The organism is Myroides sp. C15-4 (genome assembly GCF_050522745.1).
Taxonomy (GTDB): domain Bacteria; phylum Bacteroidota; class Bacteroidia; order Flavobacteriales; family Flavobacteriaceae; genus Flavobacterium.
This window is the reverse complement of the sequence record NZ_JBMVQX010000010.1, coordinates 1-57,671: the sequence shown is the minus strand read 5'-3', so window position 1 is coordinate 57,671 and position 57,671 is coordinate 1. Positions and strand designations below refer to the sequence as shown.

Annotated in this window: 48 protein-coding genes, 1 tRNA gene, 1 pseudogene and 1 riboswitch; of the genes and pseudogenes, 26 read left to right on the top strand and 24 right to left on the bottom strand. The window is 36.7% G+C overall.

Annotated features, from left to right (window positions below; all coding sequences use genetic code 11):
• Nucleotides 1-102: 102 nt before the first annotated feature.
• Nucleotides 103-1,632, bottom strand: a complete 1,530-nt coding sequence (locus ACPDHL_RS06785) for a SulP family inorganic anion transporter (RefSeq protein ID WP_430532067.1) — start codon at nt 1,630-1,632, stop codon at nt 103-105.
• 197 nt (nt 1,633-1,829) lie between these two features.
• Between ACPDHL_RS06785 and ACPDHL_RS06780 the strand changes: the two genes are divergently transcribed.
• The gene (locus tag ACPDHL_RS06780; RefSeq protein WP_430532029.1) at nt 1,830-2,702 is read left to right on the top strand and encodes an ABC transporter ATP-binding protein; all 873 of its coding nucleotides are present in this window, start codon (nt 1,830-1,832) and stop codon (nt 2,700-2,702) included.
• Between the two features lie 3 nt (nt 2,703-2,705).
• Nucleotides 2,706-6,362, top strand: coding sequence for a M1 family aminopeptidase (locus tag ACPDHL_RS06775; RefSeq protein WP_430532028.1), 3,657 nt, complete (start codon nt 2,706-2,708; stop codon nt 6,360-6,362).
• A 99-nt stretch (nt 6,363-6,461) separates the two neighbouring features.
• Here the strand turns inward: ACPDHL_RS06775 and rplS are convergent, their stop codons facing one another.
• Nucleotides 6,462-6,812, bottom strand: a complete 351-nt coding sequence (gene rplS / locus ACPDHL_RS06770) for a 50S ribosomal protein L19 (protein WP_158962641.1) — start codon at nt 6,810-6,812, stop codon at nt 6,462-6,464.
• Nucleotides 6,813-7,028: 216 nt separating this feature from the next.
• Complete coding sequence (trmD, locus tag ACPDHL_RS06765) at nt 7,029-7,715, bottom strand: tRNA (guanosine(37)-N1)-methyltransferase TrmD (protein ID WP_430532027.1); 687 nt, start codon at nt 7,713-7,715, stop codon at nt 7,029-7,031.
• Nucleotides 7,716-7,895: 180 nt separating this feature from the next.
• On the opposite strand from trmD, the pseudogene ACPDHL_RS06760 reads away from it, so the two are divergent.
• From ACPDHL_RS06760 to ACPDHL_RS06750, 3 genes and pseudogenes are all read left to right on the top strand, one after another.
• Nucleotides 7,896-9,059 (top strand): annotated as a pseudogene (locus tag ACPDHL_RS06760) (MFS transporter); the annotation flags it as partial.
• An 18-nt stretch (nt 9,060-9,077) separates the two neighbouring features.
• The gene (locus tag ACPDHL_RS06755; protein WP_430532066.1) at nt 9,078-10,010 is read left to right on the top strand and encodes a peptidylprolyl isomerase; all 933 of its coding nucleotides are present in this window, start codon (nt 9,078-9,080) and stop codon (nt 10,008-10,010) included.
• 62 nt (nt 10,011-10,072) lie between these two features.
• Complete coding sequence (locus ACPDHL_RS06750; RefSeq protein WP_430532026.1) at nt 10,073-11,011, top strand: pyridoxal-phosphate dependent enzyme; 939 nt, start codon at nt 10,073-10,075, stop codon at nt 11,009-11,011.
• A gap of 707 nt (nt 11,012-11,718) precedes the next feature.
• Here ACPDHL_RS06750 and ACPDHL_RS06745 read toward each other — a convergent pair.
• The 5 genes from ACPDHL_RS06745 to ACPDHL_RS06725 form a co-directional block, all read right to left on the bottom strand.
• Entirely contained in the window at nt 11,719-13,416 is a 1,698-nt protein-coding gene (locus ACPDHL_RS06745; RefSeq protein ID WP_430532025.1) for a hypothetical protein, read from the bottom strand.
• Between the two features lie 696 nt (nt 13,417-14,112).
• Nucleotides 14,113-15,666 (bottom strand): FMN-binding glutamate synthase family protein, encoded by a 1,554-nt coding sequence (locus ACPDHL_RS06740; protein WP_430532024.1) that lies wholly within the window; start codon nt 15,664-15,666, stop codon nt 14,113-14,115.
• Nucleotides 15,667-15,980: 314 nt separating this feature from the next.
• Nucleotides 15,981-17,198: a chloride channel protein gene (locus tag ACPDHL_RS06735; protein ID WP_430532023.1), complete on the bottom strand. Its 1,218-nt coding sequence runs from the start codon at nt 17,196-17,198 to the stop codon at nt 15,981-15,983.
• A 29-nt stretch (nt 17,199-17,227) separates the two neighbouring features.
• A riboswitch (Fluoride riboswitch) is annotated at nt 17,228-17,289 on the bottom strand.
• Between the two features lie 66 nt (nt 17,290-17,355).
• Complete coding sequence (locus ACPDHL_RS06730; protein WP_430532022.1) at nt 17,356-17,721, bottom strand: PUR family DNA/RNA-binding protein; 366 nt, start codon at nt 17,719-17,721, stop codon at nt 17,356-17,358.
• 74 nt (nt 17,722-17,795) lie between these two features.
• Entirely contained in the window at nt 17,796-19,547 is a 1,752-nt protein-coding gene (locus tag ACPDHL_RS06725; protein WP_430532021.1) for an ABC transporter ATP-binding protein, read from the bottom strand.
• A gap of 519 nt (nt 19,548-20,066) precedes the next feature.
• Here ACPDHL_RS06725 and ACPDHL_RS06720 point away from each other — a divergent pair.
• From ACPDHL_RS06720 to ACPDHL_RS06710, 3 genes are all read left to right on the top strand, one after another.
• The gene (locus tag ACPDHL_RS06720) at nt 20,067-21,386 is read left to right on the top strand and encodes an aspartate kinase (RefSeq protein WP_430532020.1); all 1,320 of its coding nucleotides are present in this window, start codon (nt 20,067-20,069) and stop codon (nt 21,384-21,386) included.
• A gap of 10 nt (nt 21,387-21,396) precedes the next feature.
• Entirely contained in the window at nt 21,397-22,560 is a 1,164-nt protein-coding gene (gene lysA / locus ACPDHL_RS06715) for a diaminopimelate decarboxylase (protein ID WP_430532019.1), read from the top strand.
• Nucleotides 22,561-22,640: 80 nt separating this feature from the next.
• Nucleotides 22,641-22,871 carry a hypothetical protein gene (locus ACPDHL_RS06710; RefSeq protein ID WP_182627308.1) on the top strand — a complete coding sequence of 77 codons (231 nt, stop codon included), beginning with the start codon at nt 22,641-22,643 and terminating at the stop codon, nt 22,869-22,871.
• Between the two features lie 46 nt (nt 22,872-22,917).
• On the opposite strand, the gene ACPDHL_RS06705 is transcribed toward ACPDHL_RS06710, so the two are convergent.
• Both ACPDHL_RS06705 and ACPDHL_RS06700 read right to left on the bottom strand, forming a co-directional pair.
• The gene (locus tag ACPDHL_RS06705) at nt 22,918-23,403 is read right to left on the bottom strand and encodes a hypothetical protein (RefSeq protein ID WP_430532018.1); all 486 of its coding nucleotides are present in this window, start codon (nt 23,401-23,403) and stop codon (nt 22,918-22,920) included.
• Between the two features lie 136 nt (nt 23,404-23,539).
• Nucleotides 23,540-24,763 carry a porin gene (locus tag ACPDHL_RS06700; protein WP_430532017.1) on the bottom strand — a complete coding sequence of 408 codons (1,224 nt, stop codon included), beginning with the start codon at nt 24,761-24,763 and terminating at the stop codon, nt 23,540-23,542.
• A gap of 120 nt (nt 24,764-24,883) precedes the next feature.
• Here ACPDHL_RS06700 and prmA point away from each other — a divergent pair, with 120 nt between their 5' ends.
• Nucleotides 24,884-25,717, top strand: coding sequence for a 50S ribosomal protein L11 methyltransferase (gene prmA / locus ACPDHL_RS06695; RefSeq protein WP_430532016.1), 834 nt, complete (start codon nt 24,884-24,886; stop codon nt 25,715-25,717).
• 24 nt (nt 25,718-25,741) lie between these two features.
• Nucleotides 25,742-26,017, top strand: a complete 276-nt coding sequence (locus ACPDHL_RS06690; protein WP_430532015.1) for an ATP-dependent Clp protease adaptor ClpS — start codon at nt 25,742-25,744, stop codon at nt 26,015-26,017.
• Nucleotides 26,018-26,102: 85 nt separating this feature from the next.
• Here ACPDHL_RS06690 and ACPDHL_RS06685 read toward each other — a convergent pair whose 3' ends face one another.
• Entirely contained in the window at nt 26,103-27,494 is a 1,392-nt protein-coding gene (locus ACPDHL_RS06685; RefSeq protein ID WP_430532014.1) for an RtcB family protein, read from the bottom strand.
• Between the two features lie 458 nt (nt 27,495-27,952).
• Between ACPDHL_RS06685 and ACPDHL_RS06680 the strand changes: the two genes are divergently transcribed.
• On the top strand, nt 27,953-28,696 hold the full coding sequence (locus ACPDHL_RS06680) for a hypothetical protein (RefSeq protein ID WP_430532013.1): 744 nt from the start codon (nt 27,953-27,955) through the stop codon (nt 28,694-28,696).
• A 32-nt stretch (nt 28,697-28,728) separates the two neighbouring features.
• On the opposite strand, the gene ACPDHL_RS06675 is transcribed toward ACPDHL_RS06680, so the two are convergent.
• Both ACPDHL_RS06675 and pyrE read right to left on the bottom strand, forming a co-directional pair.
• A complete protein-coding gene (locus tag ACPDHL_RS06675) occupies nt 28,729-29,121 on the bottom strand; it encodes an SRPBCC family protein (RefSeq protein ID WP_430532012.1) in 393 nt (130 codons plus the stop codon).
• A gap of 15 nt (nt 29,122-29,136) precedes the next feature.
• A complete protein-coding gene (gene pyrE / locus ACPDHL_RS06670; protein ID WP_430532011.1) occupies nt 29,137-29,778 on the bottom strand; it encodes an orotate phosphoribosyltransferase in 642 nt (213 codons plus the stop codon).
• A gap of 7 nt (nt 29,779-29,785) precedes the next feature.
• On the opposite strand from pyrE, the gene ACPDHL_RS06665 reads away from it, so the two are divergent.
• The gene (locus tag ACPDHL_RS06665) at nt 29,786-30,391 is read left to right on the top strand and encodes an NUDIX hydrolase (RefSeq protein WP_430532010.1); all 606 of its coding nucleotides are present in this window, start codon (nt 29,786-29,788) and stop codon (nt 30,389-30,391) included.
• 49 nt (nt 30,392-30,440) lie between these two features.
• On the opposite strand, the gene coaD is transcribed toward ACPDHL_RS06665, so the two are convergent.
• Complete coding sequence (gene coaD / locus ACPDHL_RS06660; protein WP_430532009.1) at nt 30,441-30,893, bottom strand: pantetheine-phosphate adenylyltransferase; 453 nt, start codon at nt 30,891-30,893, stop codon at nt 30,441-30,443.
• Nucleotides 30,894-30,906: 13 nt separating this feature from the next.
• Complete coding sequence (locus ACPDHL_RS06655; RefSeq protein ID WP_430532008.1) at nt 30,907-31,881, bottom strand: D-alanine--D-alanine ligase; 975 nt, start codon at nt 31,879-31,881, stop codon at nt 30,907-30,909.
• Nucleotides 31,882-32,005: 124 nt separating this feature from the next.
• On the opposite strand from ACPDHL_RS06655, the gene ACPDHL_RS06650 reads away from it, so the two are divergent.
• The 6 genes from ACPDHL_RS06650 to purB all read left to right on the top strand — a co-directional run bounded on the left by ACPDHL_RS06650 (nt 32,006) and on the right by purB (nt 39,550).
• Complete coding sequence (locus ACPDHL_RS06650; protein ID WP_430532007.1) at nt 32,006-32,599, top strand: PASTA domain-containing protein; 594 nt, start codon at nt 32,006-32,008, stop codon at nt 32,597-32,599.
• A 13-nt stretch (nt 32,600-32,612) separates the two neighbouring features.
• Nucleotides 32,613-33,656, top strand: coding sequence for an RluA family pseudouridine synthase (locus ACPDHL_RS06645; RefSeq protein ID WP_430532006.1), 1,044 nt, complete (start codon nt 32,613-32,615; stop codon nt 33,654-33,656).
• 162 nt (nt 33,657-33,818) lie between these two features.
• Nucleotides 33,819-35,141, top strand: a complete 1,323-nt coding sequence (tilS, locus tag ACPDHL_RS06640) for a tRNA lysidine(34) synthetase TilS (RefSeq protein ID WP_430532005.1) — start codon at nt 33,819-33,821, stop codon at nt 35,139-35,141.
• On the top strand, nt 35,138-37,126 hold the full coding sequence (locus ACPDHL_RS06635) for a protein-disulfide reductase DsbD family protein (protein ID WP_430532004.1): 1,989 nt from the start codon (nt 35,138-35,140) through the stop codon (nt 37,124-37,126). Before tilS ends, ACPDHL_RS06635 begins: the two co-directional genes overlap by 4 nt.
• A 132-nt stretch (nt 37,127-37,258) precedes the next feature.
• Nucleotides 37,259-38,113 carry a DUF2911 domain-containing protein gene (locus ACPDHL_RS06630; protein WP_430532003.1) on the top strand — a complete coding sequence of 285 codons (855 nt, stop codon included), beginning with the start codon at nt 37,259-37,261 and terminating at the stop codon, nt 38,111-38,113.
• A gap of 93 nt (nt 38,114-38,206) precedes the next feature.
• Nucleotides 38,207-39,550, top strand: a complete 1,344-nt coding sequence (gene purB / locus ACPDHL_RS06625; protein WP_430532065.1) for an adenylosuccinate lyase — start codon at nt 38,207-38,209, stop codon at nt 39,548-39,550.
• 108 nt (nt 39,551-39,658) lie between these two features.
• Here the strand turns inward: purB and ACPDHL_RS06620 are convergent, their stop codons facing one another.
• The 8 genes from ACPDHL_RS06620 to ACPDHL_RS06585 all read right to left on the bottom strand — a co-directional run bounded on the left by ACPDHL_RS06620 (nt 39,659) and on the right by ACPDHL_RS06585 (nt 49,035).
• On the bottom strand, nt 39,659-39,979 hold the full coding sequence (locus ACPDHL_RS06620) for a hypothetical protein (RefSeq protein ID WP_430532002.1): 321 nt from the start codon (nt 39,977-39,979) through the stop codon (nt 39,659-39,661).
• 108 nt (nt 39,980-40,087) lie between these two features.
• Nucleotides 40,088-40,411 carry a hypothetical protein gene (locus tag ACPDHL_RS06615; protein WP_430532001.1) on the bottom strand — a complete coding sequence of 108 codons (324 nt, stop codon included), beginning with the start codon at nt 40,409-40,411 and terminating at the stop codon, nt 40,088-40,090.
• A gap of 285 nt (nt 40,412-40,696) precedes the next feature.
• Nucleotides 40,697-42,919 carry an NADP-dependent isocitrate dehydrogenase gene (locus ACPDHL_RS06610; RefSeq protein WP_430532000.1) on the bottom strand — a complete coding sequence of 741 codons (2,223 nt, stop codon included), beginning with the start codon at nt 42,917-42,919 and terminating at the stop codon, nt 40,697-40,699.
• 250 nt (nt 42,920-43,169) lie between these two features.
• Nucleotides 43,170-45,581 carry a GumC family protein gene (locus ACPDHL_RS06605; protein ID WP_430531999.1) on the bottom strand — a complete coding sequence of 804 codons (2,412 nt, stop codon included), beginning with the start codon at nt 45,579-45,581 and terminating at the stop codon, nt 43,170-43,172.
• Between the two features lie 5 nt (nt 45,582-45,586).
• Nucleotides 45,587-46,369: a polysaccharide biosynthesis/export family protein gene (locus ACPDHL_RS06600; protein ID WP_430531998.1), complete on the bottom strand. Its 783-nt coding sequence runs from the start codon at nt 46,367-46,369 to the stop codon at nt 45,587-45,589.
• Nucleotides 46,370-46,480: 111 nt separating this feature from the next.
• Nucleotides 46,481-47,224, bottom strand: coding sequence for an LPS export ABC transporter ATP-binding protein (gene lptB / locus ACPDHL_RS06595; RefSeq protein WP_430531997.1), 744 nt, complete (start codon nt 47,222-47,224; stop codon nt 46,481-46,483).
• 2 nt (nt 47,225-47,226) lie between these two features.
• On the bottom strand, nt 47,227-48,066 hold the full coding sequence (gene tatC / locus ACPDHL_RS06590) for a twin-arginine translocase subunit TatC (protein ID WP_430531996.1): 840 nt from the start codon (nt 48,064-48,066) through the stop codon (nt 47,227-47,229).
• A 3-nt stretch (nt 48,067-48,069) separates the two neighbouring features.
• Nucleotides 48,070-49,035: a KpsF/GutQ family sugar-phosphate isomerase gene (locus ACPDHL_RS06585; protein ID WP_430531995.1), complete on the bottom strand. Its 966-nt coding sequence runs from the start codon at nt 49,033-49,035 to the stop codon at nt 48,070-48,072.
• A gap of 90 nt (nt 49,036-49,125) precedes the next feature.
• On the opposite strand from ACPDHL_RS06585, the gene ACPDHL_RS06580 reads away from it, so the two are divergent.
• From ACPDHL_RS06580 to ACPDHL_RS06570, 3 genes are all read left to right on the top strand, one after another.
• Nucleotides 49,126-51,321, top strand: a complete 2,196-nt coding sequence (locus tag ACPDHL_RS06580) for a RecQ family ATP-dependent DNA helicase (RefSeq protein WP_430531994.1) — start codon at nt 49,126-49,128, stop codon at nt 51,319-51,321.
• Nucleotides 51,322-51,626: 305 nt separating this feature from the next.
• Nucleotides 51,627-52,400 carry a helix-turn-helix domain-containing protein gene (locus ACPDHL_RS06575; protein ID WP_430531993.1) on the top strand — a complete coding sequence of 258 codons (774 nt, stop codon included), beginning with the start codon at nt 51,627-51,629 and terminating at the stop codon, nt 52,398-52,400.
• Between the two features lie 64 nt (nt 52,401-52,464).
• A complete protein-coding gene (locus ACPDHL_RS06570) occupies nt 52,465-54,696 on the top strand; it encodes a S41 family peptidase (protein WP_430531992.1) in 2,232 nt (743 codons plus the stop codon).
• Nucleotides 54,697-54,764: 68 nt separating this feature from the next.
• On the opposite strand, the gene ACPDHL_RS06565 is transcribed toward ACPDHL_RS06570, so the two are convergent.
• Nucleotides 54,765-55,007, bottom strand: coding sequence for a hypothetical protein (locus ACPDHL_RS06565; protein ID WP_430531991.1), 243 nt, complete (start codon nt 55,005-55,007; stop codon nt 54,765-54,767).
• Nucleotides 55,008-55,179: 172 nt separating this feature from the next.
• Between ACPDHL_RS06565 and idi the strand changes: the two genes are divergently transcribed.
• The 5 genes from idi (at nt 55,180) to ACPDHL_RS06540 (ending at nt 57,668) form a co-directional block, all read left to right on the top strand.
• Nucleotides 55,180-55,707: an isopentenyl-diphosphate Delta-isomerase gene (gene idi / locus ACPDHL_RS06560; protein WP_430531990.1), complete on the top strand. Its 528-nt coding sequence runs from the start codon at nt 55,180-55,182 to the stop codon at nt 55,705-55,707.
• 6 nt (nt 55,708-55,713) lie between these two features.
• Nucleotides 55,714-56,130, top strand: a complete 417-nt coding sequence (locus ACPDHL_RS06555) for a 6-pyruvoyl trahydropterin synthase family protein (RefSeq protein ID WP_430531989.1) — start codon at nt 55,714-55,716, stop codon at nt 56,128-56,130.
• A gap of 96 nt (nt 56,131-56,226) precedes the next feature.
• Nucleotides 56,227-57,195 carry a type I phosphomannose isomerase catalytic subunit gene (locus tag ACPDHL_RS06550; RefSeq protein WP_430532064.1) on the top strand — a complete coding sequence of 323 codons (969 nt, stop codon included), beginning with the start codon at nt 56,227-56,229 and terminating at the stop codon, nt 57,193-57,195.
• Nucleotides 57,196-57,250: 55 nt separating this feature from the next.
• Nucleotides 57,251-57,514 (top strand): hypothetical protein, encoded by a 264-nt coding sequence (locus ACPDHL_RS06545; RefSeq protein ID WP_430531988.1) that lies wholly within the window; start codon nt 57,251-57,253, stop codon nt 57,512-57,514.
• Between the two features lie 80 nt (nt 57,515-57,594).
• Nucleotides 57,595-57,668: transfer RNA gene (locus tag ACPDHL_RS06540), tRNA-Thr, on the top strand.
• The last annotated feature ends 3 nt before the right edge of the window (nt 57,669-57,671 follow it).

Here is a 57,671-nt window from a genome sequence, read left to right as displayed (position 1 = left end):
AAGTTGTTAAAAAAGTGTATTATTCTCTTTTTGTGATCTATTTGAACAAAAGATTATTTTTATCAACTAAAAAGTGTGCTTTCTTATTGATAAAAATAGGTCTTACTGCAATTCTTCTTGCAGGGGATTTGATTCTATTTCAATTTCTTGAAAGGCTTTGCTGTTGTGAATTAAACGAAGGCTGTCCGCTCGAAGATTTCGCAAAACGACCTTTTTATTCAATTCTTGGTATTTGACGATGACTTTTTTGAGTATTTCCAATGCGGACATATCAGCAATATGAGATTCTTTAAAATCAATAATGATGCAATTTGGATCCTCTTGTGGAATAAATTTTTCTGCAAAAGAGGTTGTACTTCCAAAGAATAAAGGACCATAGATCTCATAAATTTTATTTCCTTGTTCGTCCCATGATTTTCTGGCTCGAATGCGTTTGGCGTTGTCCCAAGCAAAAATTAAAGCAGATACAATGACTCCTACCAACACAGCTAAAGCTAAATTGTGTGTAAAAACAATAATACCCGTAACGAGAAATAACGTAAAAATATCAGAGACTGGCATCTTGGTAATGAGACGAAAGGAAACCCATTCAAAGGTTGAAAGCGCAACAACCATCATCACCCCTACAAGTGCAGCCATGGGAATTTGTTCAATAATTGTGCCGCCAAATAAAATAATGCACAAAATAGTTAAGGCTCCAAGGATAGCTGCTATTCTCGTTTTGGCACCAGCACCTATATTGACTAGTGTTTGTGCAATCATGGCACAGCCTCCCATTCCACCAAAAAAACCATTGACAATATTTGCACCTCCCTGTGCCATGGCTTCTCTGTTACTGTTTCCTTTGGTATTGGTTAATTCATCCACAATATTGAGCGTCAATAGCGATTCAATTAAACCTACGCCAGCCATAACAACCGAAAAAGGAAGGATGATCTTCAGCGTTTCCAAAGTAAAGGGAACAACAGGCAGATGAAACTGAGGCAAAGACCCACTTACTTCCGCAATGTCAATGACTTTCTTCGTATCCAACTGCAAAAAAAAGACAAGCAACGAAATACAAATAATCGCGACTAAGGAGGAGGGAACTTTTTTTGTCCATTTGGGAAATAACCAAACAATAGCAATAGTTAAAGCCGTTAATCCCAACATGAGATAAAGCGATGTTCCCGTTAACCACGTGGTTGAATTAGGCGTAGTGATTTGGAATTGAGTGACTTGAGCCATAAAGATAATAACAGCTAAGCCATTTAAAAAACCGTACATGACAGGCTGAGGAATAAGCCGAACAAATCGTCCTAATTTACATACTCCCACTAAAAATTGAATAATACCCGCAACAATTACTGCAGCAAAGAGGTATTCTACGCCATGAAGGGAAGCTAGGGCAATTAGAACGACAACTGTTGCTCCCGCACCTCCAGAAACCATACCCGGTCTTCCACCAAAAATAGCCGTAATGAGGCCCATTAAAAATGCTGCATACAAACCCGTTAGTGGACTTAGTCCCGCCAAAATCGCAAAAGATAAGGATTCGGGAATCATCGTCATTGCTACAGTTAAGCCTGCGAGAATCTCATTTTTAAAGTTAATCTCCTTGAGTGTTTTATACGAAAAGTAAGATGATATCATCATAGTGCTAAAAAGTACAGCAAAAATAATGTTTTAATTGACGTAAATTACAAGGTAAGCTATAGTTTATACAAGAAAATAATGCGTATAAAACGTGAAAAAGTAACGGATTTTTATATCAAATACCATAATCTACACTATTTATGTAACAAATAAAGAAAATCGTATACTTATAGAGTAAATCAAAAAATAGAAGTATGAAATTAGTTATTGAAAATTTAAGTAAGACCTATAAAAATGGGGTAAAGGCATTGGATGATTTATCGATTGAAATTGAACCCGGTATGTTTGGCCTTTTAGGTCCGAATGGTGCGGGAAAGTCAACTTTGATGCGAACAATAGCTACCTTACAAAAACCAGATACAGGAACAATCCGATTCGGAGATATCAATATTCTAGAACAACAAAATGAATTTAGAAAGGTATTAGGGTACTTACCACAAGACTTTGGCGTGTATCCCAATATGTCTGCGCTGGATTTATTGGATTATTTTGCTCGCTTGAAAGGAATATCCAATGCCGCACAACGACGTGAAATTGTGACTCGTGTGTTGGAGGTGACCAATTTATACGAGGTGAGACGCAAAAGTGTAAGTGGTTACTCTGGTGGAATGAAACAGCGATTTGGAATTGCTCAATTGTTGTTGAACGATCCGAAGTTAATCATCGTTGACGAGCCTACTGCAGGATTAGATCCCGCAGAACGCCATCGCTTCTTGAACGTATTGCGCGAAATTGGCACAAACAACATTGTGATTTTCTCAACGCATATTGTCGATGATGTCAATGAACTATGTCACGAAATGGCCATTCTTAATGGTGGACATCTCTTGGAAAGAAGTACGCCCAAAGAAGCAGAACAAAAATTAGAAGGACAAGTTTGGATGAAAGAGATCAATAGAGAAGACTTGGAGCAATACCAACAATTGTGTGTTTTATCTGGAAAATACAACCAAGAGAACCGCCTTAAAATTCGCGTTCATGCGACGGATTCATTAGCAAATGAAGGTTTTGAATTAGTGAAACCAACGCTAGAAGATGTTTATTTTGTTGCATTAAAAAACGATTAAAAGATGTTCGGAACAGTTTTTACTTTTGAACTTAAACGCTGGTTTAAGAGCTGGGTGTTTTATCTATACCTAGCGATCTTTTTTGCAATGAGCTTCTTTTCGATGATGTCGACCATTGGGGTTTTTGATGCCGTTCGAAATACCTCCGCTTCGCTGTTGCAAATGAATTCTGCCTATCTGCTCAATTCCATGTTGAACTCGTTCAATATGCTGCTGTATTTTTTATTTCCGTCTATTATAGGTATGTCAATCTACCGTGATTATAAATACAATGTACACCATATTCTCTATTCGTATCCGTTTTCCAAATGGCAGTATTTAACAGGTAAATTTACCAGTTCTTTTCTCGTTACGCTGTCAATCAGTGTGATGATGGGGATCGGTAGCTATTTGGCAACCCTTGTGCCTTGGGCAACCCCTGAGTTGCTAGGACCCAATTTATGGTGGAATTATATTCAGGTCTACCTCTTTAATTTAATTCCCAATATGCTCTTTATGGGGGCGATAATTTTTACTGTTGTAACCCTTAGCCGTAGTATTTATGCAGGATTCGTAACGATTATTATCATTATGATCCTACAGGGAATCGTCAATAGTGTTGCTGCAGATGTAGACTATAGAGAATTAGGTGCTTTACTCGATCCTAACGGCGGGCAAGCCCTACATTACTATACACAGTATTGGAGTATAGAAGAAATGAATACCCGTAATTTGCCACTAGAAAAATACTATATCATCAATCGTTTGTTGTGGTTAGGTGTTTCGCTAGCCTCATTGATCGTTTTGGGAAGTGTATTCAAATTCGCCCAACAACCTGCTACTTTTTCATGGAAAAGAAAAGATAAAGGTGAGCGTTTGGTTAAAAATAATTTTGGTGGAATCTTTAAGATTGAGCTGCCAAAAGTAAACTACGATTTTTCACTAAAAACAAGTTGGAGCAATGTTTTGGCCTTTGCTAAAATGGACTTTAAATTTTTGGCGCGCAATCGCGTGTTTTGGATTCTCATTGGTGTAGGAATTATGTTTATGATCTTGGTGGCTAGTTTTTCTATGATGATGTATGGTACACCAACATATCCTTTGACCCGTCAAATGCTAATGATCCCAGGGGCCACCTTTACCTTCTTTATTTTGATGATGACCTTCTTAGGGGCAGGACTACTTGTACATAGAGGAGAAAATACACGCATGAATTTATTGGTAGATTCAACTGCAATCTCTAATTGGGTGTTGTTTACCTCTAAGTTTTTCGCCTTGTTGGTTATGCAGTTGATGCTGTTCTTCGTGATTATCTTGACGAGTATCGGAATTCAAATCTACAATGGCTATTTTCAGTTCGAAATTGGTTTGTACTTGCAGAGTTTATTGGGATACGGTTGGATTGAATTTATTATTTGGGCCTTGATGGCATTAGCTGTACAAACGTTCTTTAAGAACTATATCGTTGGTTTCTTTGCTTTACTCGTTTTGCAAATGGGATGGCCTGCTATCGGCTCCATTGGAATTGAACAGCCTATTTTCTTCTTTAATTCGATCCCTACGCCTACGTATTCTGACATGGATGGCTTTGGATCAAGTGCCAAATTCGGTCGATTTATTATCTTCGCGCTCTATTGGTTGTTATTTGTAGCAGGGATTAGTGGATTAACGCTATTGTTTTGGAGAAGAGGGGTATTTAGTGGATTCAAAGAGCGTTTCTATTATGCGAAAAAACGATCCAAAGCGATTGTAGTGGTACCCACAATCCTTTGCTTTGCCACTTTTATCAGCTTAGGTGCGTATTTGTACTATGAAAATACAGTATTAAATGTGTTTCATTCATCAAAAGACGAGGAACTCCTCCAAGTAGACTATGAAAAAACATATAAAAAATATCAAAATTTAGCACAACCACGCATTGTAGATGTAAAGATAGATTTAGACCTACATCCCGAACGCAATGATTTTCAAGCAAGGGGAACCTATATTTTAGAAAATAAGACGCAACAAGTCTTAGATACACTTTTGGTTGCTTTTAGGCCTGAGTATAAAAATACGATAGTTGTAGAAGGAGCCACTTTCTTGTCAACGGATACTATTTTGGGATTTAGTTTTTATCGCTTCAACCAACCCATGCAAAAAGGAGAAATGAGAATGATGGAATTTGTTGTAGAGAACAAACCTAATACGGCTATCCGATCACAATCACCTGTGTTAAATAACGGAACATTCTTAAACAGCAGTTCTTTTCCTTCTTTAGGGTATGCTGATCGAGGTGAAATTAGCGATGATGAAATCCGAAAAAAATACGATTTACCTCCTAAAGAGCGTATGGCGGAACAAACAGACCAACGCGCTTTGCAAAATACATACATTAGCAATGATGCTGATTGGATTCAATTTGAAACCACAGTAAGTACTTCAGCAGATCAAATTGCCATTGCACCAGGTTATTTGCAAAAAGAATGGACGGAAGGGAATCGCCGTTATTTCCACTATAAGATGGATCAAAAAATGTTGAATTTCTATGCGTATAATTCCGCACGTTATGAAGTGAAACGCGATAAATGGCAGGGAATTAACATTGAGATTTACTACCACAAAGGACACGAGTATAATATTGATCGCATGATTTCCAGTGTTAAAAAATCGTTGGATTATTACTCGAATGCCTTTAGTCCATACCAACACAAACAAGTCCGCATTATCGAGTTTCCTTTAACAATGGGAACGTTTGCCCAGTCGTTTGCCAACACCATTCCTTTTTCTGAAACCATCGGTTTTGTTGCTAAGGTAGATGATACGGATGAAAATGCTGTAGATTACCCGTTTTCCGTAACGGCACATGAGGTAGCGCATCAGTGGTGGGCACATCAAGTGATTGGAGCCAATGTGCAAGGTGCTACAATGCTGTCAGAAAGTTTATCTGAATACAGCTCGTTGAAAGTATTGGAAAAAGAATACGGAAAAGGACAAATGCAACGCTTCTTAAAAGATGCTTTAGATGGGTATTTAGGAGGACGTTCAAGAGAGCGAAAAAAAGAAAAACCGTTGATGTATAACGAAAATCAACAGTACATTCACTATAATAAAGGATCCTTAGTGTTTTATACTCTAAGTGATTATTTAGGTGACACCGTATTAAATGGAGTATTGAAAGACTATGTCAAAAAAGTAGCTTTCCAAGAAGCCCCTTATACGATTTCAGCTGAATTGGTCGAAGACATCAAAGCAGCAACACCAGATTCATTACAGTATATGGTTAAAGATATGTTTGAAACCATAACACTCTATGATAATTACGTCGATCAAGTAGAAACAAAGGAACTGCCAGATGGAAAATACGAAGTGAAAATCAAAGCGTATGTCAGCAAATATAGAGCAGGAGATACGGGAGATAAGCATTATGCAGATCAAGGAGAACAACCATTGGCATTCACTGCTGATAAAAAGTCAAAGATCGAATCGCTTCCTTTGGCAGATTATGTTGAGGTAGGTGTTTTTGCCCAATCAAAAGAAGCAAAGAGCAAAGAGCAAGTACTCTACCTGCAAAAAGTAAAAATTACTGATATTGAGAACGATTTTACGATTATTGTGGACGAGAAACCAACGGAAGTTGGAATTGACCCTTACTATAAATTAATCGATACCCGCTCGTATGACAATAGAAAAGCTATTTAATAAAAAAGGATCCTCTCGGATCCTTTTTTATTGATTTTATTCCATAAAAAAAAGGAAAGCATTGTCGCTTTCCTTTTTTTATGCGTCTCAGAAATTGGATTATCCTCTTCTTTCTTTGATTCTTGCTTTTTTACCAGTAAGTTCTCTGAAGTAGAAAATACGAGCTCTACGAACTTTACCTCTTTGATTTAATTCAATTTTTTCTAAAGCAGGCATGTTGATTGGGAAGATACGCTCTACACCAACGTTACCAGACATTTTACGGATAGTAAAAGTCTCAGTAGCACCTGTACCTCTTCTTTGGATCACTACTCCTTTAAAGAACTGTGTTCTTTTTTTGTCACCCTCTTTAATTTCGTAGTACACTGTAATAGTGTCTCCAGCTTTAAATGCTGGGAAGTCTTTTTTTGCAACTAATTCGTCTTGAACGAATTTCATTAAATCTGCCATTTCTGAAAAAAATAATTAATTAATTTAAACCAACATACACGGACCTCGCCAGAGGTTAGTTTAAAGCGAGTGCAAATATATAAAAAACCAATAAAATAATCCTAATTTTTAGGCTAAATAATTGGATGATTGTCTTTTACTTGGTCGTATAACCTGAATCTGATAGGTAATAGCGGTTATAAATAAGGAAACGAATTCAAAATTAGAAACTTAGACTTATTTATTTTTGTCTTCTAATAAATCAGGTCTCCTGTTTTTTGTATGTTCATACGCCATGTCTTCTCTCCATTTGTCGATAGCTGCAAAATTCCCACTCAACAATACATCAGGAACTTTCCATCCTTTGTATTCTGAAGGTCTGGTGTAAATCGGTGGAGCGAGTAGATTGTCCTGAAAACTATCAGTCAAAGCAGAAGTTTCATCATTTAGCACACCGGGAATCAAACGAATCAATGCATCACACAAAATAGCAGCACCCAATTCTCCTCCTGATAAGACGTAATCGCCAATCGATATTTCTTTTGTAATAAAGTGATCGCGAACACGCTGATCTACGCCTTTGTAATGACCACATAGAATAATGATGTTCTTTAATAGCGACATGGAGTTGGCCATCGTTTGATTTAAAGTTTCTCCGTCTGGCGACATATAAATAATCTCATCGTATTCGCGTTCAGCTTTCAATGCGCTGATACAGCGATCAATTGGCTCAATACTCATAACCATACCTGCACCACCACCAAACTGATAATCATCAACGTTTTTGTGTTTATTCGTGCTGTAATCGCGTAAATTGTGAAAGTGTACTTCGACTAGTCCTTTGCTGATCGCTCGTTTGAGGATAGAAGCTTGGAAGGGACTCTCGATTAACTCAGGAATAACGGAAATGATATCTATGCGCATCTTAAAAAAAATTTGCACAAAGGTACAATCCTATTGAATATAATCCAACGGTTATATCCATCTTGCTCCAAGTTCTTCGGAAAATGCAGGTACAAAAAAATAGGGGTAAATTATTTATTTCTTGTAGAAATCAGGTCTAAGGGTTGTCTTGTACAATACAGATGTTTTACCTTTGTCTCTATGAGTTTATCCAAAGCAAATGTATTGTTTATGGCAGCAGTTACGGGGTTAATTGTTGCCAATTTATATTATTGTCAACCTTTAATTCCCTTAATTGCCGAGGAGTTTAACGTATCAGAATCGGATGCGGGTACACTGACCTACCTCACACAAGCAGGATATGCCATCGGCATGTTTCTGATGATTCCCTTAGGGGATATGTTGGAGCGAAAGAAACAAATCACCCTGACAACCCTTTGTGCGATCGTCGCTTTGGGACTTACCGCCAGTGTTGAAAATTTCTTTTGGTTGCAAGTGATTAGCTTTGTCTTAGGGGCAACCTCTATTGTACCCCAATTGGTCTTGCCTATGGCTGCCAGTTTAGCTTCAGAAGAACAAAGAGGAAAGGTAATCGGAACTGTCGTTAGTGGATTGTTAATCGGGATTCTATTTTCTCGTACGTTAAGCGGATTTGTGGGCGTATGGTTGGGATGGCGCGGAATGTTTTGGATTGCTACTGCCATTTGTATCCTGTTAGTAATCTTCATTCAATTTAGGCTTCCCATTAATAAACCGACCTATCAAGGTACGCTTTCTAGCCTCTATGGATCGCTGTTTAAGTTGATTAAAGAACAACCTGTATTGCGTGAAGCAACCTGGATTACCAGTTTAGCTTTTGCTCAATTTGGTGCGTTTTGGACCACAATGGTCTTGCTTTTACACAACCAACCCTTTGGTTATGATAGTGCCTTGATTGGATCTTTTGGTCTGATTGGTGCTTGTGGTGCTTTTGCAGCTCCTTTAGTAGGAAAAGTTGGAGGTGCTGGTGGCGCGCAAAAATTAATTTTGTATGGAATTAGCATGACATTTTTGAGCTTTGTCGTTTTTGCCTTCTCGGCAACGTCAATTGTTGGGATCATTATCGGTATAATCCTCATTGATTTGGGGCTACAAACCATTCATGTCTCCAATCAAACGCGAATTTATTCCTTATTGCCCGAAGCGCGTAATCGACTAAATACTGTCTATATGTCATTTAGTTTCCTTGGAACAGCATTTGGCTCGGCTTTTGGTTTATATTTGTGGAATTATTTTGGCTGGGTAGGGGTGTGCCTAGGTGGCATGGTATTAGCCTTTTTGTCATTTCTAATTTACCTGAGAGCCAAGAAAAAAAAAGTAGTAAACATTAATAATATAAGAAGAATGGAAAACGGTATTTACGCAAAATTTAATACGTCAAAAGGCGAAATTTTAGTTAAACTAACGGAAGATAAAACACCTGGAACAGTAGGTAACTTTGTTGCATTAGCGGAAGGAAAATTAGAAAATTCGGCACGTCCACAAGGAAAACCGTATTATGATGGATTAAAATTTCATCGAGTGATACCTGATTTTATGATTCAAGGAGGATGTCCTCAAGGTATTGGTTCTGGTGGACCAGGGTATACTTTTGATGATGAGTTTGACGCAAGTTTAAAACACGACGGTCCTGGTGTACTATCCATGGCTAATGCAGGTCCTGGGACAAACGGTTCTCAGTTCTTCATTACGCATGTAGCAACCCCTTGGTTGGACGGAAAACACACCGTTTTTGGACGTGTAATTAGCGGACAAGATGTTGTTGATGCAATTGGACAAGATGACGTAATCGAATCACTTGAAATCGTACGCGTTGGGGATGCAGCACAACAATGGAATGCAGTAGAATCTTTCAGAGTATTTGAAGGAGCAAGAGAAAAAAGAGTAGAAGAGCAGAAAAAAGCAGCAGAAGAAGCGCTAGAAAAAGTAGCCGCTGGTTTTGAGCGTACAGCTAGCGGATTGCGTTACCAAATGATCGTAAATGGATCAGGAGCAAAAGCAGAAAAAGGAAAAACAGTAGCTGTACACTACAAAGGTGCATTAGACAACGGAACAGAGTTTGACAATTCATACAAACGCAAAAAACCAATCGAATTTCCATTGGGAATGGGACATGTAATCGAAGGATGGGACGAAGGAATCGCACTATTAAGAGTTGGTGATAAAGCTCGTTTCGTAATTCCATCGTATTTAGGATATGGTGAAAGAGGTGCAGGAGGTGTTATTCCACCAAATGCAATTCTTGTTTTTGATGTTGAATTAATGGACGTTAAGTAATACATAGAGACTCCCAAACTGTAAAAAGTTTGGGAGTTTTTTATCCCAGGTTAATTTTAGTTATGAAAGAGAAAATCAATACGTGTTACGAAAAGATAAAACCCTATATTCATCATACGCCGATCATGGAATCGGGGCATATTGAAAATTTTTTAGGGAGTGATTTGTATTTTAAATGTGAAAACTTTCAACGAGCAGGAGCATTTAAAATGCGCGGAGCAACCAATGCTATTTTGCACTTAACAGCAGAGCAAAAAGCCAAAGGGGTAGTAACCCATTCTTCTGGCAATTTTGCACAGGCGCTTGCGCTTGCCGCTCGTACCTTTCAGATCAAATGTTATATCGTCATGCCTTTTAATGCACCAATTGTCAAAAAAGACGCCGTGGTGATGTATGGAGGTGAAATTGTAGAATGTGCACCGACAATGGAATCTAGAGAGCGGGTGTGCAATCAGGTGATGGATGAAACTGGTGCGACTTTTATTCATCCCTCCAATGAAATGCATGTGATTATCGGAAATAGTACTGCCACAAAAGAGTTACTAGAAGCAGAACCTGATTTGGATGCACTTATTGTTCCTGTTGGTGGTGGTGGTTTGTTGGCCGGTACTATTTTGGCTGCCAAAGCCTTTGGTAAAGAGGGTATTGAGGTTTATGCCGGTGAGCCTTATGAAGTAGACGATGCGTTCCGTTCCTTAGAAAGTGGAAAAATTGAATCTAATTTAGCTGTAGACACCATTGCCGATGGTTTGCGTACACAACTAGGTGATGTCAACTTTCCTATTATTCAAGAAGGGGTCAAGGCGATTATTCGCGTTCGAGAGAATGAAATCGTCAGTGCGATGCGCTTAATTTGGCAACGCATGAAGATTGTAGTTGAACCAAGTAGTGCAGTGGCTCTCGCCGTTTTAATTAAAGAACGCCAATTGTTTGAAGGTAAAAAAGTAGGGATTATTTTGTCTGGTGGAAATGTAGACCTGGATAATTTACCCTTTGAATAAAATATAAAAGAGGGTGTCTAAACAGCCTAAAAAACAAAACCCCGTCTAAAAAAGGCGGGGTTTTTTCATTGTTTGTCCTGATCGCGTAGACCCGATCGCGCGGATTTTTAATCGTGCGGTAAAACTAGTTGTTTAAATCTATCGAACAATGTCAACAAAATACAAAGCAACGGATATTCATAGTGCCTATTTCATACCGCTCACAACAGTTGGATGGATAGATAAAGATACGGATTGCCACCATCGGACAAAGCGTTTTGTTTTTACATGAATTTAGACGAAAAAGAAGTGTTTAGTTTCTTGCAGTAAATTGACAAAAGGTTGGGTTTTGTTCGAGTCATGTTCGAGTCACCTTCGGTAAATAGGGGCTAATCCCCCGTAAACACGCATATTTACCGAAGAAGACCCAAACAAAACTAAAATTGAACAAAATAAGTAATTGAATAACAGTTGTTTGTGTTTTTTATATAGAGACAAATAAAGCCATTTGAGCTTTTTTTCATATAAGGGAAGAGGGGGGATTGCAGGTTAATTTCGACTGATGTAGGTTTGTAGTTGATTCATGTAGCTTGTGAATAGCAAGAATGATTGTAAAAAGATAGTAAACAGTAAATAAAGTAAATCCCGATCGCGCGGATTTGAATCCGTGCGTTAGAAATGAAAATCAGCGCCATCGGAGTTCGTCTTATGACTAAACCTTTTTGGTATCAAGAAAATAATTGATCATAAGTATCGCTATATTTTTTCTTTAATCGCTGTTTGGTCTTTTTTACCGCCTCAATTGTAATACCCAAGATGTTTGCCGTTTCTTGGTTGGTTAAGTTTAATTTTTGCAACAAAATAACGCGAAGGTTTGAATCCGTTAATTCTGGAAATTGCTCCATTAGATTATCAAAATATTCGGGTTGTTCGGTTTGAAAGGTCTTTTTAAAGATGTACCAACTCTCGTCCGTCATTAAGTGGGAAGAAATGGTTTGCTCCAGTTTCATTCGTTCTGTTTGAGACTTGACACTGGTCGAGTCTTTCAACTTGTTTAATTCAACCTCAAGGATATTAATCTGCTTAGTTTTTTCTGCTAGATAGTCTTTATACGAATCCAAGGAGTGATTGGTGTCTTGCCACCTCTTCTCGGATTCTGCCATTTCCTGTTCGATTTTTAAGATGTTAGACTCATACATGGAGGCTTGCTTGGACAATTGTTTGCGGTAGACGCGATACACAAATACTAAAATGCAACCCAAGGAGAAAGAAAGAGACAAAAACAACAAGCGTTGGTAGTTGATTTTTTCATAGTGGTAACGCTGTGCTTCAATTTGCAAATTGATCAATTCAATTTCTGCATCCCAGTTAATCTGATCAATCGCTTTTTCCCCTTCGGTTTCATTGATGTATTCGTGTAAGGTAGTCAAGTTTCTTCGATACAGTAGTTCGCGTCTTTCGTCTTTCTCGACAATCGAAATTTCGAGGAGAAGACTCATAATTTCGTATTCAAAACCTTTGACGTAGTTGAGACTTTGTGTATAAGTAAAAGCTTCTAAAGCTGCTTTCTTTGCCAAGGCAATATCGTTTTTATCCCAATATACTTCAGCAAGCGAGAGCAAGGCAAACATGGTGTTTTTTTTGTCGTCAACTTTTTTGGAGATCGCAATGTCTTCTTCTAAATAATTGATTGCTTTTTCCCAGTTTTGCTTGTTGTTTTCGATCATAGCCAGATCGCCTAATACTTTGGCATAACGCAAGAGATCGCCTTGACTTTCTGATAAGTTTTTTGCTTGAATCAAGTAGGGATAAGCTAGTGCTTCTTGTTTGTCTTTAATGGCAAAATTACCAATAGCATTGAGTAAACTCGTATAGTTTATATTGTCTTTTGTAGTGAGTTGAAGGGCTTTGGTCAAATAGGTAATTGCCTTCTTGTATTTGCCAATGGTTCCGTAGAAATAACCAATTTTGCGGTAAATATCAGTAGATTGGATGGTGATTTGTTCGGGGTGATTATCCATGACAAAGGCGACTTCACTATAGTAATTTGCCGATTCTACATAGTGGTTGTAAGTGTAGTAATAAAAGCCAATTTGTGTATAGGCCCAATGAGTTAAATCGGGAAAGTTAATAATTTTTAATTGTTCCTCCACTTCTTTAAACAGCAAGGTGGTTTGTTCGTTAAAGGCGCCGAGTTCTTTTGCTTTTATTTGTCCGCGTTTAATTTTTGCGATGACATTGTATATATTTTTATTCAAATCATAGGCTTTGGCCGATTTTGAAGCAAGCACTTCCTCTAGTTTAATCAAGTCATCTATTTTGTTCAAATCCGTTAAAAAAAGGTTGATTTGATTCGATGTATGTTCTGTTGAATGAGAACAGGAGAACAGGGAAATCAGTAGCAGAAAATACAGGAGTTTTTTCATAAATAAAAATAAAAGTTAAAATTATGGATGTCCACCCCATTGTCCACTGCGATGTCCACCCCAAATATAGTGTCTTTTTTAACAGAATGTTTTACTTTGCTTAAGAATTTGTTTTAGGACCTAGTTCTAAAAGAAATAAGACGTTCTTTATTTATTGTTGTTTAAACGATCAAAATAGTTGAATAGGCTTGAGTTTACCCAATACAAGGAGAACTCACTTTTAGTTTCTTGAGGTGCGTAGCACAGAAAAGAATAGACTTTTATCCATGCGAATAAGGCGAATTACGAGGGAGGAATAAGAGAAAGAAGTAAAAGACCTATGGAGTAAAAATAGATCATACATACGCCTATAACGATGTTTAAATGACGCTACTATACATGCATTTACCAGCTACAGTTTTGACCGAATTCTTTGCTTTAGCATTGTGCAGCCGTTCAAAGCGATACAGTGGAAGAGAAGAATAAGTGACACGCACAGTAGTTTTATCAGTTTTAAATTGTGCTCAGGCGATGAGCTAACCTTGTCGCCTGATTTTGTAAGACAAGAGATGACGTTTTAGTCTGTAAATAAATTTTTTGTTTTAATTGTTTTGGACACTCATTGAGATGCTAACCTAATTGAATGAGTGTTTTTTTTGGGAAAGAAAAAGGTCAGCAATTGCTGACCTTTTTTTTATTTCGATAAGTTGGTAAAGATTACGCTTTTTTACGTGTATCTAATTCGCCAAAGTACATTTCTTGGAAACTCTTAGTAACCCCGTGATCCACGCGTTTATGGAAGGTTCTAGGATCAATTTCACTAGGTTTTTCATATCCTACAGCACTGATAAATTCTCCTAAAGCTTTCATGGTGTTCTTGTGGAAGTTCGCCACACGCATTCTCTTGTCTGTAACGTCTAATGCTTTGTATAGGGTTTCGTCTTGTGTAGCAATACCTACTGGACAGTGACCACTATCACATTGTAACGCTTGAATACAACCCAAAGCAAACATCATTCCACGTGCACTATAACATGCATCAGCACCCAACGCCATTGTTTTAGCAATGTCAAAAGCAGAAATAATTCTACCTGACGCTAAAAGTCTTATTTTACCTCGTAAGCCATTTTCGATTAATGTTTTGTTTGCAAACACTAAAGCATCGTTTAATGCCATACCCATATAGTCAATAAACTCTAATGGAGCAGCTCCCGTTCCTCCTTCAGCCCCATCAATAGTGATGAAATCTGGTGTGATACCGGTTTGTTTCATAGCGTCAACGATTGCTAAAAACTCATCTTTACGCCCAATACAGATTTTAAATCCAACAGGTTTCCCGTTAGATAATACTCTCAATTTAGCTAAGAACTGAACTAATTCTATTGGATTAGAAAAAGCAGTATGCCCTGACGGCGAGTGAACCGTTGTATGTGGAGTAATACTTCTAATTGCTGCAATCTCAACTGTATTTTTTTCTGCAGGTAACAATCCACCATGTCCAGGTTTTGCTCCTTGCGAAAGTTTTAATTCGATCATTTTTACCTCAGGATAATTCGCGCGTTCTTCAAACAAAGAGTCGCTGAAAAATCCTTTTTCATCACGACAACCAAAGTATCCTGTACCAATTTGCCAAATTAAATCCCCTCCTGAACGGTGGTATTGACTAATTCCTCCTTCACCTGTGTTGTGTGCAAATCCACCAATTTTAGCTCCTTCATTTAAAGCAGTAATCGCTTTTTTACTCAAAGCACCGTAACTCATCGCACTAATGTTGTAAATACTCGCGCTATAAGGTTGTTTACAATCTTCTCCACCAATTAATGTTCTGAAGTTTGTATCTGTTACGTGTTTTGGATAAACAGAGTGGGCTGCCCATTCGTAGCCAATGCGATTTGCATCGTCTTGCATACCAAATGAAACAGTTTGTTTCTCATTTTTTGCTCGTTGATAAACAATAGAACGCTCACGACGGTTAAATGGTTTACCATCTAATTCTCCCTCCCAAAAGTACTGACGCATTTCTGGACGAATCGATTCAAACATATATCTAAAACGGGCAAATAAGGGGTAGTTTTTACGAATCGTATGTTTATTTTGAAGTAAATCATAGATCGTCAAATATGTTAGAATTCCTGAGATTACGAGATTGACAATACTAGCTGTTGATTGATAAAGCGCGAAAGTTGTAACGGCGTACAATACGTATATCACAACTAATGCTATGGTCAATTGGCCAAATGTAAATCGATTAAAAAACTTTTTGTGAAACATAAATCTAAAATTTAGTGCAATCTTTTTGTTGTCTAGTTTGTAATGTTAATGGTTTAAAAATAGGGTGAATAGGTCGTGATTACTCGCTTTTTTGTTTGTAAATAAAATCACTTCTATCGAAAGCAAAGGTAGTAAAGATTTTGAATTTAAAAGATTTTTATAATTATTATTTTGATAAGATTAGGCTATAAAAATGCTAATATGATAATTTTATCAGGGTTGAGTGAATATTTTTTATATATTTTTCCGAACTACTAGCTAAAATGTAATCTTTGTTATTTTTTTTTACTATAAACGTGGACAGATAGCGTGTTTTATAGGTATAATTGAAATTTGTAGATACTGTGTTTGCCACTGATTAGGTAAGCGAATAAGCATGCCAAAGCAGCATAGATAAGTACTTCACTGCCAAACAATTCACCAGCCATGAAAATACAAGCTAAGGGTGTTTTGGTTGCTCCAGCGAATACGGCAACAAAGCCCAAGCTCGCAACAAAACTAATTGGCAATTGTAAGTAGATCGCCAAAAAACTCCCCAAGGTTGCTCCAATGAAAAAGAGTGGGGTAACTTCACCTCCTTTAAATCCCGTACCTAGGGTGAGTGCTGTAAAGAGAATTTTAAGCAAAAAAACCGAATACGATTGCGAATGTGTGAAGGAATCGACAAGGGTTTCAATTCCTAAACCTAAAAAGCGGGAATCTTGTATGAGGTAGAATAGCCCAAGAAAAGCTAATCCACCTACAAATGGACGTAGCGGAGGGTAGGGGATCAATTTACTTGCGAAGTGAGCGACCGTATCAGTTGACTTGACAAATAGAATCGCAGTAAGCCCAAATAGTACGCCAGCAAAACTGATTTTGATTATCGTTAGTAGCGCTAAGGAAGGGACAAGATCAACCGTATAGACTGTATGATTGATTCCCCAAGCGAGACAAACAAAGTGTGAAACCATAGCTGTAGTAAATAGGGGGAGAATGTGGTTGTATTGGTTTCTACCGACCACCATTAATTCTATGGCAAAAAGCGTTCCTGCAAGGGGAGTACCAAATACGGAAGCAAAACCACCTGAAATTCCCATCAGTAAAAGCGCTTGACGATCACTTGCTCCAAGTTTAAAAAGACGTGTAAATTGATCGGCTATAGCGCCACCCATTTGAACGGCTGTTCCCTCTCTTCCTGCTGAACCACCAAATAGATGTGTAACCCATGTACCAATTAATACAAGGGGAGCCATCTTAAAGGGAATTCTTTCAGCAGGTTGATGGTATTCTTGGATGAGTAAATTGTTTCCCTTGTTGGCACTACCACCAAGATAATGATACAAGACACCAACAAATAAACCACCCAAAGGCAACCCTAAGCGTATTAGTGGATGTTCCAGGCGCTTAGTCGTAACGTATTCGAGAATAGATAGGAAAATAGCAGAAGATGTGCCGATTAAACCACCAACTACCACACTCAAGAACAACCAAAGAAACGGTTTACTTGGATGGTGAAAAAGAAAGTTTTTTGTTTTTTTATAGGTACTCATAACGATCTGGTATAGATTATAAAAACTATAGTATACTAGACGTCATCAGCAACTAAGGCGGTTCGAGGCAGACATCATTGCCCTTGTGCGTACAAAGATAAAAAAAAAGTTCAACTCTTTGAGTTGAACTTTATATTATTTGTTGTAGTTGAGTCGATTAAATATCATCAAATTCTACATCTGTGAAATTATTTAAAGAATCTGACTCTTCTTTTGGATATTCTTTTTTGAAATCTTTTTGATGTCTTTCAGAAATTACTTCTTCTCCTTTGTGGTTCACTACATATTCGGTCATTTCATCTAAGATATCTTTAAATGCTGTGAAATCTTCTTTGTATAAGTAGATTTTGTGTTTTTTGAAGTGAAAAGATCCATCGTCTTCTGTGAATTTTTTACTTTCAGTTACGGTTATGTAGTAATCATCTGCCTTAGTAGCTCTTACATCAAAGAAATAAGTTCTTCTACCCGCTCTCAGTACTTTTGAGAAAATCTCTTCTTTTTCTAACATTTCGTTATCTCTCATAATCCTTCTATCAATTAATTGATTTGTATATATAGCTTTCAAAAGTCTAAAAAAAATCCTAATAAACCAACTTTTTACACTATTTCTTTTTCTTTCAATTGTTTTTCATGTAACTCAGCATAATATCCTTCTTGAGCGATCAAAGTATCGTGTGTACCTGCCTGAATGATACGCCCTTGGTCCAAAACAATAATTTGATCTGCGTTCTTGGCAGACGAAACTCGATGGGTCACAATGAGGGTCGTAATGTGTTTGCTGTGTTGTTCTAAATGTTTGAGGATGCGCTCTTCTGTTTCTGTATCCACAGCGGATAATGCATCGTCTAATAAGAGAATAGGTGCATCTTTAATGAGCGCTCTGGCAATAGAAACGCGTTGTTTTTGCCCCCCAGATAGGGTTAATCCTCGTTCGCCAAGTACCGTTTCATACCCGTGTTCGAATTGTTCAATATTGTGATGGACAACTGCTTTTTTCGCAGCCTCTTTAATTTCTTCGATAGTAGCATCTTCTTTTCCAAAGCGAATATTATTGCTGATGGTATCAGAAAATAAAAACGAATCCTGTGGTACAACGGCTACATTGCGTCTTAAATCTCGTAGATTACAGTCTTCAATAGGCGTTCCGTCCAAGAGGATCTGCCCGTTGTCGATGTTGTACATGCGACTAATGAGCGAAAGTAACGTACTCTTTCCTGATCCCGTTTTGCCTAATATTGCGAGGGTTTCTCCTTGTTTTAAAGAAAAAGAAACGTCCTGCAAGGCGATAATTCCCGTATCGGGATAGGTGAAAGAAACGCGATCAAAAACCAAATTTCCATGGATTTCCGTTGGATTAGGATTCGTATTGTAAATCTCAGGTTTTACATCCAAAAACTCATTGATTCGCTTTTGAGATGCTTCTGCTTCCTGAATCATAGACGAAATCCAGCCTAGTGAAGCAACAGGCCAAGTCAACATATTGATGTAGAGAATAAATTGGGCAATAACCCCTATATCGGGTAGTTTTCCGTTGAAGTAGAGGATAGAACCTATGGTGATGACAATTAAATTACTCATCCCAATTAATAAAATCATCAATGGACCAATTAAAGCTCCTGTTTTGGCTAGTTTTAGCGATTTTTCTTTACTACTCGCTGTTAACTCTTCGAATTCGGCTACTTTTTTGTTCTCTATAGCATAGGCTTTAATCACACGCATTCCCGAGAAAATCTCTTGTGTAAATGTGGATAAAACCGATAAGTTTTGTTGAAAAATTAAACTGCGTTCGTTGATTTGTTTACTGAGTTTAAAAATAAAATAACCCAACAACGGCAACGGCAATAGGGAGTAAAATGTCAGTTGAGGCGAAATAATATACATCTGTGTCAACACAACAGCAAAGCGAATAAGGGTATTGATCGAATACATCACCGCAGGACCTACGTACTGTCTGACCTTTCCAACATCTTCACTGATTCGATTCATCAAATCCCCCGTGCGATTTTGCTTGTAAAAACTTTGTGTTAAAATCTCATAGTGTTTAAAAACATCATTTTTAAGGTCAAATTCGATATGACGTGACATGACAATCAAGGTCTGACGCATTAAAAATGTCAAAAAACCCGCAATAAGCGTGGTAACTAAAATCCAAAAAATGTTGGATAACAAGAGTTCCGTTACCTTTTCTTTGTCAAAAGCAGTTAGTTGTTCCAGAATACGAATGGAGTCTCCCACTAATTTTGGCGTGTATAGGGTAAAGATTTGGGCAACGATAGTAATAATTACACCAGTTAAAAAGTGATATTTATACTTGAAGAAATATTTATTTAAGGACTGTAAAGCGCGCATAGTTTGTTTGTCTAGTCTTGCAAAGTAAGAAAAAAGATGGGGATTACCCTCTTTTATTCCCTTTAAAAGGATAGGCAAATATAAACTATTATTCTTTTTGCTATTCCTGCTTCTAGTATAAAAATTAAAAACTCAAAACGTTGATTTGTTCAATTACTTCAAATCCGAGTTTGCTTTTTGAGCCAGGTTTGAATATAGTTACACACAAGTTTAGTTTAGGAGCTCATTTCGTAGAATAAGTACCTACAGCTGTTATTAGTTAGTCGAGCTAGTTAATAGTGTTTGTTAATAGTAAACTAACAGTATGTTAATTATAATGTAATGAAAATAATTGAAAGTATAAAATAAATATATTTGTGGTGTAATAAGAAAAGTGAGTATGTACACTAGTATGATAAAAAAAGGAAAGAAGTTTAGCTTACGTCAATTGTCGTGAGAGAAGTCCTTTTTTTTATAATCGAATAAAATAACAAGGGGTTTGTCATCACGACAAGCCCCTTTTTTTATAAAAATAATACGATGAAAGTTTTAAAGTTTGGAGGGACTTCTGTAGGAAGTCCGGCGCGATTTGAAAAGTTATGGCCCATTATTCAGTCCCAGGTCACAGATAAGCATATTATAGTTCTTTCTGCTGTTGCAGGAACAACGAATACGTTGGTTGAGATTGCTAGACAGTATGCTCAAGGCGAAGTACGCCAAGCCCGGGAGCTTATCCAAGTATTAGCGACGCAATACGAAGATTTTGTCTGTGAGTTGTTTCAAACAGAAAAAGGAAAATTGGAAGGGAAACAGCTATTATACCATCATTTTAATTTGTTGATTGCTTTAGGTGATGATCTATTTACTCCTGCTGAAGAACGTCTCGTTTTAGCACAAGGAGAATTGTTATCAACCACTTTATTTCATCAGTATTTGAAAGAAAAAGATATTGCATCAGTCTTGCTTCCTGCTTTGGACTTTATGCGCATGGATGAAAACAATGAACCTGATTTAGTGTATTTGAAACAGCAAGTAGAACAGTTGATGGCTCCTTTTGTATCGGATACGGTATTTATTACTCAAGGATTTATTTGCAGAAATGCTTTTGGAGAAGTGGACAACTTAAGACGTGGTGGATCTGATTATACGGCTTCTTTGATTGGCGCCGCTTTAAGCGTGGAGGAAATTCAAATTTGGACGGATATTGATGGTTTTCACAACAACGATCCTCGCTATGTATCTGATACCAAACCGATCGCTCAATTGAGTTTTGACGAAGCCGCTGAATTGGCCTATTTTGGCGCAAAAATTTTACATCCCCAAAGCGTCTTCCCTGCTCAAAAAGCCAATATTCCCGTTCGTTTACTCGATACACTGAATAGCAATGCTCCAGGCACACTTATTTCTTCGGGTTTTAATCACGCAGATGAAATTGTGGCAGTAGCAGCAAAAGATCAGATTACCGCTATTCGCATTTATTCCTCTCGAATGTTGCTTGCCTACGGGTTTTTAAGACGTGTTTTTGAAGTTTTTGAGCGCTATAAAACGCCAATCGACATGATTACAACCTCCGAAGTAGCCGTGTCTTTAACAATTGATAATACGACCTATTTGAGTGAAATTATAGGCGAATTAAATCATTTTGGCAGTGTAGAAGTGGATGGAAATCAATCTATTGTTTGTGTTGTTGGAGATTTCAAACGCAATAACAAAGGGTATGCAACCGTTGTTTCCGAAGCGGTGAAACACATTCCGATTCGCATGATCTCCTATGGAGGAAGTGAACACAATATTTCGTTACTTCTTCCTTCCGCTTATAAAATCGAAGCCTTACGCGCTTTACATCACCGTTTATTTTAAAGAGACAAGTATGATTTCAACAACGATATTAGAACAAATACAACAAGAGGAAACGCCTTTGTATTACTACGATTTACCTTTATTGCGCGAAACGATTACTACGGCTAAAGCACAAGCAGATCGCTGGGGCTATCATATCCACTATGCAGTGAAAGCTAATTTCAATCCGAGGATTCTCCAAGAAATTAGCGCTTGTGGTATTGGTGCAGATTGCGTGAGTGGATTGGAAATAGAGCAAGCAGTAGCCCATGGATTTCAAGCGAGTGAAATCGTATTTGCTGGAGTTGGAAAGACTGATCGCGAAATTCAAACCGCTTTAAAACACGGTATTTTAGCTTTTAATGTTGAATCATTAGAAGAATTAAAAGTGATCGGAAATCTTGCGCGAGAAATGCAACTAGAAGCGCGTGTTGCTTTGCGTATCAATCCCAATATTGATGCTCAAACTCATCATTATATTACAACCGGACTAGACGAGAATAAATTTGGAATTCTCATGCATGAACTAGAGGCTTGTTTGTCATTTATTCACACAGCAGCAAGTGGCTTAACCTTGGTGGGCTTGCATTTTCACGTGGGATCTCAAATCACAGATTGGACGGTATTCAAGCGTTTATGCCTGAAGGTAAACGAATGGAACGCTTGGTTTATTGCGAGAGGCTATATCGTTCCCATCTTAAATGTTGGTGGTGGAGTAGGTATTAATTATACACAACCTGATACAGAACCTATTGTCGATTTTGCTTCGTATTTTGCTATTTTCAATCAATTTCTAACGCCTGAAAAAGGGCAACAGGTCCATTTTGAACTAGGGCGTTCGCTAGTGGCGAATTGCGGCAGTTTACTCAGTCGAGTATTGTACATTAAAAATGGGGTGAATAAAAACTTCGCTATTTTGGATGCAGGTATGACCGAATTATTGCGTCCAGCGCTATATCAAGCGTATCACAAGATTGATAGTCTAACAGCAACTGAAGTGACACTGGAGAAAACAGTACAGTATGAAGTAGTTGGTCCGATTTGCGAAAGCAGTGATTGTTTTGGTAAAAATATTCAGTTACCCCCCTTAAAAAGAGGAGATTTGCTCGCTATTCGCTCAGCAGGTGCCTATGGCGAAGTAATGGCTTCACGTTATAATTTGCGACAACCACTGAATTATTATTTTAAAGAATAAAATCTTTTGTAGTAAAAATTAGAAATACTTTGTTAAATTTGATTGAAATAAAAACAGAATTTTAATTTAATTACAGTAAGATGAAATTAGGAGATATCGACGTAGCAGGAGAATTAATCGATTTAAACTTTCAATTATTAAGAACGCAAATCTTATTAGAAGAGGTTTTAAAACACAATGCAGAAACATTAAAATTACCTTCACCAGAAGCAATGAATGAGATTAATGAGTTTGCTTTGCAATCTATTCAAAAGAAATTTCCAAATATGAATATTGCGAAAAGAGACGAAGAACAAGCGAAAGCAGAATAATAAATAGGAGAAATAAAAAAGTCGTGCATTGCACGACTTTTTTATTTTAATTACAATAGCTTGAATTCCAATCGCTATGTCCTCTTCCTTCCCAACATTTATAACTTTGTTTTATTTTTGTCACGACCAATTTTCCATCTTTTTCGGAGATGTTCATAACTACTTTTTTCGCACGTATTGAATCGTCGTTCATGCCGTCTTCAATTAAAGTAACTAAAGTAGTTGTTGAATTGGACATTTGTAAAACGGTCATATCATAGGTGTATTTTCCTTCAGCGCCTTTATCTTCAGGAGCATAAAATCGCATAATGTCTTCTACAGAAGTTAATTTTTCACGTTGAACTGCCTCATTTAATTTATCGACAGTTTCTTGTGCCATTAATTCATATTCTTCAATAGCTGAATCAATTTTTACTTGATCTACAGGAGTACTCGTTTCTACTTCAGCTGGAGTTGTTGTTGATTTATCTTTACAACTCATTGCGCTAACTCCAACAAGTATGATGCTGAAATAATAAAATAATCTGCTCATAGCTAATTTGTTAAGATTGATATACTTATAAATATATAGAAAAAAAATAAAGTATTACAATTAATTGTCAATTTATTTGAGTAAGCCTTGTTTTTTTACAATATAAATAGTGGAATTTGAATAATAATCCTAAAAATTAGATTCCGATTTCAAATTGCATTCTAAAATACCAATTGTTTTTGCTTGGTCCTTGATAGAAATTGAGCTTATCATAGGAAAATTCTGCTTGGAGTTTAAATGCGTGTTCCCATAAATATTTGGTTACGCCTACGGTATATTGTGTGGTATTAGGTAGATTTAATTGTTCATATAATTGAGTTTTCATTTTTTGGGTAGATACGCGTCCAATTAATTCGTAGTTACTTGGAAAAATATAACTCAATTGATAGTCCATTCCATGTCCAGCATACACATAGCTGTTGTGTTTTTTTCCATCCAAGTCCGTTTGATAGGTTATAGCATCATCCACATTTCGGTTCATAAACGAAACCATTCCTGCCCATCCGTCGTATTTTAGGATAGCATCAGCCATAAAAGAATTGAGGTTTCTTGTTTCAAAAAGTGCATTTCCCGTTTGTCCTTGGGAGTTCTCCGCATTGTTGTTGTGAGAAAAGGTCCCCGCTAGCATCAGCTTGGGTGTACTTTCACGGGCAATATCTCCTTCGAAATAAGCCCCGTTATTTTTAAAACTTCCCATTGGGAATAATTCTACTCGACCTGTTAAGGCATAACTATCACTCTCTGACCCTTGGAAGTTTCGTCCGCGACCGGTAGAAACAGCTGTTTTAATGACATAGCCAAATTTGTCTTTTCGCTCCTGGTGGTAGTACGCTTGTAAACCAAAATCGCGATCAATATTAAATTTAGAGTTGTTAATTGAGCGATCTGTTAGCTGTAATGCTCCAGAAGAGTTGATGCGCTGTCTATTACCTGGTAACTTGGTTTGTCCAAAAATGAAACTCCAGTTCTCGTTTGGTCGATAGGTCATCGCCGCATCGCGAATGATGTTTACTGATTCACCTTCTACTGTTTTTCCCATATCTTTTGGGGCAAAAGACAATTGAATCACATACAAAAATTTAGGATTTCCAACATACCCATCAAAGCGCAAACGCAAACGTCTGATTTCCCCTTCATATTTTGTTTTTTCTCCTTCATTTTCCATGAAGGTTAGTCGGTTTTGCATGCGGAATCGCAAGTTCAATTGGAAAATACTGTCAGCAGATGTAATTCCAACCCCTTTACCAAAATTGTAGTAAGGTAGTTGAGCCAATTTAACATCGTTGTTTTTGGTCTCAATTTTCTGTGCTATTGCGTTAAACGAAAGTAACGTCAATATTAATAAATAGATCTTTTTCATGTGTTCGTGTGTTGAGATTGCAAAAATAAGATTAGTTTTGTTTCTGCATTTAGATCGTTGTTATTGTAATGTAAGGACAATGTTATTAAATGGTTAATTAAAGATAGTAAAGAAAACAGTATGTCATATATAGGATATCATTTTACAGTAGAGCCATTAGTGCCTGGTGTAGAGATTCTTATCGCAGAGTTAGGCGAAAAGGCTTTTGAAAGCTTTGAAGAAACAGCAATTGGTGTAAGTGCGTATGTACAGCAAGATTTATGGACAGAGGATATTTTAGAGGATATCTTTATTTTACAATCCGACCAATTTACTATTACGTATCGCAAAGAAGAAATTGAACAAGTGAATTGGAATGAGGAATGGGAGAAAAACTTCAATCCAATTGACGTCGATGGTGTTTGCTATATTCGAGCGCCTTTTCACGAAAAAACGAAAGCGAAGTACGATATCGTGATAGAACCTAAAATGAGTTTTGGAACGGGACACCACGAAACAACCTACATGATGGTTCGTCAAATTCTAAACAATGAGATGCAAGATAAAGTGGTGTTGGATATGGGATGTGGAACGGCAATTTTGGCAATTTTAGCTTCGATGCGCGGTGCTACACAAGTGGATGCTGTAGATATCGACAATTGGTGTTATTTGAACTCAATTGAAAATGCAACGCGTAATGCTTGTACCAATATTGAAGTGTTTGAGGGAGATGCCTCTATTTTGTCTAAAACTCCAAAATACGATGTAGTATTAGCCAATATCAACCGCAATATTTTATTGAATGATATGGATGCGTATAGTCAAACAATGAAAGAAAATGCGGAGATCTATTTTAGTGGATTCTATACAGAAGATATTGCAAGCATTAAAAAAGCTGCAGAAGAAAAAGGTTTAACCTTTGAAAATCAATTGGAAAGAAATAATTGGGTATCTTTGAAGTTTAAAAAGCGTTAATCATCGTATTAAAATTTTGATAGTATGGGTACAAAGGAAATAGTAGAAGAAAAAATTGATGTATCAGCGTTACTAAATGGTCAAAGTGAGATTATCTTGTACAATGATGATGTAAATACCTTTGATCACGTGATTGATACCTTAATTAAAGTATGTGACCACACAGCTGAACAAGCGGAGCAATGTGCTATTTTAGTGCATTATACGGGTAAATGTACAGTAAAGACTGGTGAGTTTAAAAAATTAAAACCACAATGCCTGCAATTACTAGATGCAGGGTTAAGTGCAGAAATACAATAAAAAAGGGAGCTAGAAGCTCCCTTTTTTATTAAACTATGATCTTGTCTAACCTCTTTCTAAGGTTAGTTGTATTGTCCTTTCCCTTTTACTTATCCATTCGTACTAATTTAGGTGTAAACATGCCTAGCGTTTTTACTAAATCCTCTTGTGCAAGCATGACGGCACGAATATCTTTATACGCCATAGGTGCCTCATCCACACTTCCGCCAATGAGCTGTACACCTGCAGTTTTTAATGCGGTTTTTATGTCGCTTTTAGTGAATTTATTCTTGCAAACATTTCTCGAATGTAATCGGCCTGCGCCATGAGAAGCCGAATTTAAACTGGCGTCATTACCCAAGCCCTCGACAATAAAACCTGGTGTTGTCATCGATCCAGGAATAATGCCCAATTGACCTGCGGCAGCAGGTGTTGCTCCTTTTCGATGAACAATGAGCTCTTTGCCCTGTATGATTTCCTTCCAGGCAAAATTGTGGTGATTCTCAATGGTAAACGCAATTTGTTTACCCAAGGCTTTGGCTATTCGACGGTGTATATCATCGTGACAAGCTTTGGCATAGTCTCCCGCTAAGTTCATCGCCAGCCAATATTCTTGTCCATCGTGTGTATTGAGATCCAACCAAGCTAAATGCTGCGCATTACTCGGTAGAGGACATTGTTTGGTTGCCAAATAGGTATAGTGTTTGGCAATATTTGCACCCAACCCCCTTGAGCCACTATGCGATAAAACCGCGACGTAATCTCCAGGGACTAATTTCCATTCGGGTTTTGTCTCCGCCAAGTGCACAATACCAATCTCTACAAAGTGATTGCCACCACCTGAGGTACCCAATTGTTTATACGCTTTATCTAAAAGTCCTTTCACAAAAGGAATATCCTGAAACTCGCTGCGGTAGAATATTTCGTGATCTACTTTGTTCGCGTGTGTTTCATACATGCCAAATTTGGTGTGATCCGATAGTATATTCAGGAGCTGATGATCTTTGCCTTTGAGAAAACTAGCAGGTAAATTAAATACCGATAAACTCATGCGACAGCCGATATCTACACCAACTCCATAAGGGATAACCGCGTTGTTAGTTGCTAAGACTCCACCAATTGGCAGTCCATATCCGTAGTGTGCATCAGGCATTAAAGCACCTGCTTCTGCCACAGGTAATTTCAGGGCAGTGAATAATTGGTATTTTGTTTGTTCATCGATTGCATCTTCTCCAAAAATTGAAAAAGGTGCACGTGTATGTGTCAATTCGCGTCGTTTTACTTCTACTTGTTTGACAATACTTTCGGCTACTTTACCCCAAATCCCATCTCCTAAATAGGTTTCAGGGGATTGTAACACTTGTTTTGCCTCTCGTAGTACCGCGTCTTTATTCTCTTTTTTCTTATAACGGCTAATGGTACCTAGTGCAATATTGATTGTATTATTTTGAGGAAAACCCAATTGAATAAGGTCTTTTCCCGAAAGTTTCCTTCCCATGATATGTTGTTTAATTGACAATAATAGCCACCCAATACGCGTGTTAATTCTTAGCGATTGAGTCGCATGAAAGTGGTTGTTGGTGTTTGGCCAACACGTCAATTCGGGTTTTTTGTAAAGGGTCCGGAATAAACAAAAAAAAAGCCCGAATTTACATCTTCGGGCTTTTCATATATAAAAGTAATTGATTTTTACTACAAAGAAGTACCACGAAGATACACCCCTGCACATTGTGCTGGTGTAAACAAGACTGAAGTATAATTTAATACAAACATTTTTTCTTCGTTTTTATGAGTTAAACATTTTCGAATGCAAATTTTGCAAAAAGTTTTTTAGTAAAGCAAGGAATACTGTGTTTTTATTTTTTTATTCAAAAATAAAATGGAAGAAGGTAGAATTGTAAGTTCAGGTATTGCTGTTGATAAGTTTTGTCTATTTTTGTATAAAAATAGTTCAACATGAAAAAGTTAATTGGGTTAGCAATAGCCATGGGCTTTATGTTACAGTCTTGCGTAACAACAGAAGAAGTAACCGTAAAAAAAGAAGGAAATATCACCTATGCCATGGATATGGATTTTTCCGAACTGCTTCAAACGATGCCAACGGCAAGTGCAACCTCAGGGGATGTGAAAAAAGCATTGGATTTAATTAATGGAGAAGAATTGTCGGTAGAGCAATTGCTGGATATCAGCTTATTAGAAAGTAAAAATCCAGAGAAAAAGAAAGATAGTATTTTAAAGGCAAATCCCGATTTATTGAAGAAGACTGAAAACATTCGTATGCGTGTAATGATGAATGATTCAGTAGGGAATATTGCCTTAAAAGTGATGGGTAAAAATGCGAATGATTTGAATACTTCCTTGAAAAACCTCGATCAATTGAGTGCTTTAGGAGAGAGTAATGGAAAAAAAATGGAGGCACCAGCCTTCGTAAAAGCATCTACTTTTGAAATGAAGAAAAAATCATTCAACCGCAAAGTAGAGATAAAAGCGGGAGAATTAAAAAATTCATTGGGAGAAATGGGACAGATGGCTGCGATGTTTACGTATAAGATTAAAGTGAATTTTGACCAACCTATCAAATCCGTATCCTATCAGGATGCTTTGATTTCACAGGATGGAAAGTCTTTTGTTAAAACATTTAAAATGTCAGAGATTATTGACAATCCTCGAATTTTAGAATACACAGTAGAATTGAAATAAAAAAAAGAGCTTGATTAACAAGCTCTTTTTTTTTATAATTTATTCATATTGCCAGCTAAAGCTTCAATGAATTTGCCAATCGGTCCTTTAACCATCATTGCCATCATTGGGTTGAAATTACCTTCGAACTGAAGTTGAATTTCTGTATTGTTAGCGTCTATTGCAGCGATGTTTCCCGTTAAGGTAAACGGTAATTTATCACTAGCAGCACCTAAAACAATTGTAGTATGTGGCGTTGCCTCTTTTTTCTTTAATTTGATTTCAGGCATTCCTTTCAAAGCGAAAATGAACGAATCATCTCCAGTTACTTCAAATTTAGCAATTGACTCAGGCATTAACTTTTCAAAGTTTTTTACATCTGATAAGGCGTTAAATATATATTCAGCCGATTGCGCTACTTTTACTTTTGGACTTTCTAATTGCATATCTTATTTCTTTAATTATTGATTCCATTCTGACGGATTAACTCTCCATTCTTGTAGTGTTTCTAGATCAGAAGCAGAAATGTAATTTTGTTTTACTGCATTTTCTAGTAGAGATGTATAGTTGCTCAAGGTGGTTAATTCTACACCTGCTTGGGCAAAATTGTCTTGGGATACTTGAAATTCATAGGTAAAGATAGCAGCCATTCCCAAGATTTCAGCACCATTTTCTTTTAAGGCTTCAACAGCTTGTAAGCTACTTTTTCCTGTGCTAATCAAATCTTCGATCACTACTACTTTTTTTCCTGCTTCGAGTTGCCCTTCAATTTGATTTTGTCTTCCGTGTTTTTTCGGCTCAGGACGAACGTAAACGAAAGGCAATTGTAAAGCTTCAGCTACCAATAACCCAATTCCAATTGCTCCAGTGGCTACACCAGCAATAACATCGGGCATGCCATATTTCGCTACAATGTGCTTAGCAAATTCATCTTTTAGGTATTTTCTTATCTCTGGATAAGACAAGGTAATACGGTTGTCGCAATAAATAGGAGATTTCCATCCAGAAGCCCATGTAAAAGGATTTTTGGGATTTAATTTAATTGCGTTAATTTGCAGAAGTAATTCGGCAGTTTGTTGAGCTGTTTCTTTAGTAAAAATCATAATACAAATGTATAAAGTTTTTGTAAACGATAAACCGTTGTTTCTAACTGATAAAATTGAGAAAGAAACCGATTTTCAGTTGTTCTTGTTAGACAGTGTTGATATTGACAAAATTATCATTAAATATTTTCAAAATAAAATTGATAAGGCATTTTTATATCATCCTGATGAAAAAGCAATGATGAAAAGGTTAAAAGAAAAAATTCCCGTTCAAAAAGCAGGCGGTGGTGTGGTGTACAATGAGGAAGGAAAGGTTCTTTTTATCAAAAGAAACGGCAAATGGGATTTGCCCAAAGGCGGTATAGAAAAACACGAGGAGATTGCAGATACTGCCATGCGTGAAGTAGAGGAAGAAACAGGAGTAGGGCAGTTAAAGATTGGCAGAAAATTGCCAAAGACCTATCACGTTTTTAAGCGCAATGGCAAGTACCGACTGAAAATTACGAGCTGGTTTGAAATGACTACATCGTATCAAGGTGAATTAAAAGGCCAAGCCGAAGAGGGAATCGAAGAAGTAGTTTGGTTTGACAAAGCACAGATCAAAGAAGCGATGTCCAATTCGTATGAAAACATCAAACTTTTAGTAGAAGAAGCAGGCTTGCTTAGTGAATAAATAAAAAAGATGCCCATTCATGTTGAATGGGCATCTTTTTTTATGTTCATTAGATCCTTACTGGTGCGGGAACTAGTTTGGTATACTCTCCGTTATTTCGGATGACATCGCGTACAATACTGGAACTGATAAAAGACGTACTTGCAGCAGTTAGTAAAAATACTGTTTCAATCTTGGTTAAGAAGCGATTGGTATGCGCAATTGCTTTCTCAAATTCGAAGTCAGCTGGGTTTCTCAAGCCTCTTAAAATAAATTGGGCTTGTTTCTGGTGACAAAAATCGGTTGTCAATCCTTGATAGGTTTCTACTTTTATTTTGGGTTCGCCAGCGAAGGTTTTTTCAATAAAAACTTTGCGTTCCTCTAAACTGAACATATATTTTTTGTCCGCATTCACACCAATAGCAATGATAATTTCATCAAAGAGGGGTAAAGCCCTTTTAATGATGTCGTAATGCCCATTAGTAATTGGATCAAAGGATCCTGGTAAAACTGCTCTTCTCATACTTTGGGAGTCTTTATTTCTGCAAAGCTAAGTTAATTGCATTACCAAACAAGTCTGGCAGTGAAATATTCGCTTCTGCAGCTTGTTGAGGTAAAATACTTTCTCTTGTCAATCCGGGAACTGTATTCATCTCCAGTAAAAAAGGTGTATTATCTACAAGAATAAATTCACTTCTCGAAAATCCGTCCATTTTTAGAATGCGATAGATTTTGATCGCAATAGCTTCAATCTTTTCTTTGACTGCCTCGTCAAGACGTGCAGGAGTTATTTCTTGTGATTTTCCTAAGTATTTCGCTTCATAATCAAAAAAGTCATTCTCGCTGACAATTTCTGTAATAGGCAATACCATAACTTCTCCCTGATAATTAATAACTCCAACAGAAACTTCGGTACCCTTTAAAAAACTCTCAATTAAGATTTCATTGTCTTCTTTATAAGCAACTTCAATCGCCTGAAGTAGCTCTTCGGTTGTATGAGCTTTAGAAATACCAAAACTCGACCCAGAACGGTTGGGTTTAACAAAACAAGGAAGACCTACACGCTGAATGATTTCTTCAGGGTTGATGTCATCTCCTTCATTCAAATAATAGGAAATAGCCGTTTTAATTCCATACGGTTTCAATACTGATAGCATATCTCTTTTATTCATTGTTAATGCTGCTTGATAGGCATTACAAGAGGTGTGAGGCATTTTGATTAGCTCAAAATACGCTTGAAGTAAACCATCTTCTCCAGGTGTTCCATGTATGGCATTAAAAACAACGTCAAAAGTTATTTTTTGTCCCTTATACACAACAGAAAAATCGTTTTTATCTATGGGGAATTCCTCTTGGTTTTCATCTACATAGACCCATTTATCGCGAAAAATATGGATTCTGTATGGCGTGTACTGTGTGCGATCCAAAGTATCGAATACGACTTGACCACTTTTTAGTGAAATTTCGAATTCACTCGAATAGCCTCCCATAATTATTGCTACGTGCTTCATAGACCAAGAATGTTTGAAGTTAGATTTTTAAAAGAATTGGATAAAATTGTTTAAAACAAATTTATAACAAAACACAGAAACAAAAAATCTTTTCGATTTTATATCTTTGTCAAAAATCTATCGTATGAAATTATTTCAATTTTTGAAAAGCAAGAGCTTTTTAATTTCCCTGGCAGTGGCCATCGTAATCTCCATTGTGGGTGTAGTAGGCCTTTTGAAATGGTTGAAAATAACCACCAATCACGATCAGCGAATTGAAGTGCCTAATTTAATTAAATTGGATACGTTCCAAGCCGAGCAGGTGATTGATAAAAACGAATTGCGTATGGTGGTATTAGATACGTTAGATTACGATAAAAACTATCCGCCTTTGACTGTATTAGAACAAGATCCAATGCCAGGATCAAGTGTCAAAGAGAATAGAAAAATTTACGTAAAGATTAACGCTTCGGGTTATGGTAAAGTAATTTTGCCTGAATTAGAGCAATTGACATACAGACAAGCAAGGTCTACAATCGTTTCGATGGGATTGAAAGAAGGAACAAAATCATATGCCACTTTTATTGGCAAAGATGTTGTTTTGGAAATTCATCAAAATGGGAAAAAATTAAAAAAAGGAGATTTAGTTGTGAAGAACTCTAAGATTGATTTCGTTTTAGGGGATGGTAAAGCTGGACTTTCTGCAGAACAACTAGATGTAGCACCCGATATTGATTAAGACAACGTAATTTATGCAAGAGAATGTAAATGAAATGTTCGATGATTTAGAAGATGAATTGTATGAACATTTTCGATTTGAAGCGGGTAAAGGACAAGCGCCTTTACGCGTAGATAAATTTTTGATGAACTTAGTTGAAAATGCCACGCGCAATAAGATTCAACAGGCCGCATCAAATGGAAATATTTTTGTTAATGATGTAGCCGTAAAATCCAACCACAAAGTAAAAGCGTTGGATGTTGTGCGTGTATTGATGAAACAACCGCCATTTGAAAATATTATTGTTCCAGAAAATATTCCGCTGAATATTGTCTATGAAGATGATGCCTTGTTGGTGGTGAATAAAGAACCAGGTTTGGTCGTACATCCAGGACATGGAAATTACACGGGAACCTTGGTTAATGCATTGGCCTATCACTTTGATAATTTACCTTTAAACAGTAGTGAACGCCCAGGATTGGTACACCGCATCGATAAAGATACGAGTGGGCTACTTGTTATAGCAAAAACAGAATGGGCGATGACAGAGTTGCAACGCCAATTTGCTGAAAAAACAACAGAAAGAGAATATATTGCTTTGGTATGGGGTAATGTGGTGGAAGATCAAGGAACAATTGAAAGCTATATCGGTAGACATGTCAAAGATCGCATGCAAATGGCTGCTTTTAACGATGAAGAAAAAGGAAAATGGGCCGTTACGCATTACAAGGTTTTGGAGCGTTTTGGTTATGTCACTTTAGTTTCTTGTCGATTAGAAACAGGGCGTACCCATCAGATTCGTGTACACATGAAATACATTGGTCATACCCTTTTTAACGATGAACGTTATGGAGGACATTTAATCCTAAAAGGAACAACCTTTACCAAGTACAAACAGTTTGTCGAAAATTGTTTTCAGCTCTTGCCAAGACAAGCGCTACACGCTAAAACGCTAGGTTTTGAACATCCCATTACAAAAGAATATGTTCGCTTTGACTCCGAAGTTCCACAAGATATGGTGGCTTGCATTGAAAAATGGAGAACCTATTCCCAAAATTCCGCTCTTGAGTTAGAATAAGATAAAAACCACAAATTCAAATTTGTGGTTTTTTTATGCACAGAAATGAATGTATTGTACACGTTTTTCGTGAAAAAATAGGTATTTTTGAACCTTGCTAAATTATTGTGGATAAAAGTTCTTTTTTAGACCCTATTTTGGTTTAGCTATGTTGAGGTACCCATGGAAAAAAAGTTTAAAAAACACATTGAATCAAATTTTGCTGAATTAACCCAGCACCCACTTTTAATCGCTGTCAGCGGTGGAGTTGATAGCGTCGTTTTACTGCATTTATGTCATCGTATAGGGCTAGATATTGCTGCAGCCCATTGTAATTTTCACTTGCGAGAACAAGACAGTAATTTGGATCAACAATTCGTTGAATCCCTGTGTGCACAGTTAGATGTACCTGCTTTCGTGCAAGAATTTGATACCCAACACTACGCAACGGAACAGAAAGTATCCATTCAAGTAGCAGCAAGAGAACAACGGTATCAGTGGTTTGAAGAACTTATAACAAGTGAAAAGTATAAATTTTTACTGACAGCACATCACTTGGATGATTCAATGGAAACTTTTTTTATTAATTTTTCTAGGGGAACCGGAATTGAAGGATTATTGGGGATACCCGAGCGTTTTGACTATATTCGGCGGCCCTTACTAGCGTTTACACGAGAGGAAATTGAACAATATGCTCAAGTAAATCAACTGGTTTGGCGTGAAGATTATACAAATGCGCAAACAAAATATTTGCGAAATAAGATAAGAAAAAATATCTTGCCTGTTTTTAAGGAAATTAACCACCAATTGGATCAGTCGTTTCAACAAACAATAACCTATTTGAAAGAAACACATCAGATGAGTGAAGATGCGAGTGCGATGATGTTTGAAAAGGTGGTGATTAAACAAGGGGATGATATGTTATTCCCATTAAAAGAATTAAGCGAATTGTCTTTGCCTAAAGCTTATTTGTACAAATGGCTCGAACCTTACGGTTTTAAAGCTTGGAGCGATATCGCTGATTTGGTCCAAGCAGAAACAGGAAAGAAAATTCTAGCAGAACACTACTGCTTGATTAAAGATAGAGGCTACCTCTTGTTGCGATCAAAAAGTAAAGTGGTTGAGCTAGTAGAAGATTCGTATTACGTACAAGAGAACCAAACCATTAAACAACCAATACACTTAACAACAAAAAATTATGAAAGAACTAAAATTGAACTGACAACGGATCCGTTATGTGCGTATCTCGATCGAGATAAATTGCAGTTTCCACTGCTTATTCGCAGACCCAAAAAAGGAGATTATTTTGTGCCTTTTGGGATGAAGGGAACAAAGCGGATCTCGAAATATGTAAAAGATGAGAAAATGACCCAAATAGAAAGAGAAAATCTATGGGTGTTATGCTCTGGTGAAACCATTGTATGGATTATTGGAAGTCGAATGGATGAACGATTTAAAGTAAGAAATACAACTACTAATGTTTTAAAAATTAAATTAACCGTATGAAAAAATTAGCTTATTTGCTATTTTTCTTTGTGTCTATTTTTAGTGTTCAAGCGCAGATGATGGAAAATCCTGCGAAGTGGACCACAAAAATTGAGAAGAAATCCGATACCGAATATACCATCACATGGAATGGTATTATCGAAGATGGGTGGCACATGTACTCCCAATATACAGCTGATGGAGGACCCCTGCCAACTGAATTTTTATATAACAACATCGAAGGAAATTATGAACTAGTCGGTGATGCAAAAGAAAGCCAAACCAAAACCGTTTATAACGACATCTTTGAAGTAGATGAAACCTATTTTGTAGGACCTGTTCAACTGGTACAAGACATTAAATTAACGAATGCAGACACGCCTAATATTCAAGTAGAATTAGGATATCAGGTTTGTTTAGACGTTTGTATCAGCCAAAGTAATTTGTTTGTATATGATTTAAAAACCTTACAAGTTACTGAAGTAGATAACTTCGAAGCGTATGAAACGAAAGCTGCCGCTGCAAAAAGCGATGCAGATCAAACCAATGATTCGACAGAAAAAGCACCTAAAACAGAAGAGAAAAGAGGGTTGTTTACCATCTTTATCTTAGCTTTTTTCTCTGGATTTGCGGCTTTATTGACCCCTTGTGTGTTTCCAATGATTCCAATGACAGTGAGCTTTTTTACCAAACAGAGTAAAACACGTGCCAAAGGAATTAAAAATGCTATTATTTACGGCTTATCCATTATCTTAATTTATGTGGTATTGGGAACAATTGTAACGGCAATTTTTGGTGCAGATTCACTCAACGCACTGTCAACGAACGTATATTTCAATATTATATTCTTCTTGTTATTGGTTGTTTTTGCAACGTCTTTCTTGGGGGCATTTGAGATTATGCTACCCAATTCATGGGCGAATAAAGTTGATTCACAAGCAGATCGAGGGGGAATAATTGGAATTTTGTTTATGGCATTAGCTCTTGCTATTGTCTCTTTTTCTTGCACAGGACCTATTGTAGGTACACTACTAGTAGAAGCAGCTTCAAAAGGTGGAATTGCACCTATTGTTGGAATGTTGGGATTCTCGTTGGCCTTAGCACTTCCATTTATGTTATTTGCTATGTTCCCAGGCTGGTTAAATTCAATGCCACGTTCTGGCGGATGGTTAAATACAGTAAAGGTGTCATTGGGATTCCTAGAGTTAGCCTTAGCCTTTAAATTCTTATCTAATGCCGATCTTGTATTGCAAGCACACTGGTTAGAAAGAGAAGTATTCTTAGCGATTTGGATTACAATCTTCGGAGCTTGGGCCTTATACTTATTTGGAAAAATCAGGTTACCACACGATAGCCCAATGGATAGTATATCTGTAGGACGTCTGTTTATGGCGTTGTTTGTAACGACGTTTACCATTTATTTAGTTCCAGGTTTATGGGGAGCACCATTGAAAATTATTTCTGGATTTCCTCCTCCAATGACATATTCCGAAAGCCCTTACGGTGTAGGGGGTAAAGGAAATGGCGGTGGCGGTTCTACTGCGGAAATATTGCCTGAAGGAGCAAAATACGGCGCACATGATATTGTAGCCTTTACTGATTATGAACAGGGAATGGCCTATGCTAAATCAGTGAATAAACCCGTTTTACTTGACTTTACCGGATTTGCTTGTGTAAACTGTCGTAAAATGGAAGATTATGTGTGGTCAGATCCTGCTATTTTATCACTATTGAAAAATGAAGTAGTTTTGATTTCTCTATATGTCGATGACAAAAAAGAATTACCTGAAAACGAACAGTATATTTCGGAAACAACGGGTAAAAAAATCAAGACAATTGGAAATAAATGGAGCGATTTTCAAATGAAAAACTACCATGCCAATGCCCAGCCTTACTATATCGTATTAGATGCAGATGGACAACGTTTGTCTGAGCCTGTAGGCTATACACCAGATGTAGAAGAGTACAAAGCTTGGTTGGATGGCGGTATCCAAAAAGGAAAATAATCCAAGCCATATAAAAAAGCGATTGAAATTTCAATCGCTTTTTTTTGTTTATTTTAAGACATTATCAGGCGATTAATTGATACATTGTATGCTTGAAAAAAAAGTATAGTTGACTATTTAATACATCTAAAAATGATACGAAAGTTTATTGTTACAAGTTTAGCTGTGTTTGCACTATCAAGTGCAGAGGCACAGGTGCAGACACCTCCAACGAGTACAAAGTCTGAAATACACCAAGTAGTTGGGTTGACTGATGTCAAGATAGACTATTCAAGACCTAATATGCGCGGACGTTTGGTATTTGGTGACTTAGTACCCTATGGAAGATTATGGCGTACTGGAGCAAATATGAATACGGTGGTAACGTTTAACAATGACGTTGAAATTGACGGTAAAGTACTGAAAAAAGGATCCTATGCCATCTATACCATTCCCAAAGTAGAGGAGTGGGAAGTAATTTTCTATAAAGAGACCAACAACTGGGGATTACCAGAAAAATGGAACGAGGCAAATATTGCCCTGTCTACCAAAGTGAAAGTACAAAACCTAGACCGCAAGTTTGAAACCTTTACCATGGCTATTAACAATGTAAATATTGATTATGCTGATTTGGAAATTATGTGGGAAAGAACCCTTGTTCCTGTGCGTTTTAAAGTACCTACAGATCACTTGGCAATGGAAAGTATTACTGAGACATTTGAAGGGCCTAAAGTCGTGGATTACTACGCAGCAGCAGAGTACTTCTATTTGACAGGTAAAGATTTATCTAAAGCATTATCTTGGATTAATAGCGCCATTGATAAATCAGGTGAACGCGTTCCTTACTATTTTGTTCGATTAAAATCGCAAATCCAAGCCAAAGCAGGGGACAAAGTAGGAGCAGTAGCTACAGCAAAAATAGCACTGGATTTAGCTGAAAAAGCGAATAACCTCGACTATGTAAAAATGAATAAAGACGCAATTAAAGAATGGTCGAAAGCGATATAGTTGACAGTTGACAGACTGCGCCAAAAGTCAAAAGTCAAAAGCCAAAAAACAAAAAAAATATTATCTTTGTTTCTTAACAACACAATCTAAATGATGCTTACAGAACTTAATGCTATATCGCCAATTGACGGTCGATATAGAGGTAAAACCCAATCATTAGCACAGTATTTCTCAGAAGAAGCGCTAATCAAATACAGAGTTTTGGTTGAAGTGGAATATTTTATTGCATTATGCGAATACAATCTACCACAACTGAGTGGTATTTCTCCAACTTTATTTCCAGAATTGCGAAAATTATACAAAGATTTTACGTCGGAAGATGCACTTTGGATTAAAGAAAAAGAAAAGACAACCAATCACGATGTTAAAGCGGTGGAGTATTTTATCAAGGATGCTTTTGACCGTTTGGGATTAGAACAGTACAAAGAGTTCATTCATTTTGGATTGACCTCTCAAGATATCAATAATACGTCTATTCCATTATTGACGAAAGAAGCATTCCACGAAGTGTATATGCCTTTGTTTTTAGCTGTAGTAAACAAACTGAAGGAATTAGGTCAAGAATGGAGCGATGTTCCTATGTTGGCAAGAACACATGGACAACCAGCTTCCCCAACGCGTTTAGGGAAGGAAATTAACGTGTTTGTACAGCGTTTGGAAGAACAATTACGCCTGTTGAATAATGTTCCTTTTGCCGCTAAGTTCGGTGGTGCAACAGGAAACTTCAATGCGCATCATGTAGCGTATCCTCAAAATGATTGGAAGCAATTTGGAGAGGATTTCGTTGAATTGAGTTTAGGGTTAAAGTATTCTTTCCCAACAACCCAAATCGAACATTACGATCACTTTGCAGCTTTTTTCGATGCTTTAAAGCGTATCAATACCATTTTAATTGACTTAGATCGCGATATTTGGACGTATGTGTCCATGGATTATTTCAAACAGAAAATTAAAGCAGGTGAGATAGGGTCTTCAGCTATGCCACATAAAGTAAATCCAATTGATTTTGAAAATTCAGAAGGAAATTTAGGAATTGCCAATGCCATTTTTGAGCATTTAGCAGCTAAACTTCCCCTGTCGAGATTACAACGCGATTTAACGGATAGTACGGTATTGCGAAATATTGGTGTACCAATGGGACATACGATTATTGCCTTTGAATCTACGTTGAAAGGATTGAATAAATTGCTGTTAAACGCAGATAAATTTGCCGAAGATTTAGATAAAAACTGGGCAGTAGTAGCAGAAGCAATTCAAACAATCTTAAGAAGAGAAGGGTATCCAAACCCTTATGAAGCATTAAAAGATTTGACACGTACGAATACTGTAATTAACAGGGATTCTATTCACAATTTTATCGATACTTTATTGGTAAGTGACGCCATTAAATCCGAGTTAAAACAAATCACACCAAGTAATTATTTGGGAGTGAAATAATAAAGTAAAAAAGAACTGTTGAAAAACAGTTCTTTTTTTTTAATAATCTTAAACACGTAGAAATAAGATGCGATCAATTTAGCTATTTATCGAAGCAATAGATAGGTGTTAATCTGTAAGACGGGTATAACCAGATACCGAAAAATCAGAAGTGTTGAGTTTTCCCTGGAAAGCCCAAGTAACATTATTTCCCGATTGAGTATTGATCCAATTTAAATTTCCAGAATAAAATCCCGTCATCGAGGTGATTACTAGTAAGGAAGGGTTGCTTGTTGAGCCTTGAGGACTTGTTCCTGTGCTGCATAATAGCGTCGCTGAAATACTGCTCGTTGGCCCATTAATATCAATCTGTGCATCGATATGATCCTTTCCTATAAAATAATCAGGAGATGAAATTTCACCAGTTCTATAAAAAAAGACACTGCCCATTTGAGATAGAGTTTGTCGCTTTGTATCTGTGTGTGCAACATTCTCTTTTGAGCTTCGAATCTGAATCCTGTCCGTATTTAGTTCTTTGAAGTAGCTACTGCTATTTGTCTACATCTCAACATAGGCAGCACCGTTTCTTATCTCATCTTTTATAAAGGAATTTAACTCATTTATTTCGTGCTTAAACCGATCCAAATGTTCATTTGAAACTGTTTCTACTTGATTCACACTGCTGGATGGTATTAATTGCAATAAATCACTTTTAGCATTTAGATTTAAATTGTAGGCTAAATTTTGCGTGTCAATGGTTACAAAATCTTGTAATATCCTAGCATCTTCAGCATAATTTCTCACTTCCTCTTGCTCCTCTTTTTGACAGCCAATGCTCAAGAGGAGGAGGCTTGCAATCAAAATTTTCACATTTTTTTTCATGGGGTTGGTTTTTTAATTCATGTGATACGGACTATATGTATATAATTCAAATAATAAGTAGGTTTTTATTTGATTTTAATTTAAAATTACATATAAATATATGAATTAAATTATTTTTAATTCCAATTTATTTTAATTATGTTTTGTAATTATAGTTTTTAAATGAGAAAAATGTATTTCTAATAGGCTGAAAAATGGCTTCGGTGCACTCATCCTGGCTGAGTTATGGAAACAAAAAAGCCACTAGTAAAAAATAGTGGCTTTTTTTATGCTTATGCGTATGGATTACGCAATAGAATCAATGATTGTATTTAAGGTAGTACTTGGACGCATTGCTTTTGCAGTAGCTTCAGGGTTGGTTTGATAGTATCCACCAATTTGCTGTGCCTTTCCTTGCGCGCCAATTAATTCTTCATTAATCTTCGCTTCATTCTCAGCCATTGCTTTGGCAATTGGAGCAAATTTAGCTTGTAACCCAGCATCTTTTGTTTGAGCAGCTAGTGCTTCAGCCCAATACATAGCTAAGTAGAAGTGAGATCCGCGGTTGTCAATAGAGCCTACACGACGAGCTGGTGATTTGTCATTGTCTAAGAATTTAGCCGTCGCTTCATCTAAAGTTTCAGCTAATACCATTGCACTTGCGTTATCTTGTGTTTGACTTAAGTGTTCAAATGAAGCACCTAATGCCAAGAATTCTCCTAAAGAGTCCCAACGTAAATAACCTTCTTCAATGAATTGTTCGATGTGCTTTGGAGCTGATCCACCTGCACCAGTTTCGAATAACCCTCCTCCGTTCATCAAAGGAACGATAGAAAGCATTTTTGCAGAAGTACCTACTTCTAAGATAGGGAATAAATCGGTTAAGTAGTCGCGCAATACATTTCCTGTTACTGAAATTGTATCTAATCCTTGACGGATGCGTTCAACGGTTACTTTAGTAGCTTCGATTGGACTTAAGATGCGAATGTCTAATCCAGTAGTATCGTATTGTTTTAAGTATTCGTTTACTTTTTTGATTAACTCTCTATCATGCGCTCTATTTTCATCTAACCAGAAGATTGCAGGTGTTTCTGATAAACGCGCACGGTTAACTGCTAGTTTAACCCAGTCTTGAATCGGAGCGTCTTTCGTCTGACACATTCTGAAAATATCTCCAGCTTCCACTGCTTGTTCAAAGAAAACGGTATTGTTTTCATCAGAAACGCGGATTACTCCTTTAGCATCTGCTTGGAAAGTTTTATCGTGTGAACCGTATTCTTCTGCTTTTTGAGCCATTAATCCTACGTTTGGCACTGATCCCATTGTTGTTGGGTTGTAAGCACCGTTCACTTTGCAGTCTTCGATTACTGTTTCATATACACCTGCATAACAACGATCTGGGATGATTGCTAAAGTATCTTGTTGTTGACCTGCTTTGTTCCACATTTGTCCTGACGTACGGATCATCGCTGGCATAGAAGCATCAACAATCACATCAGAAGGTACGTGTAAGTTTGTAATCCCTTTGTCGGAGTTAACCATGGCAATTGCTGGTCCTTGCTCGATTGCTGCTTCAATAGCTGCCTTAATCTCAGCTTCTTGAGCATGTCCTGCAATTTTAGCGTATAAATCACCTAAACCATTGTTTGGACTAATCCCTAATTCAGCAAATACACTAGCGTATTTAGCGTAAACATCCGCAAAGTAACCTTCTACAACAGCTCCAAAAATGATAGGGTCAGAAACCTTCATCATAGTTGCTTTTAAGTGTGTAGAGAAAAGAATATTTTTCGCTTTTGCTTCTTCTTTACATTCAGAAACAAATGCTTTTAGTTTAGTTAAGTTTAATACAGTAGAGTCGATCACTTCACCTTGTAAAAGGGAAGCATAGTCTTTTAATAATTTTGTTGTACCAGCTGCACCAATGAATTCAATTTTGAATTTTCCATCTTTTGCAAGTGTAACTGATTTTTCAGAACCATAAAAATCACCTTCTGACATTGAAGCCACTCTCGTTTGCGAGTCAGTTGCCCAAGCTCCCATACTGTGTGGGTGTTTCTTTGCGTAATTCTTCACTGCTTTTGGCGCTCTACGGTCAGAGTTACCTTCGCGTAATACTGGATTTACAGCAGATCCTAAAATTTTAGCGTATGTAGCTTTAATTGTTTTTTCCTCGTCGTTTTTAGGTTCAGCAGGATAATTAGGAACTGCAAAACCATGTGCTTGTAGTTCTTTAATAGCTGCGTTTAATTGAGGAATAGAAGCAGAAATATTCGGTAATTTAATAATGTTTGCTTCTGGACTTTTTGCCAATTCTCCTAGTTCAGCTAATGCGTCACCAATTCTTTGCTCGTCTTTTAAAAATTCTGGGAAATTAGCTAAAATACGTCCAGCTAACGAAATATCTCTTGTTTCTACATCAATACCTGCTGTTTTTGCAAAAGCCTGAACTATCGGTAAAAAAGAATACGTAGCTAACATTGGAGCTTCGTCTGTAAACGTGTAAAGGATTTTAGAATTCTTTGTCATTTTTGTTAGATTTAAATGATAACAATATAATTGTTGTATGTGTTGAGTCTAAAACTTTGTAATATACAAGCAAATATAATCATAAGCATTGAGAAAAACGTGCTAATTCAGTGATATAACAGTAGAATTGTTAAGTTTCTAATATGCATAAGTAAAATTGCTTTATTGTTATTTTTGTTAGACTAAAAAAGTAATATTGGTAAAAAAAGGGCTGACATAATCCTATGTCAGCCCTTTGGGTTTTATCTTGTTATTTTAAGTTTAATAGTTTTTTCCACCACGGGCGATTATCTTGTTGAACATCATGTCCATAACCATAACCGTAACCATAACCGTAACCATAACCTCCATATCCTTTCATTGTAATGGTGTCATTTAGGATAATAGACATGTTTTTCAATTTACCTTCACGGTGTAAATCCGTTGGTAGTTTTAACATGCGTTTATCTAAGTAGTTCGCTCTTGTTACATAAATGAATGTATCAGAGAACTTACTGATTAATAGGGTGTCCGTTACCAAACTAACTGGTGCAGTATCGACAATAATATAATCGTACTCGGACTTTAATTTCGTAAACATATTACCTATTGCATCCCCCATTAATAATTCAGCTGGATTTGGTGGAATCGTTCCTGCAGGCAAGGCAAAAAGATTCTCATATCCATCAATTTTAACAATGAATTGATCAATGTCGACATTTTTTCTCAAGAGGTAATCAGAAACTCCTTTTGATGGTAAGGTTAAGTAATCATCTAATCGAGGATTACGCAAGTCCATACCAATTAAAAGGGTTCGTTTTCCTGAGAGTGCTATCGTAGCAGCTAGATTTACTGAGGTAAATGTTTTTCCCTCTTTAGGGAAAGTAGAAGTTAAGAAAATTGTTTTTGCCTTTCCTTCTGGTACATTTCCTAGCATAAATTCTAGGTTAGTACGTATAATACGCAAAGCTTCTGCCGAACTTGAACGACTCGATAAATCGATGATGTTCTCATTGTCATCCGAATGCGGAATATCACCTAAGAATGGTACATTCGTATTATTTTCAATATCGATGCGATTCTTCACTTTTGTATCGAGTAATAGACGTAAGTATATCACAACAAAAGGAATTAACCCTCCTAAAATAAGAGCTGCCAGTAAAACAATCATCTTTTTAGGCGAAACTGGTTTTTCTGAACTTTGTGCTGTATCAATTACTTTGGCGTTAAGATCAGTTGCTGCTAATGCAATAGCCGTTTCTTCTCTTTTTTGGAACAAGTAAAGGTAGATTGCCTCTTTTACTTTTTGTTGTCTATCAATAATTCTAAATTCTCGTTCTTGTCTAGGAACTTGAGATAATTTAGAACGCAATTCATTTTCTTTGCCTTCTAACTCTTTTTTGGTGATTTTTAAAGAGCTTTCTAAACGGACTAAACTTCCCGATACCGAAGCTTTCAACGCTGCAATTTGATCGTCGTATTTGACTACCGCCGGGTTCAAATCAGTAGAACTTGTGCTGATTCGATTACGTTCTAAAACAACCATATTGTACTGATTAATCTGCGTATTTACGTTAGCGTCAGATGAAATCAGATTGGGTAGAAGCTCGTTTTGCTTGCTGTTTTTTAAGAACTCAATTAAAGACGAAACTACTTTTAATTCTGTTTCGTTTTCAATGATTTGTTTGTCGTATACATTGGCATTCTGCAAGAATAGACCTAATTCAGTAGGAATATCCGTAATGCTATTTCTAGCTTTATAGCCTTCTACAGTTTTCTCTACATCGCTTAATTCATCTGTAATAAGTTTTAAGCGACTATCAATAAACTCAGATGTCTTTTCTGAAATATAACGCTTGTCTGCAATAGCACCATCATTGTAGATGGTAACTAAATTATCCAAATAATCAATAGCTTTAGCGGGAGTAGGACTTAGTAAAGATAAGTCAAGGATACTTGAAAACTTATCTGTAGGTGCAATTTGTACGTTTTTTACAAAGTAATCCGTTACTCTTTCGATAGATTGTATTTCAACAATAATGTTGTTAATCTCTTCTTTATCTTCCTCTTTTTCTATTTTTAATTTGTGTAAAGTAGCTACAGGTTTTGGCGCATTTCGAGTAACAATTAATTTTCCTAAAACGGTTTCAATAGGCGTGTTGTATTCAAATGTTCCTAGCTTTACCTTCTCTAGGTCCAACAGAGTGAATGAAGTTTCTGTAATATCTTTTACGTAAAAGGTATACGTAATGTTGTCAAAATCGAAAACGCGTTCAATAAAGTTAAAATCTATTGGACTGTTGTTGTATAACTCACTATTGATTAAACGGCCTTCATTGATATAAGAAATATTCAATTGCAAACGACGTACGGTTCTTTCAGCTAAAGTACGAGAAGACAAAATCTGTGTTTCGTTTTCAAGATTACTCTTTCCTCCTGATAATAAACCTAAATCTGCAAATGCAGAAAGTTCGGTAGAAATACCACCACCTCTTTTTTCGTCTTTAACTACAATGGTTGTATTAACCTTATAGGTTTTTTCTGTATAACGAAGGTAGATAAACCCCAGTATAAGTGTAAGAAATATACTTACAACAAACCATCTCCAGTGGATGAGATACTTCTCTAGTTCTTCGCGAATATTTACACTAACGTTTTCGCTATTGTCAAAATTTCCTTCCATTTTTTTTATCTAGTTGCAATCGAAATTATGGTTATTAATAGAGATAAAGCCGAGATACCCACCGTTAAGTTAGGACCAACAACAGAAGAATTTACTTTTGTTTTGTTAGGTTCAACATAGACAATATCATTTTGATTCAAATAGTAGTAAGGAGACGTCATAAAATCAGCCTTAGTCATATCTACACGATAAGGGATGCGTTTGCCTTCGACTTCGCGGATGACAAGAATATTATCTCTTTTTCCATAAACAGTTAAATCTCCAGAAAGAGCTATCGCATCTGATAATGTTAAGCGCTCGCTTACCACGGTATGAATCCCAGGTCGATTTACCTCTCCTTGCACTGTAATTTTGTAGTTCATGATACGCATATTGACGATAGGGCGAACAATATACTTGCTAATTTCTGCCGTTAGATAATCAATGGCTTGTTTTTTAGTTAATCCACTGATGTTTATCGTACCCAAAACAGGAAATTCGATGTTACCCTTATTGTCTACCAAGTAAAGCTGTTGTTGAGCAGATCCCATACCAGCAGGATTGTTCAAATTGGTAAGCATGGTATTCATTAAATTGAATGGTTCAGCCGCCTCTTTATCTTGGGCAGAAACAATAATCATTAATAAATCGTCAGGCTGTAGATACGTTTCAAATCGATCTACGGTATTATTCTTGGCTAATACATCCTCTATATTTTGATAGTAAACCATCGATTCTCTTGAGGCACAAGAAGTGAAAAAAACAGTAGTAGAAATAAGTAATACTACAAATAAGCTTCTTAATTTCATTGTTAATTTTTTTGCAAAAATAGAACTTTGTTAAGTTGAATAAAAGTAAAAGTAGCAATATTTTACAAATAAAAGCAAAAGGCTACTACTATTAGTTTTTTAATCTTTATTCTAATCAAAATCTAATTTCTTTTTACGTAATTCGAAGTTTTGACCTAAATATACTTTTCTTACCATCTCATCTTCGGCAAGTTCTTCTGGAATTCCTGCTTTCAAAATACCTCCTTCAAACATTAAGTAGGTTTTGTCTGTAATAGCGAGTGTTTCTTGTACATTGTGGTCGGTAATTAAAATACCAATATTTTTATTTTTTAATTTGGCTACAATACGTTGAATATCCTCAACAGCAACAGGGTCAACTCCAGCAAAAGGCTCATCGAGTAAAATAAATTTTGGATCCGTTGCCAAGGCACGGGCAATTTCTGTTCTTCGACGTTCCCCCCCTGATAGTAAATCTCCACGATTGGTGCGAATGTGTTCTAGGTTGAATTCGGCAATTAGCGATTCCATTTTCGCTACTTGTTCTTGTTTAGAAAGCTTGGTCAGTTGCAGTACACTTAAAATATTGTCTTCAATACTAAGTTTTCTAAATACGGAAGGCTCTTGCGCTAGATAACCAATGCCGTGTTGTCCACGTTTATACATAGGGAAATTGGTGATGTCCATATTGTCTAAATAAATATGACCTAAGTTAGGTTTTACCAACCCAACAATCATGTAAAATGAAGTTGTTTTTCCCGCTCCATTAGGGCCTAATAACCCCACAATCTCTCCTTGATTTACTTCAACAGAAACACCTTTTACGACTTTTCTCTTCTTGTATATCTTGACAATATTGTCTGCTCTTAATTTCATGACTAGTCCTTTTTGTTTTGTACTAAAACTTCTGTTTTAGGGTTCTTCTGAACAAATTTAGAGATATAAATACTAATTTCATACAGAATTAATAAGGGGATGGATACTATAATCTGGCTAATCACATCCGGAGGGGTAATAATAGCGGCCAGAATTAAAATTAATACAATGGCGTATTTTCTGTATTCTCTCAAGAATTGTGGAGTCACCAATCCTAATACAGATAAAAAATACATGATGATGGGTAGCTCGAAAATTAGACCACAGGCGATTGAAGTGGTTTTGACTAATCCAATATATGAGTTGATATCAATGTCATTCTTTACCACATCACTAACCTGTAAGTTAACTAAGAAATTGATGGATAGCGGAGTAATAACATAATAACCAAATAACACCCCTAAAAAGAATAAGAAAGAGGAAACTACAATAAAAAGCTTCGCGTATTTTTTCTCTTTTTTGTATAGTGCAGGACTGATAAATTTCCAAATTTCCCATAAAATAAAGGGCACTGAAATGATAAAGCCGGCAGTTATACACGTCCACATCATGACAGAAAATTGACCGTCCATGGTTCTGTTTTGAATTTCAAACGGAAGTTCTTGTTGACAAAAACTATCGTCGAAATTAAAGTATTGCGCGATTTTACAAAAGAATTGATACGTTACAAAATCACTGTTTTTAGGACCGAAAATTATTTTGTTAAAAATGAAATCTCTAAAAAAGAATGCGATGATACCACCTCCTAAAATAAAGACAGAAGCGCGGATTAAAAGCCATCTCAATTCTTCTAAATGGTCTAAAAAGGACATTGCCTTTTCTGAGTTTTTCTGTTTTGCCATTTGTTATACTATTCCTTCTTTTAAAATGTCGTGTAAATGAATGATACCTTGGTATTCCCCCTGTTTAGTAACGATTAATTGGGTAATCGAATTGTCTTCTAGTATCGATAATGCCTTAGAAACCAACTGATCGGATTCAATCGTTTTGGGATGAATACTCATAATATCTTTTGCTTGAATGGCTTCAAAGCTAGTATTATTTTGTAACATTCTACGTAAATCGCCATCTGTAATTATGCCAATTAAGATATTATTATCAATTACAGCTGTTACGCCTAGGCGTTTTTGAGAAATTTCTACAATAACATCCTTGATCGATGAATCAGGAGCTACGATGGGTTTATTTTCACTGTTGAGGATATCCTGTACCAACAAGAGTAATTTTTTACCTAAAGCACCTCCTGGGTGATATAGGGCAAAATCATTGGCTGTGAAATTTCTACATTCAATTAAGCATGCGGCTAAAGCATCGCCTAAAACTAATTGAGCCGTTGTACTGTCCATTGGTGCTAAATTGTTTGGATCTGATTCGCGATCTACTTTTGACAGTAAAACACAGTCTGCATTTTTGCCGAGAAACGAATTTTCATTCGCAGTTATAGCAATAAGGGTATTGCCAAAACGCTTGAGTAAAGGAGTTAGTACTTTGATCTCGGGGCTATTTCCGCTATTAGAGATACAAATAACACAATCATCGGGTTGAAGCAACCCTAAATCGCCGTGAACAGCTTCAGATGCATGCATAAAAAGTGCAGGTGTTCCAGTAGAGTTGAAGGTAGCGACAATTTTGCTTCCGATTAACGCACTTTTACCAATCCCTGTAACAACGACACGACCTTTACAAGCCAAAAGGGTTTGTACAGCCACCGTGAAGTCTTCAGTTAAGTAATCAATTAGCTTTTTAATGCTTTCACTTTCAGACAGTAAAGTCTGTTTTGCGCGTTGTAATATAGTTGTAGATGTATTCAAAATGACGAGAATGTTAAATATTAGGATTGCACCAAAGAAAATGTTTATCTTTAGGTACTGCAAATTTATGTAAAATACCATACAAAAATAATGAAATCAATTGAAATTGACTTGCACAAAGAGTTAAAGAGATTTTTTGGCTTTTCCCAGTTTAAGGGTCTCCAAGAAGACGTGGTGAAAAGCATAATCTCTGGACACAACACATTTGTGATCATGCCTACAGGTGGTGGTAAATCACTTTGCTATCAATTGCCTGCGTTGGTTTTAGGCGGGACTGCCATTGTTGTTTCTCCGTTGATTGCCCTGATGAAAAATCAAGTAGACGCTATTCGTAGCTTGTCAACAGAGCAAGGAATTGCCCATGTTTTAAATTCTTCTTTAACCAAAACTGAAGTGAATCAGGTTAAAGACGATATTAAAAAAGGCATAACAAAATTGTTATACGTTGCCCCAGAATCATTGACAAAAGAAGAATATGTCAACTTCTTACAAGAAGTGGAACTGTCATTTGTCGCCATTGATGAGGCGCATTGTATCTCTGAATGGGGACACGATTTTAGACCCGAATACAGAAATTTGAGGAATATTATCCGACAACTAGGTGATATTCCCATTATTGGCTTAACTGCTACGGCAACGCCAAAAGTTCAAGAAGATATTTTAAAAAACTTAGAAATTCCCAATGCCAATGTTTTTAAAGCTTCGTTTAATAGACCCAACCTATACTACGAGATAAAACCCAAAACAAAAAACATTGAAAGTGATATTATTCGCTTTATCAAACAACGCAAAGGAAAATCGGGGGTTATCTACTGTTTGAGTCGCAAGAAAGTAGAGGAAATCGCCAATGTACTCCAAGTAAATGGGATTAGTGCGGTACCTTATCATGCGGGATTGGATGCAAAGACAAGAGCTAAACACCAAGATATGTTCCTGATGGAAGATGTCGATGTGGTAGTAGCTACCATTGCGTTTGGAATGGGAATTGACAAACCAGATGTGCGTTATGTTATTCATCACGATATTCCCAAATCACTTGAAAGCTATTACCAAGAAACAGGTAGAGCAGGTAGAGATGGTGGAGAAGGATATTGTTTGGCCTATTACTCGTATAAAGATATCGAAAAGCTGGAGAAATTTATGGCAGGAAAACCTATCGCTGAACAAGAAATAGGAATTGCCTTGTTGCAAGAGGTTGTGGCCTATGCCGAAACATCCATGTCAAGACGCAAGTTTTTACTCCATTATTTTGGCGAGGAATTTGACGAAGTACACGGAGAAGGGGCGGATATGGATGACAATGTTCGCAATCCGAAGAAAAAAAGTGAAGCTAAAGACGAACTTCAACAGGTGTTGAAGATCATTGCTGAAACAAAACAAGTATATAAAACAAAAGAAATTGTATTCGTACTTTTAGGTAAGTTGAATGCTCTTTTAAAAGTAAATAAAACAGATGCTCAGCCCTTTTTTGGTAGTGGTAAGCATCAAGATGAACGCTTTTGGTTAGCCTTGATTAGACAAGCGAATGTTGCTGGTTATCTGAAAAAAGACATTGAAACCTATGGTGTTTTAAAAGTCACAGAAGCTGGAGAACGCTTTATTGAGCATCCTGTTTCGTTTATGATGACAGAAGATCACGAATATACAGAAGGAGATGCCTTAGTAGAAAGCGATGCACCAAGAGCTGAAGCAGTGATTGATCAAGTCTTGATTAATCTGTTGAAAGATTTGCGCAAAAAAGTAGCCAAAAAAGCGGGAGTACCTCCTTTTGTAGTTTTTCAAGATCCATCGTTGGAAGAAATGTGTTTGAAATACCCTATTACATTGGAAGAAATGGCTAATATTATTGGGGTAAGCGATGGAAAGGCTAAGAAATTTGGGAAAGACTTCGTCGATGTAATTCAAAATTATGTGGAGGAAAACGACATCATCAGACCCGATGATTTAGTGGTCAAATCTACAGGAGCTAATTCTGCCTTGAAGTTGTATATTATTCAGAGTGTTGATCGCAAATTGTCTTTGGATGATATTGCCAAAGCTAAAGGACTCGATATGGATGCCTTATTAAAAGAAATGGAGCAAATCGTGTATTCTGGAACAAAACTGAATATTGACTATTGGTTAGATGAAGTATTGGATGAAGATCAACAGGAAGAAATCTACGATTACTTTATGGATTCGGAATCAGATAATATCAAAACGGCCATGACAGAGTTTGATGGTGAATATGATACGGATGAATTGCGATTAATGCGAATTCAATTTATTACCAAAGAAGCTAACTAACCGCTGATTTTTATCATAAGAAAAAGTCCTTGAGATATAGAAAAATACCATCCAGAGAGCAATCGCTCTCTGGATTTTTTTATTTAATGGATCTAGATGAAAGTGTATAAGAGAAAGAGACGAGAGAAGAACGGTTGAAAAAATTAAAATAGAGGTATTGATAACGTTTGTTTTTATATTTTAGCTTAAAATCAATGTTTTAGTGTGTTTTATTACTTCGCTGGTTTCTACCACTAAAATATGTATGTCTAATTATCAATAGTTTTACCTGTATTTTGAATATTGCTTTTAAATTTAATAGACCAGTGAGTCCTGTACTGAAGGAATATATTGAGGGGTATTATCTCTTAGATGAACATACAGTCTTTCCAAGAAGGTATTTAACCTTTCCAACGAATTATCTTATACTGACTTATTTACATCATGCTGCGTTTCGGCAAGAAGGAAATAAAGTATACATTTCCAAAGCAGAAGGGAAATCGGTTTTGAGTTTGACCTACAATTATACACAACCGCTAGAAATTAACTATATAGATAAGGTAAAGGAATTGACCTTATATTTTAAACCCTTTGGACTACAGCAGTTTTTTGATGATATTGGTTGTTTTAATTCGGAAATGGTTGATGATTTTCAATCGCATACAACATTCAAAAGCGATATGGAGCGTATTGTCAATCAAACAACCTGTATTAAAGAGCTAATTGAAGATTATTTGTTGAAGCGATTTAAAAGAAAAGAAGATCAGTTGTTGATGGAGCTTTTAAGGCAATTAGATGGTGGATATGCTATTGAAGATATCGCAAAAAACCTTGGAATATCGCGGCAATATGTGTCCAAGTATTTGAAAAAAAGAGTAGGAAAGAATGCTTCTGATTATAAAAAAATCGCCCGATTCAGAAATACCATACAGAGCTTTCAAGATCAACCTGATCAAACATTAACCCAATTGACACATAATCATTTGTTTTTTGATCAATCCCATTTAATCAAAGAATTCAAAAAACTGACAGGGTATAATCCTAAGGATTTTTTTGATAGAACGAGTCTGGAAGCAGAAAATATTTGGTTGACTATTTAAGTAGTTTCCATTTTTACAAGTTTGTTCATTTTTTAAGAGCTAGTTTTAAGCAAAAATATACAGTATGAGTTTGCTATATAAAATAATAACTATGCTTCTTGCTTTTTTGTTTTCATTGATGGGATTTTCTCAACAACTTGAAGGGCAAAAATTAGATTTGGATTTTGAACAGGTTAAAGCAGGCTATCCTATACAGTGGATTGATATGGGGGATAGTGAGTATGCGATATATGCTGATTCTGTTCACGTGCAAAGCGGAAAGTATTCCGTAGTAATTGAAAATACAGGTACTGAAGCAGGATATAAAGCATTGGCTTTAGTCTTGCCTCAGAATTTTAAGGGAGATAGTATCCATTTGTCTGGTTATATCAAAACAGAACATGTGACAGAAGGATTTGCAGGCTTGTGGATGCGCATTGATCCTATGTTGGCCTTTGATAATATGGACGATAGAGGAGTAATGGGAACTGTGGATTGGCAGAAGTATGAAATTACCTTGCCTTTGGATCCCGCAAAGACAGAGGGAGTGTATATTGGAGGGCTGTTAGTGGGTAAAGGAAAAATGTGGTTGGATAATTTGCAAGTGACTATCGATGGAAAAGCATTGGATGATCCTACCCTTGAAGTTTTTGTCAGAGCGCCTTTGCCTGCGGAATTAGATAAAGAATTTGATGCAGGATCAGCGATTGCTATACCCAGTCCAACAACTGAAACAGTTGCCAATTTAGAACTGTTGGGTAAAATATGGGGATTTTTGAAATACCATCACCCTGAAGTAGCCAAAGGAAATTACAATTGGGATTATGAGTTGTTTCGCGTGCTTCCCGCTTATTTAAAAGTAAAAAGCAAGGAAGAAAGAGACGGGGTTCTCCTGCAATGGATAAGGAAGTATGGAACTCTTGCGCCTTGTGGAACTTGTGAAGCTGTGACAAAAGATACTGTATTGCAACCTGATTTTTCATGGATGAAGCAATTGGGGATGTCGCAGGAGTTACAACGCGAATTGCAGCAAGTGTATGAGAATAGAAATCAAGAGAAACACTATTATATAGCGCTTGAACACCTTGTGGGAAGTCCTCGTTTTGACCATGAGGACCTCTACGCTACCATGCCTTATCCAGACAGTGGTTTTAGACTGTTAGCAGTGTATAAGTATTGGAATATGATCGAATATTTTTTTCCAAATAAGCATATAACAGATAAAAATTGGGAAGAGGTATTGAAAGAATATATACCTGTGTTTTTGGAAGCGAAAAGTGAATTGGAATACGAACTTGCAGCTATTCAGCTTATTGGAGAGATTCAAGATACACACGCTAATCTATGGGGTGGAGGTGATAAATTTGCTGAAGCTCGTGGAAATTATTTTGCTCCGTTTAAGGTGAGTTTTGTCGAAGATCAATTGGTGGTTGTTGATTACTATAATCTCGAATTAGCCGAAGCAGCAAAGTTAAGTTTAGGCGATGTGATCACGCATATTAATGGAGAAACGATTGCTTCAATGGTCAACCGTTTACGCCCATATTATCCTGCTTCAAATGAGGCTGCTCGCTTGAGGGATATAGCAGAAAATGCCCTGTGTTCTCCCAATACTTCCCTCTTGATCACCTATCAAAAAGCAGGGAAGACAAAGCAAATGGATCTTGTGTTGTATCCCCAAGAAGAGTTAAATCGATATCATTGGTATAAAGTGGATGAAAAACAAAGGAGTTTCAAATTGTTAGATGACAATATTGGCTATATAACCTTAGCGAATATTCAAACCGAAGATATACTAGAAATAAAACAGCAATTGAAAGATACCAAAGGAATAGTTATAGATATCCGAAACTACCCTTCTGCTTTTGTTGCGTTTGACCTAGGAAGGTGGTTTGTGGATGAATCAACGCCATTTGCTAAATTTACGGTAGCGGATGTCAACAATCCTGGAGTATTCACTTTTACGCAGTTGGTGGAAATTCCAAATGAAGCGGAAACGTATAAAGGCAAAGTGATCGTGTTGATTAATGAATATTCTCAAAGTCAGGCAGAATATACGGCTATGGCATTGAAAGCAGGAAAAAACACCACAATTGTTGGGAGTACAACTGCAGGGGCAGATGGAGATATGGCTCAGTTCCATCTCCCTGGGGGATTGAGAACTGCGATTTCGGGTATTGGTGTTTATTATCCTGATGGTACGGAAACGCAACGTATTGGTATTGTGCCAGATGTTGTTGTTCAACCAACGATACAAGGAATTATACAAGAAAAAGATGAAGTGTTAGAAAAAGCATTGGAAATACTGAAGAAGTAATTCGTTATTCACTATAAAAAAATCCCTTTTGCGCAGCAAAAGGGATTTTTTTATAGCATAGGATATTCTTATTTTACTTCGTAAAGTTCACCGCGATGTGGTTTTAAAGCATCTCTTACTTCTCGCATTTGTTGATCATTGACAACAAGATACGCAATACTATGCACCTCATTGATGACTTGTTTGTCCATAATCGTTAGAGGGAGTTGCTCGATAGCGACAAATTCACGCAGGTGAATCACGTGGTGCTCGGCTATTTTTTCAGCGTCAGGACCTCGAAAATCCCAAATTAGTTTGATTAATCTTTCCATGAATCGAATAAAAAGTCAAAGATAACTAAATTGCTTGGGTCTACTGTAAAAAGCACCAATATCTTTAAGGTGAATACGGGCTAGAGTCAGAGCATTTTTAAACTCCATGCTGGCATTGGTTTCCTATTTTGTTTTTTGTACTTTTGGAAGTAAAATAAATGTAACACTAGGTATGATTGAAGAGCAAGTGATTTTAGTTAATGAACAAGATGAGCCGGTAGGTACCATGGGCAAACAAGAAGCACATGAAAAAGCTTTGTTGCACAGAGCATTCTCAGTATTTATTTTAAATGATAAAAATGAGATCATGCTTCAACAACGCGCAGCGGAGAAGTATCATTCACCTTTGTTGTGGGCAAACACTTGTTGTAGTCACCAAAGAGTAGGAGAAACGAATATTCAAGCAGGAAAGCGCCGTTTAAACGAGGAAATGGGGTTTGAAGTAGCCCTGAAAGAGGTGTTCCATTTTATCTATAAAGCACCATTTGACAACGGATTAACTGAGCATGAATTTGATCATGTGATGGTGGGATATTACAATGAAGATCCTAATATAAATCCAGAAGAGGTTGAAGCATGGAAGTGGATGGAAATTGAGGCAATAAAAAAGGATATGGAAGTCAATCCACAAATGTATACCGCTTGGTTTAAAATTATATTCGCTGAATTTTACCCGCATATTGAAGCACATAAAATTTAAAACAGCATGAGATTAACAGTTAGCCGAAAAGCACATTTTAATGCCGCACATCGATTGCATCGTCCAGATTGGTCTGACGAGAAGAATCAGGCTGTGTTTGGCAAATGTAACAACCCTAATTTTCATGGACACAATTACGAATTGATTGTCCATATTACAGGTGAAGTTGACCCAGAAACTGGGTTTGTTATGGACTTAAAAATACTGTCAGATTTAATAAAGTCAGAAATTGAAGAGGCTTTTGATCACAAAAATCTGAACTTAGATGTTATAGAATTCAAAAATCTAATCCCTACTGCGGAACATATAGCTGTAGTGATTTGGCAAAAATTAAGACCTTTTATTGCAAAAGACAATGATTTGGAGGTTGTTTTATACGAAACCACTAGAAACTTTGTAACTTTTAAAGGGGAGGGGATTTAACATGCATAGAATCCATTAAAAGTTGTACATTTGCGTCTTGTTTTAGGCAGTAATCCCGCTGATGGACTATTGCGAAATGAGGAAGAAGTTAAGCCTATGAGTTTTATACAATATCCAATGATGTTTGAACCCATCCTGAAAGATAGAATTTGGGGGGGAAGGAAATTACATACTGTTTTAGGTAAACAGCAAATTTCTGATTCAATTGGAGAAAGCTGGGAAATTTCTAATGTTCCGGAAAATGTCAGCCTAGTTTCCAATGGCACATATAAAGGACAAAGCTTAGAAGAATTGATTAAAGCCTATCCAGAAGATATCTTAGGTTCTTATATCGTTCAGACATTTGGATATCAATTTCCTTTGTTATTTAAGTTTTTAGATGCCAAAGAGGATCTTTCTATTCAGTTACATCCCAATGATGAACTAGCAAAAACGCGACATAATTCTTTGGGGAAAACCGAAATGTGGTATGTAATGCAAGCTGATCCTGGGGCAAGAGTGGTTGTAGACTTTAAAGCAGGGGTAACCCAAGAGGATTATTTGCAGCACTTGAATAGCAAAACACTCCCTGAGATATTAAATGAAATTCCAGTAAAAAAAGGAGATGCTTTTTTTATTCAAACTGGAACGGTTCACGCCATTGGAGCAGGAGTTTTACTCGCTGAAATTCAACAAACTTCAGATATTACCTATCGTGTTTACGATTGGGATCGTGTCGATAGCGAAGGACAAACCAGAGAACTACACGTAGATTTGGCACTAAAAGCCATTAACTACGAAAAGAAACAAGTGGCACTTTCCTATACTGAAAATGCAGATTATGCCAATCCATTGGTTTCTTGTCCATTTTTTACTGTCAATTACATCCCTTTAACGCAGCGATATCAAATAGCGAAGCCATTAGATCGCTTTTACCTTTATGTGTGTACAGAAGGGGCATGTGAGCTTCAAATTAACGAATTGACATGTGGAATTAAACAAGGTGAAACCGTGTTAATTCCCGCATCAGTAAATAAACTAGTTGCAGTTGGTCAAGCAACATTGTTAGAAATATATATCGATTAGACCGCCGATATAGTAAAGATAATTGTACTTTTGTTTAAAATTTAAATAAATTATTATGGCAAGCGTAAGAGGATTAAAAAAAGATGTTCACCAAGTATTAGGCGATATCATTGAGGCAATTTATATTCATGAATTGACAGTAGGAGGACCTACAGAAGAAACAGCTGCTTTGATCGAAGAAGCCTTAACAGGATTCGACGAATTGATCGTTGACATCAACGCAAAAGGGGTTGAAAATAAAAAAGCTCATTTTAAAGGCGTTTTTTTAAAATTAGAAAACATTGCAGGTCAGTTAGTTGGAAAAATTAACAACTTGTAATTAAAATAAAGCAAAAAAAACACGCGAAATCAGTTGTAAGACTGAAAAAGCGTGTTATATTTGCACTCGAAAAATGAGTCGCCGGTGTAGCTCAGTTGGCTAGAGCAGCTGATTTGTAATCAGCAGGTCGTGGGTTCGAGTCCCTCCATCGGCTCAA

What these genes read in the sequence shown, in the direction of transcription:
- ACPDHL_RS06665 (WP_430532010.1), top strand. Translation starts at nt 29,786, where the DNA reads ATGTATAAAGTTTTTGTAAACGATAAACCGTTGTTTCTAACTGATAAA.
- ACPDHL_RS06775 (WP_430532028.1), top strand. Translation starts at nt 2,706, where the DNA reads ATGTTCGGAACAGTTTTTACTTTTGAACTTAAACGCTGGTTTAAGAGC.
- ACPDHL_RS06735 (WP_430532023.1), bottom strand. Translation starts at nt 17,198, where the DNA reads ATGAGTACCTATAAAAAAACAAAAAACTTTCTTTTTCACCATCCAAGT.
- ACPDHL_RS06725 (WP_430532021.1), bottom strand. Translation starts at nt 19,547, where the DNA reads ATGCGCGCTTTACAGTCCTTAAATAAATATTTCTTCAAGTATAAATAT.
- ACPDHL_RS06655 (WP_430532008.1), bottom strand. Translation starts at nt 31,881, where the DNA reads ATGAAGCACGTAGCAATAATTATGGGAGGCTATTCGAGTGAATTCGAA.
- ACPDHL_RS06620 (WP_430532002.1), bottom strand. Translation starts at nt 39,979, where the DNA reads ATGGGCAGTGTCTTTTTTTATAGAACTGGTGAAATTTCATCTCCTGAT.
- pyrE (WP_430532011.1), bottom strand. Translation starts at nt 29,778, where the DNA reads ATGATTTTTACTAAAGAAACAGCTCAACAAACTGCCGAATTACTTCTG.
- ACPDHL_RS06650 (WP_430532007.1), top strand. Translation starts at nt 32,006, where the DNA reads ATGAAATTATTTCAATTTTTGAAAAGCAAGAGCTTTTTAATTTCCCTG.
- ACPDHL_RS06580 (WP_430531994.1), top strand. Translation starts at nt 49,126, where the DNA reads ATGAAATCAATTGAAATTGACTTGCACAAAGAGTTAAAGAGATTTTTT.
- lysA (WP_430532019.1), top strand. Translation starts at nt 21,397, where the DNA reads ATGATTTCAACAACGATATTAGAACAAATACAACAAGAGGAAACGCCT.
- ACPDHL_RS06635 (WP_430532004.1), top strand. Translation starts at nt 35,138, where the DNA reads ATGAAAAAATTAGCTTATTTGCTATTTTTCTTTGTGTCTATTTTTAGT.
- ACPDHL_RS06615 (WP_430532001.1), bottom strand. Translation starts at nt 40,411, where the DNA reads ATGAAAAAAAATGTGAAAATTTTGATTGCAAGCCTCCTCCTCTTGAGC.
- ACPDHL_RS06780 (WP_430532029.1), top strand. Translation starts at nt 1,830, where the DNA reads ATGAAATTAGTTATTGAAAATTTAAGTAAGACCTATAAAAATGGGGTA.
- ACPDHL_RS06705 (WP_430532018.1), bottom strand. Translation starts at nt 23,403, where the DNA reads ATGAGCAGATTATTTTATTATTTCAGCATCATACTTGTTGGAGTTAGC.
- ACPDHL_RS06690 (WP_430532015.1), top strand. Translation starts at nt 25,742, where the DNA reads ATGGGTACAAAGGAAATAGTAGAAGAAAAAATTGATGTATCAGCGTTA.
- ACPDHL_RS06745 (WP_430532025.1), bottom strand. Translation starts at nt 13,416, where the DNA reads ATGAAAAAACTCCTGTATTTTCTGCTACTGATTTCCCTGTTCTCCTGT.
- idi (WP_430531990.1), top strand. Translation starts at nt 55,180, where the DNA reads ATGATTGAAGAGCAAGTGATTTTAGTTAATGAACAAGATGAGCCGGTA.
- tilS (WP_430532005.1), top strand. Translation starts at nt 33,819, where the DNA reads ATGGAAAAAAAGTTTAAAAAACACATTGAATCAAATTTTGCTGAATTA.
- trmD (WP_430532027.1), bottom strand. Translation starts at nt 7,715, where the DNA reads ATGCGCATAGATATCATTTCCGTTATTCCTGAGTTAATCGAGAGTCCC.
- ACPDHL_RS06750 (WP_430532026.1), top strand. Translation starts at nt 10,073, where the DNA reads ATGAAAGAGAAAATCAATACGTGTTACGAAAAGATAAAACCCTATATT.
- ACPDHL_RS06545 (WP_430531988.1), top strand. Translation starts at nt 57,251, where the DNA reads ATGGCAAGCGTAAGAGGATTAAAAAAAGATGTTCACCAAGTATTAGGC.
- coaD (WP_430532009.1), bottom strand. Translation starts at nt 30,893, where the DNA reads ATGAGAAGAGCAGTTTTACCAGGATCCTTTGATCCAATTACTAATGGG.
- ACPDHL_RS06785 (WP_430532067.1), bottom strand. Translation starts at nt 1,632, where the DNA reads ATGATATCATCTTACTTTTCGTATAAAACACTCAAGGAGATTAACTTT.
- lptB (WP_430531997.1), bottom strand. Translation starts at nt 47,224, where the DNA reads ATGAAATTAAGAGCAGACAATATTGTCAAGATATACAAGAAGAGAAAA.
- purB (WP_430532065.1), top strand. Translation starts at nt 38,207, where the DNA reads ATGCTTACAGAACTTAATGCTATATCGCCAATTGACGGTCGATATAGA.
- ACPDHL_RS06550 (WP_430532064.1), top strand. Translation starts at nt 56,227, where the DNA reads ATGAGTTTTATACAATATCCAATGATGTTTGAACCCATCCTGAAAGAT.
- ACPDHL_RS06600 (WP_430531998.1), bottom strand. Translation starts at nt 46,369, where the DNA reads ATGAAATTAAGAAGCTTATTTGTAGTATTACTTATTTCTACTACTGTT.
- ACPDHL_RS06685 (WP_430532014.1), bottom strand. Translation starts at nt 27,494, where the DNA reads ATGGGAAGGAAACTTTCGGGAAAAGACCTTATTCAATTGGGTTTTCCT.
- ACPDHL_RS06700 (WP_430532017.1), bottom strand. Translation starts at nt 24,763, where the DNA reads ATGAAAAAGATCTATTTATTAATATTGACGTTACTTTCGTTTAACGCA.
- ACPDHL_RS06680 (WP_430532013.1), top strand. Translation starts at nt 27,953, where the DNA reads ATGAAAAAGTTAATTGGGTTAGCAATAGCCATGGGCTTTATGTTACAG.
- ACPDHL_RS06730 (WP_430532022.1), bottom strand. Translation starts at nt 17,721, where the DNA reads ATGAGAGATAACGAAATGTTAGAAAAAGAAGAGATTTTCTCAAAAGTA.
- ACPDHL_RS06710 (WP_182627308.1), top strand. Translation starts at nt 22,641, where the DNA reads ATGAAATTAGGAGATATCGACGTAGCAGGAGAATTAATCGATTTAAAC.
- ACPDHL_RS06555 (WP_430531989.1), top strand. Translation starts at nt 55,714, where the DNA reads ATGAGATTAACAGTTAGCCGAAAAGCACATTTTAATGCCGCACATCGA.
- ACPDHL_RS06570 (WP_430531992.1), top strand. Translation starts at nt 52,465, where the DNA reads ATGAGTTTGCTATATAAAATAATAACTATGCTTCTTGCTTTTTTGTTT.
- tatC (WP_430531996.1), bottom strand. Translation starts at nt 48,066, where the DNA reads ATGGCAAAACAGAAAAACTCAGAAAAGGCAATGTCCTTTTTAGACCAT.
- ACPDHL_RS06675 (WP_430532012.1), bottom strand. Translation starts at nt 29,121, where the DNA reads ATGCAATTAGAAAGTCCAAAAGTAAAAGTAGCGCAATCGGCTGAATAT.
- ACPDHL_RS06610 (WP_430532000.1), bottom strand. Translation starts at nt 42,919, where the DNA reads ATGACAAAGAATTCTAAAATCCTTTACACGTTTACAGACGAAGCTCCA.
- ACPDHL_RS06755 (WP_430532066.1), top strand. Translation starts at nt 9,078, where the DNA reads ATGGAAAACGGTATTTACGCAAAATTTAATACGTCAAAAGGCGAAATT.
- prmA (WP_430532016.1), top strand. Translation starts at nt 24,884, where the DNA reads ATGTCATATATAGGATATCATTTTACAGTAGAGCCATTAGTGCCTGGT.
- ACPDHL_RS06630 (WP_430532003.1), top strand. Translation starts at nt 37,259, where the DNA reads ATGATACGAAAGTTTATTGTTACAAGTTTAGCTGTGTTTGCACTATCA.
- rplS (WP_158962641.1), bottom strand. Translation starts at nt 6,812, where the DNA reads ATGGCAGATTTAATGAAATTCGTTCAAGACGAATTAGTTGCAAAAAAA.
- ACPDHL_RS06565 (WP_430531991.1), bottom strand. Translation starts at nt 55,007, where the DNA reads ATGGAAAGATTAATCAAACTAATTTGGGATTTTCGAGGTCCTGACGCT.
- ACPDHL_RS06720 (WP_430532020.1), top strand. Translation starts at nt 20,067, where the DNA reads ATGAAAGTTTTAAAGTTTGGAGGGACTTCTGTAGGAAGTCCGGCGCGA.
- ACPDHL_RS06645 (WP_430532006.1), top strand. Translation starts at nt 32,613, where the DNA reads ATGCAAGAGAATGTAAATGAAATGTTCGATGATTTAGAAGATGAATTG.
- ACPDHL_RS06740 (WP_430532024.1), bottom strand. Translation starts at nt 15,666, where the DNA reads ATGTTTCACAAAAAGTTTTTTAATCGATTTACATTTGGCCAATTGACC.
- ACPDHL_RS06605 (WP_430531999.1), bottom strand. Translation starts at nt 45,581, where the DNA reads ATGGAAGGAAATTTTGACAATAGCGAAAACGTTAGTGTAAATATTCGC.